Source organism: Millisia brevis NBRC 105863, assembly GCF_001552615.1.
Classification (GTDB): domain Bacteria; phylum Actinomycetota; class Actinomycetes; order Mycobacteriales; family Mycobacteriaceae; genus Millisia; species Millisia brevis.
Map to the genome: position 1 here is coordinate 517,648 of NZ_BCRN01000001.1, position 56,476 is coordinate 574,123.

General features: G+C 68.1%; 58 protein-coding genes (2 of these 58 running past the window's edge). 28 read left to right on the forward strand and 30 right to left on the reverse strand.

Annotated features, from left to right (window positions below; genetic code table 11):
- Together MB1_RS02330 and MB1_RS02335 are read left to right on the forward strand one after the other, a co-directional pair.
- Positions 1-1,270 carry the 3' portion of a CCA tRNA nucleotidyltransferase gene (locus MB1_RS02330; RefSeq protein ID WP_066903513.1) on the forward strand. The gene continues 221 nt to the left of window position 1, outside the view, so only the last 1,270 of its 1,491 coding nucleotides appear in the window; its start codon lies beyond the left edge, outside the window; it ends in the stop codon at positions 1,268-1,270.
- A 132-nt stretch (positions 1,271-1,402) separates the two neighbouring features.
- The gene (locus MB1_RS02335) at positions 1,403-2,206 is read left to right on the forward strand and encodes a transglutaminase-like domain-containing protein (protein WP_066903221.1); all 804 of its coding nucleotides are present in this window, start codon (positions 1,403-1,405) and stop codon (positions 2,204-2,206) included.
- Positions 2,207-2,210: 4 nt separating this feature from the next.
- Here the strand turns inward: MB1_RS02335 and MB1_RS02340 are convergent, their stop codons facing one another.
- A complete protein-coding gene (locus tag MB1_RS02340; RefSeq protein WP_245649988.1) occupies positions 2,211-2,834 on the reverse strand; it encodes a TetR/AcrR family transcriptional regulator C-terminal domain-containing protein in 624 nt (207 codons plus the stop codon).
- A gap of 67 nt (positions 2,835-2,901) precedes the next feature.
- Between MB1_RS02340 and MB1_RS02345 the strand changes: the two genes are divergently transcribed.
- Complete coding sequence (locus MB1_RS02345) at positions 2,902-3,888, forward strand: zinc-binding alcohol dehydrogenase family protein (RefSeq protein WP_066903223.1); 987 nt, start codon at positions 2,902-2,904, stop codon at positions 3,886-3,888.
- A 2-nt stretch (positions 3,889-3,890) separates the two neighbouring features.
- Here MB1_RS02345 and ligD read toward each other — a convergent pair whose 3' ends face one another.
- From ligD to MB1_RS02360, 3 genes are all read right to left on the reverse strand, one after another.
- Positions 3,891-4,856, reverse strand: coding sequence for a non-homologous end-joining DNA ligase (ligD, locus tag MB1_RS02350; RefSeq protein WP_066903224.1), 966 nt, complete (start codon positions 4,854-4,856; stop codon positions 3,891-3,893).
- Positions 4,857-4,900: 44 nt separating this feature from the next.
- Positions 4,901-5,590, reverse strand: a complete 690-nt coding sequence (locus tag MB1_RS02355; RefSeq protein WP_245649989.1) for an NAD-dependent deacylase — start codon at positions 5,588-5,590, stop codon at positions 4,901-4,903.
- Between the two features lie 126 nt (positions 5,591-5,716).
- Positions 5,717-7,015 carry an MFS transporter gene (locus MB1_RS02360; RefSeq protein WP_066903226.1) on the reverse strand — a complete coding sequence of 433 codons (1,299 nt, stop codon included), beginning with the start codon at positions 7,013-7,015 and terminating at the stop codon, positions 5,717-5,719.
- Positions 7,016-7,218: 203 nt separating this feature from the next.
- Here MB1_RS02360 and MB1_RS02365 point away from each other — a divergent pair, with 203 nt between their 5' ends.
- Positions 7,219-7,836, forward strand: a complete 618-nt coding sequence (locus MB1_RS02365) for a YqgE/AlgH family protein (protein WP_066903228.1) — start codon at positions 7,219-7,221, stop codon at positions 7,834-7,836.
- Positions 7,837-7,948: 112 nt separating this feature from the next.
- Positions 7,949-8,641 (forward strand): LGFP repeat-containing protein, encoded by a 693-nt coding sequence (locus tag MB1_RS02370; RefSeq protein ID WP_066903230.1) that lies wholly within the window; start codon positions 7,949-7,951, stop codon positions 8,639-8,641.
- A 70-nt stretch (positions 8,642-8,711) separates the two neighbouring features.
- On the opposite strand, the gene MB1_RS02375 is transcribed toward MB1_RS02370, so the two are convergent.
- On the reverse strand, positions 8,712-9,146 hold the full coding sequence (locus tag MB1_RS02375) for an SdpI family protein (RefSeq protein WP_157083858.1): 435 nt from the start codon (positions 9,144-9,146) through the stop codon (positions 8,712-8,714).
- A gap of 79 nt (positions 9,147-9,225) precedes the next feature.
- On the opposite strand from MB1_RS02375, the gene leuS reads away from it, so the two are divergent.
- Together leuS and MB1_RS02385 are read left to right on the forward strand one after the other, a co-directional pair.
- Positions 9,226-12,111, forward strand: coding sequence for a leucine--tRNA ligase (leuS, locus tag MB1_RS02380; RefSeq protein ID WP_245649990.1), 2,886 nt, complete (start codon positions 9,226-9,228; stop codon positions 12,109-12,111).
- Positions 12,112-12,196: 85 nt separating this feature from the next.
- Positions 12,197-13,846, forward strand: coding sequence for a hypothetical protein (locus MB1_RS02385; RefSeq protein ID WP_157083859.1), 1,650 nt, complete (start codon positions 12,197-12,199; stop codon positions 13,844-13,846).
- On the opposite strand, the gene MB1_RS02390 is transcribed toward MB1_RS02385, so the two are convergent.
- From MB1_RS02390 to MB1_RS02440, 10 genes are all read right to left on the reverse strand, one after another.
- On the reverse strand, positions 13,830-14,102 hold the full coding sequence (locus MB1_RS02390; protein WP_157083860.1) for a hypothetical protein: 273 nt from the start codon (positions 14,100-14,102) through the stop codon (positions 13,830-13,832). The genes MB1_RS02385 and MB1_RS02390 overlap by 17 nt on opposite strands.
- Positions 14,103-14,154: 52 nt before the next feature.
- Entirely contained in the window at positions 14,155-14,436 is a 282-nt protein-coding gene (locus MB1_RS02395) for a hypothetical protein (protein WP_066903243.1), read from the reverse strand.
- Between the two features lie 243 nt (positions 14,437-14,679).
- Positions 14,680-16,050: an HNH endonuclease signature motif containing protein gene (locus tag MB1_RS02400; RefSeq protein WP_066903245.1), complete on the reverse strand. Its 1,371-nt coding sequence runs from the start codon at positions 16,048-16,050 to the stop codon at positions 14,680-14,682.
- A 237-nt stretch (positions 16,051-16,287) separates the two neighbouring features.
- A complete protein-coding gene (locus MB1_RS02405; RefSeq protein WP_066903246.1) occupies positions 16,288-16,686 on the reverse strand; it encodes a DMT family transporter in 399 nt (132 codons plus the stop codon).
- A gap of 55 nt (positions 16,687-16,741) precedes the next feature.
- Positions 16,742-17,062 (reverse strand): DMT family transporter, encoded by a 321-nt coding sequence (locus tag MB1_RS02410; protein ID WP_066903248.1) that lies wholly within the window; start codon positions 17,060-17,062, stop codon positions 16,742-16,744.
- Positions 17,063-17,207: 145 nt separating this feature from the next.
- The gene (locus MB1_RS02415; protein WP_218000162.1) at positions 17,208-17,681 is read right to left on the reverse strand and encodes a MarR family winged helix-turn-helix transcriptional regulator; all 474 of its coding nucleotides are present in this window, start codon (positions 17,679-17,681) and stop codon (positions 17,208-17,210) included.
- A 75-nt stretch (positions 17,682-17,756) separates the two neighbouring features.
- Positions 17,757-17,984 carry a hypothetical protein gene (locus MB1_RS02420; protein ID WP_157083861.1) on the reverse strand — a complete coding sequence of 76 codons (228 nt, stop codon included), beginning with the start codon at positions 17,982-17,984 and terminating at the stop codon, positions 17,757-17,759.
- Positions 17,985-18,382: 398 nt separating this feature from the next.
- Positions 18,383-18,814: an SRPBCC family protein gene (locus MB1_RS02430; RefSeq protein ID WP_066903256.1), complete on the reverse strand. Its 432-nt coding sequence runs from the start codon at positions 18,812-18,814 to the stop codon at positions 18,383-18,385.
- 81 nt (positions 18,815-18,895) lie between these two features.
- Positions 18,896-20,161 (reverse strand): RNA polymerase sigma factor, encoded by a 1,266-nt coding sequence (locus MB1_RS02435; protein ID WP_084350660.1) that lies wholly within the window; start codon positions 20,159-20,161, stop codon positions 18,896-18,898.
- Positions 20,158-20,538, reverse strand: a complete 381-nt coding sequence (locus MB1_RS02440; protein ID WP_066903517.1) for a YciI family protein — start codon at positions 20,536-20,538, stop codon at positions 20,158-20,160. The genes MB1_RS02435 and MB1_RS02440 overlap by 4 nt, the downstream gene beginning before the upstream one ends.
- A gap of 148 nt (positions 20,539-20,686) precedes the next feature.
- Here MB1_RS02440 and MB1_RS02445 point away from each other — a divergent pair, with 148 nt between their 5' ends.
- The gene (locus tag MB1_RS02445) at positions 20,687-21,277 is read left to right on the forward strand and encodes a maleylpyruvate isomerase family mycothiol-dependent enzyme (protein ID WP_066903258.1); all 591 of its coding nucleotides are present in this window, start codon (positions 20,687-20,689) and stop codon (positions 21,275-21,277) included.
- On the opposite strand, the gene MB1_RS02450 is transcribed toward MB1_RS02445, so the two are convergent.
- From MB1_RS02450 to iolC, 8 genes are read right to left on the reverse strand one after another with little or no spacing between them, the layout of a single operon-like run.
- Positions 21,266-22,153 (reverse strand): sugar phosphate isomerase/epimerase family protein, encoded by an 888-nt coding sequence (locus MB1_RS02450; RefSeq protein WP_066903519.1) that lies wholly within the window; start codon positions 22,151-22,153, stop codon positions 21,266-21,268. The two genes, MB1_RS02445 and MB1_RS02450, sit on opposite strands and share 12 nt — an antisense overlap.
- Positions 22,154-22,192: 39 nt before the next feature.
- A complete protein-coding gene (locus MB1_RS02455; RefSeq protein WP_066903260.1) occupies positions 22,193-23,221 on the reverse strand; it encodes a Gfo/Idh/MocA family protein in 1,029 nt (342 codons plus the stop codon).
- A gap of 40 nt (positions 23,222-23,261) precedes the next feature.
- Positions 23,262-24,221 (reverse strand): sugar phosphate isomerase/epimerase family protein, encoded by a 960-nt coding sequence (locus tag MB1_RS02460; RefSeq protein ID WP_084350662.1) that lies wholly within the window; start codon positions 24,219-24,221, stop codon positions 23,262-23,264.
- A complete protein-coding gene (iolD, locus tag MB1_RS02465) occupies positions 24,218-26,191 on the reverse strand; it encodes a 3D-(3,5/4)-trihydroxycyclohexane-1,2-dione acylhydrolase (decyclizing) (RefSeq protein WP_066903262.1) in 1,974 nt (657 codons plus the stop codon). The genes MB1_RS02460 and iolD overlap by 4 nt, the downstream gene beginning before the upstream one ends.
- Positions 26,192-26,214: 23 nt before the next feature.
- Positions 26,215-27,132 (reverse strand): 5-deoxy-glucuronate isomerase, encoded by a 918-nt coding sequence (gene iolB, locus MB1_RS02470; RefSeq protein WP_066903264.1) that lies wholly within the window; start codon positions 27,130-27,132, stop codon positions 26,215-26,217.
- A 32-nt stretch (positions 27,133-27,164) separates the two neighbouring features.
- The gene (locus MB1_RS02475) at positions 27,165-28,697 is read right to left on the reverse strand and encodes a CoA-acylating methylmalonate-semialdehyde dehydrogenase (RefSeq protein ID WP_066903266.1); all 1,533 of its coding nucleotides are present in this window, start codon (positions 28,695-28,697) and stop codon (positions 27,165-27,167) included.
- Between the two features lie 38 nt (positions 28,698-28,735).
- Entirely contained in the window at positions 28,736-29,656 is a 921-nt protein-coding gene (locus MB1_RS02480) for a class I fructose-bisphosphate aldolase (RefSeq protein ID WP_066903267.1), read from the reverse strand.
- On the reverse strand, positions 29,649-30,650 hold the full coding sequence (gene iolC, locus MB1_RS02485) for a 5-dehydro-2-deoxygluconokinase (RefSeq protein ID WP_066903269.1): 1,002 nt from the start codon (positions 30,648-30,650) through the stop codon (positions 29,649-29,651). The genes MB1_RS02480 and iolC overlap by 8 nt, the downstream gene beginning before the upstream one ends.
- 245 nt (positions 30,651-30,895) lie before the next feature.
- Between iolC and MB1_RS02490 the strand changes: the two genes are divergently transcribed.
- The 5 genes from MB1_RS02490 to MB1_RS02510 all read left to right on the forward strand — a co-directional run bounded on the left by MB1_RS02490 (position 30,896) and on the right by MB1_RS02510 (position 36,139).
- Positions 30,896-31,645, forward strand: a complete 750-nt coding sequence (locus MB1_RS02490; RefSeq protein ID WP_066903271.1) for a GntR family transcriptional regulator — start codon at positions 30,896-30,898, stop codon at positions 31,643-31,645.
- Positions 31,646-31,759: 114 nt separating this feature from the next.
- Complete coding sequence (locus MB1_RS02495; protein WP_066903273.1) at positions 31,760-32,923, forward strand: phytanoyl-CoA dioxygenase family protein; 1,164 nt, start codon at positions 31,760-31,762, stop codon at positions 32,921-32,923.
- The gene (locus MB1_RS02500) at positions 32,920-33,699 is read left to right on the forward strand and encodes an SDR family oxidoreductase (RefSeq protein WP_066903275.1); all 780 of its coding nucleotides are present in this window, start codon (positions 32,920-32,922) and stop codon (positions 33,697-33,699) included. The genes MB1_RS02495 and MB1_RS02500 overlap by 4 nt, the downstream gene beginning before the upstream one ends.
- 6 nt (positions 33,700-33,705) lie before the next feature.
- On the forward strand, positions 33,706-35,160 hold the full coding sequence (locus tag MB1_RS02505) for an MFS transporter (protein ID WP_245649991.1): 1,455 nt from the start codon (positions 33,706-33,708) through the stop codon (positions 35,158-35,160).
- 370 nt (positions 35,161-35,530) lie between these two features.
- Positions 35,531-36,139: a hypothetical protein gene (locus tag MB1_RS02510; RefSeq protein ID WP_157083863.1), complete on the forward strand. Its 609-nt coding sequence runs from the start codon at positions 35,531-35,533 to the stop codon at positions 36,137-36,139.
- A gap of 263 nt (positions 36,140-36,402) precedes the next feature.
- On the opposite strand, the gene MB1_RS02515 is transcribed toward MB1_RS02510, so the two are convergent.
- Positions 36,403-37,419 (reverse strand): LacI family DNA-binding transcriptional regulator, encoded by a 1,017-nt coding sequence (locus tag MB1_RS02515; protein WP_066903277.1) that lies wholly within the window; start codon positions 37,417-37,419, stop codon positions 36,403-36,405.
- A gap of 173 nt (positions 37,420-37,592) precedes the next feature.
- On the opposite strand from MB1_RS02515, the gene MB1_RS02520 reads away from it, so the two are divergent.
- The 10 genes from MB1_RS02520 to MB1_RS02565 all read left to right on the forward strand — a co-directional run bounded on the left by MB1_RS02520 (position 37,593) and on the right by MB1_RS02565 (position 47,651).
- Positions 37,593-38,816, forward strand: coding sequence for a Gfo/Idh/MocA family protein (locus tag MB1_RS02520; RefSeq protein WP_066903278.1), 1,224 nt, complete (start codon positions 37,593-37,595; stop codon positions 38,814-38,816).
- 44 nt (positions 38,817-38,860) lie between these two features.
- Entirely contained in the window at positions 38,861-39,880 is a 1,020-nt protein-coding gene (locus MB1_RS02525; RefSeq protein WP_066903279.1) for a sugar phosphate isomerase/epimerase family protein, read from the forward strand.
- 237 nt (positions 39,881-40,117) lie between these two features.
- A complete protein-coding gene (locus tag MB1_RS02530; RefSeq protein ID WP_066903281.1) occupies positions 40,118-41,548 on the forward strand; it encodes a sugar porter family MFS transporter in 1,431 nt (476 codons plus the stop codon).
- A gap of 24 nt (positions 41,549-41,572) precedes the next feature.
- Positions 41,573-41,932, forward strand: coding sequence for a universal stress protein (locus MB1_RS02535; RefSeq protein WP_066903283.1), 360 nt, complete (start codon positions 41,573-41,575; stop codon positions 41,930-41,932).
- Between the two features lie 111 nt (positions 41,933-42,043).
- A complete protein-coding gene (locus MB1_RS02540; RefSeq protein WP_066903285.1) occupies positions 42,044-42,409 on the forward strand; it encodes a universal stress protein in 366 nt (121 codons plus the stop codon).
- Positions 42,410-42,461: 52 nt separating this feature from the next.
- A complete protein-coding gene (locus tag MB1_RS02545; RefSeq protein WP_066903287.1) occupies positions 42,462-43,130 on the forward strand; it encodes an adenine nucleotide alpha hydrolase family protein in 669 nt (222 codons plus the stop codon).
- Positions 43,131-43,278: 148 nt separating this feature from the next.
- The gene (locus MB1_RS02550; protein WP_245649992.1) at positions 43,279-43,962 is read left to right on the forward strand and encodes a succinate dehydrogenase cytochrome b subunit; all 684 of its coding nucleotides are present in this window, start codon (positions 43,279-43,281) and stop codon (positions 43,960-43,962) included.
- Positions 43,963-44,007: 45 nt separating this feature from the next.
- Positions 44,008-46,044, forward strand: a complete 2,037-nt coding sequence (locus MB1_RS02555; protein WP_084350666.1) for a fumarate reductase/succinate dehydrogenase flavoprotein subunit — start codon at positions 44,008-44,010, stop codon at positions 46,042-46,044.
- On the forward strand, positions 46,041-46,799 hold the full coding sequence (locus tag MB1_RS02560) for a succinate dehydrogenase/fumarate reductase iron-sulfur subunit (RefSeq protein WP_066903289.1): 759 nt from the start codon (positions 46,041-46,043) through the stop codon (positions 46,797-46,799). Before MB1_RS02555 ends, MB1_RS02560 begins: the two co-directional genes overlap by 4 nt.
- A 75-nt stretch (positions 46,800-46,874) precedes the next feature.
- Positions 46,875-47,651 (forward strand): helix-turn-helix domain-containing protein, encoded by a 777-nt coding sequence (locus MB1_RS02565; RefSeq protein ID WP_066903296.1) that lies wholly within the window; start codon positions 46,875-46,877, stop codon positions 47,649-47,651.
- On the opposite strand, the gene MB1_RS02570 is transcribed toward MB1_RS02565, so the two are convergent.
- The 5 genes from MB1_RS02570 to MB1_RS02590 form a co-directional block, all read right to left on the reverse strand.
- Positions 47,585-48,160, reverse strand: a complete 576-nt coding sequence (locus MB1_RS02570) for a dihydrofolate reductase family protein (RefSeq protein ID WP_066903298.1) — start codon at positions 48,158-48,160, stop codon at positions 47,585-47,587. The genes MB1_RS02565 and MB1_RS02570 overlap by 67 nt on opposite strands.
- A 176-nt stretch (positions 48,161-48,336) precedes the next feature.
- Entirely contained in the window at positions 48,337-48,789 is a 453-nt protein-coding gene (locus tag MB1_RS02575; RefSeq protein WP_066903299.1) for a MarR family winged helix-turn-helix transcriptional regulator, read from the reverse strand.
- A 74-nt stretch (positions 48,790-48,863) separates the two neighbouring features.
- Positions 48,864-49,919, reverse strand: a complete 1,056-nt coding sequence (locus tag MB1_RS02580; protein WP_066903300.1) for an alpha/beta hydrolase — start codon at positions 49,917-49,919, stop codon at positions 48,864-48,866.
- 117 nt (positions 49,920-50,036) lie between these two features.
- A complete protein-coding gene (locus MB1_RS02585) occupies positions 50,037-50,708 on the reverse strand; it encodes a response regulator (protein ID WP_245649993.1) in 672 nt (223 codons plus the stop codon).
- Between the two features lie 5 nt (positions 50,709-50,713).
- Positions 50,714-51,955 carry a GAF domain-containing sensor histidine kinase gene (locus MB1_RS02590; protein WP_066903303.1) on the reverse strand — a complete coding sequence of 414 codons (1,242 nt, stop codon included), beginning with the start codon at positions 51,953-51,955 and terminating at the stop codon, positions 50,714-50,716.
- 194 nt (positions 51,956-52,149) lie between these two features.
- On the opposite strand from MB1_RS02590, the gene MB1_RS02595 reads away from it, so the two are divergent.
- From MB1_RS02595 to MB1_RS02610, 5 genes are all read left to right on the forward strand, one after another.
- Complete coding sequence (locus MB1_RS02595) at positions 52,150-53,550, forward strand: class I adenylate-forming enzyme family protein (RefSeq protein ID WP_369406838.1); 1,401 nt, start codon at positions 52,150-52,152, stop codon at positions 53,548-53,550.
- Positions 53,484-53,726, forward strand: a complete 243-nt coding sequence (locus MB1_RS26885) for an AMP-binding enzyme (protein WP_369406841.1) — start codon at positions 53,484-53,486, stop codon at positions 53,724-53,726. The genes MB1_RS02595 and MB1_RS26885 overlap by 67 nt, the downstream gene beginning before the upstream one ends.
- On the forward strand, positions 53,723-54,898 hold the full coding sequence (locus MB1_RS26750; RefSeq protein WP_066903305.1) for an FAD-dependent oxidoreductase: 1,176 nt from the start codon (positions 53,723-53,725) through the stop codon (positions 54,896-54,898). Before MB1_RS26885 ends, MB1_RS26750 begins: the two co-directional genes overlap by 4 nt.
- Complete coding sequence (locus tag MB1_RS26755; protein ID WP_084350723.1) at positions 54,895-55,527, forward strand: FAD-dependent oxidoreductase; 633 nt, start codon at positions 54,895-54,897, stop codon at positions 55,525-55,527. Before MB1_RS26750 ends, MB1_RS26755 begins: the two co-directional genes overlap by 4 nt.
- Positions 55,528-55,876: 349 nt before the next feature.
- On the forward strand, positions 55,877-56,347 hold the full coding sequence (locus tag MB1_RS02610) for a DUF2231 domain-containing protein (protein WP_066903309.1): 471 nt from the start codon (positions 55,877-55,879) through the stop codon (positions 56,345-56,347).
- A gap of 53 nt (positions 56,348-56,400) precedes the next feature.
- On the opposite strand, the gene MB1_RS02615 is transcribed toward MB1_RS02610, so the two are convergent.
- A protein-coding gene (locus MB1_RS02615) for an ESX secretion-associated protein EspG (RefSeq protein ID WP_066903315.1) crosses the window boundary here: on the reverse strand, positions 56,401-56,476 show its 3' portion. The gene runs 677 nt beyond the window's last position; 76 of the gene's 753 nt are visible here — the last part of the coding sequence; its start codon lies beyond the right edge, outside the window; its stop codon occupies positions 56,401-56,403.

Below are 56,476 nucleotides of genomic sequence, written 5' to 3' on the forward strand. Positions count from 1 at the left end.
GAGCCTGTTGTCCGGGTGGGCGGACCATCGGTGGGATACCGGGATCGAGTTCGGCACGATCAGTGCGGTCAAGGACGACCTGCAGATCGAGATCACCACGTTCCGCTCCGATACCTACGACGGGACGAGCCGCAACCCGGCCGTCGTCTACGGCGATTCCCTCGAGGGCGATCTGGTGCGGCGCGACTTCACCATCAACGCGATGGCGGTCGGCATCGCCGCGGACGGCGCTCTCGACTTCATCGATCCGCTCGACGGCATATCCGCGCTCATCGCCGGAATCATCGACACGCCGGCGGCACCCGAACAGTCGTTCGGTGACGATCCGCTGCGGATGCTGCGCGCTGTGCGTTTCGTCTCCCAGCTCGGCTTCGCCCTCGCCCCCCGGGTCGAGGCGGCGATCACCACGATGGTCGCCGATATCGACCGCATCACCCCGGAGCGGGTGCGCACCGAACTGGACAAGCTGATCCTCGGCGAACATCCGGTCGAGGCGATCGACCTGATGTGCACCACCGGTCTGGCGCAGCGCATCATGCCGGAGATTCCGGCGATGTCGCTCGAGATCGACGAGCACCACCAGCACAAGGACGTCTACCGGCATTCGCTGACCGTGCTGCGGCAGGCGATCGACCTGGAGGACAACGCCGGCGGCGCCGTACCCGGCCCGGACCTGGTGCTGCGGTGGGCGGCGCTGCTGCACGACATCGGCAAGCCGGCGACCAAGCGGGCCGAACCGCACGGCGGCGTCAGCTTCCATCACCACGAGGTGGTGGGCGCCAAGATGGTGCGCAAGCGACTGCGGGCCCTGCGCTATCCGAAGCGCACCATCGAGGACATCGGTCAGCTGGTCTTTCTGCACCTGCGGTTCCACGGCTACGGCGAAGGCGCGTGGACCGATTCGGCGGTCCGCCGCTACGCCACCGACGCCGGAGATCTGCTGCCGCGGCTGCACAAGTTGGTGCGCGCGGACTGTACGACGCGCAATCGGCGCCGAGCCGCCGCGCTGCAGGCGACCTACGACGACCTCGAGCGGCGGATCGACGAGATCCGCCAGGCCGAGGATCTCGCCCGGGTGCGACCGGACCTCGACGGCAACGCGATCATGACGCTGCTCGATCTGCGGCCGGGTCCCGACGTCGGCCGAGCGTGGCGATACCTCAAGGAGTTGCGTCTCGATCGCGGTCCACTGACCCGCGATGAGGCCGAGGACGCACTGCGCGAATGGTGGGCCGGCGAGCAGGCATCCGGGGAATCCGCCGAAGGGTAGTGGCCCGCGCGGCTGCTCGGTCGAACGCCGACCCGAAATTCCGGCCGGCGAAATAGTCGCCGGCCGAGGCGGTTTCCCCGTTCGCGCCGCCCGGGTGGGCGCGCCGGCGCAGCTGCGGGAATAATCACCGCCGTGCCGCAGCGAACCGTATCCAGCAAGATCTCCCTCGAGGTCACCGAGACCGCCGACCTCGTCTTTTCCGTGGCGGTGGCCGCGACCAATGCGGTCGTCTCGGAATCGTTGTCGATTGTCGTGGGCGGCGTCGAACAGCAGGTCGAGGAGATCCCCGGGCCGGTGGGTACCCGGCTGCATCGGGTCCCGGCCGCGGCGGTCGGCTCGCTGCAGTTGACATACTCGGCCACGGTCGACGAGGCACCCGCCCCCTCTCCGGTCACCGAACTCGATTCGATCGAATTCCTGCGTCCCAGTCGGTACTGCGACTCCGATCGTCTGGCGTCGCTCTCGAATGCGCTCTTCGGGAGCTACGGCGGCGAGGAGTTGGTGCGGCGCACCACCCAGTGGGTCCTCGACAACATCACCTACGCGCCGGGCAGCACCGGCCCGGTCGACGGCGCGCTCGAGGCGTACCTGCATCGGCAGGGGGTCTGCCGGGACAGCTCGCACCTGCTGATCACCTTCCTGCGCGCCTGCGGACTACCCGCCCGGTTGGTGTCCTGCTACGCACCCGGCTTGGTGCCCATGGACTTCCACGCCCTGACCGAGGTGCTGCTCGACGGCGCCTGGTACGTCCTCGACGGCACCGGACTGGCGCCCCGACCGGCGCTGGTGCGCATCGCGACCGGCCGGGACGCGGCGGACTCGGCGTTCCTGACCGTGCAGAGCGGCCGGGCGGATATGGGCCTGATGGAGGTCAACGCCGTCGTCGACGGGACGCTTCCCGGGGACGACGGAATGTCGCTCGTGCAGGTGCGCTGACCGCTCAGGGGTCGGCGTCGACCGACTGCAGGATGATGTCGAGCTGGCCGGCGAATCGCTGATCCGCGGGCCGAAAGATCAACCGGCCCAGTTCGATTGCCAACGGATGGTCGGGGCCGATCGCGCGGTCGCGGGCGGCGATCGAGTAGCGTTCCGATCCGGATTGGGATCGTTCCTGTTCCTCGATGACGAAACCGGTGACGAATGCGTTCACCAGATCGAACATGTCGACGATCCGATCGAGCGGGATCCCGCGCGCGAGAAGTCGAGTCGGCCAGATCTCCTGATCCCGTAACGGTGTCGGGTCGACCAGGCGGGTCCCACTGAATGTGCGGGCTCCGTCGCGGTGGCGGAGGTAGTGCCCGCGCAGGTCGATCGCATAGCGGCGCAGCACCTCCCCGAACGTCAGATGCTCCGGTAGGGCCAGCAGGTCGGCGGTCACCCGAAGCGCGATCTCGGTGCCCATCAGATCGAGCAATTCCTGCTTGGACGACAGATGCCAGTACAGCGCGGGCGCCTTGACGTCGAGTCGCGTCGCCAATGCGCGCACCGTCAGTCCGTCGATGCCCACCTCGTCGAGCAGGTCGAAGGCCGCGTCGACGATCACCCGCTTGGTCAAGCCCGCCACCCTTGACACCTTAACACCGTTAAGCGCATCCTCGGAGGAGGCAATTTAACAACGTTAAGGAGATGCGATGAAGGCAGTACAAGTCGAGGGAAGGGACATTCCGCCGGTCGAGTCCGAGATCCCGGAGCCCCGGACGGGACCCGGATATCGGATCGTCGAATTGGTCGGTGCCGGCGTGCACGTCGTGGTGCGGTCGATCGCCTCCGGTCGGCATTACACCGCCGACGGGGTGTGGCCACTGGTCCCCGGCGTGGACGCCGTCGCCCGCACCGCGGACGGCTCCCTGATCTACACCGGTCGCGCCGGCGATCCCGGTGGCACGATGGCGCAGCGCTTCGCCGCTCCGGAGCGGTTCGCGATCCCGGTGCCGACCGGCGGAGATCCGTTGGCGGTCGCCGCGGGGGTCAATCCGGCGATGTCGTCCTGGATCCCGCTGGGCGAGCGCGTCGAGAACCTCGGGGACGTCGGACTCGGGACGGTGGTGGTCCTGGGAGCCACGGGGACCGCAGGGCGTATCGCGGTGGGAAATGCTGCCCTGCTCGGTGCCGACACGGTGGTCGCGGTGGGCCGCAACGGCGCCCGTCTCGACGCCCTGGCCGTGCCCGAGGGGACGAGACTGCGGATCGTACGGCTGACCGAGGAACCCGACACGGACGCCGCGGCCCTGGCCGACGCGATCGGCGACGTCCAGCCGACCACGGTGCTCGACTACGTGTGGGGGCCGACCGCCGAGGCGATGTTCGAAGCGCTCGGCAGGCGGCCGGTCGGCGACGGTGTCACCGAAACACGGTATATCGAGATCGGGTCGATGGGCGGCCCGAGCGCGGTCCTGCCCGCCGCCCTGTTGCGCAGCCGCCGGATCAGCGTGGTCGGCAGCGGGATCGGAAGCGCTTCTCCGGCAGCGTTGTTGCGACTGCTGCCCGATCTCGTGGAACGCATCGCGGACGGCAGTATCGCCGTCAGCTACGCGGCGTTCCCGATGGCCCGGGTCGAACAAGCCTGGGCGGCCGCACAATCCGATCCGGAGCGTCGAGTGGTGATCGTGCCGGACTGAGGTCAGTCGAGTTCTTCGGGCTCCGGCACCGACCCCGAGCCCTCGGCTTCGTCGCGGTCGGCCCATTCGAGCAGCTCGAACGGATCGAAGACCGCCTCGTCGATACCGGCGTGCAGGTCGCCCAGCCGCGCGAAGCGTTCCGGGATCGTGGCGAGGGTGAAGTCGGCCGGATGGCAGTCGGCCACCTCGTCCCAGGTCACCGGGGCCGAGGCCCGCGCATCCGGGGTACCGCGCAGCGAATAGGCGGCCGCGATCGTGTGGTCGCGGGCATTCTGATTGAAGTCGACGAAGACCTTGGCCGGATCGCGGTCCTTGCGCCACCAGGTCGTGGTCGCGTCCTGCGGGATGCGCCGCTCGACCTCGCGGGCGAACGCCAGCGCGGCGCGGCGCACGTCGGTGAAGCCGTGGGTCGGCGGGATGCGCACGTAGATGTGCATGCCGGAGCCCCCGGTGGTCTTCGGCCAGCCGACCGCACCGAGATCGTCGAGCACCTCGCGGGCGACGAGCGCCACCCGACGCACGGTATCGAAGTCGCAGGCCTCGCCCGGATCGAGGTCGATACGCCATTCGTCCGGGGCCTCGACGTTGGCCCGGCGGCTGTTCCACGGATGGAATTCGACCGTCGACATCTGTACCGCCCAGATCACCGAACCGAGCTCGGTGACACACAATTCGTCGGCGGTCCGGTGGTAGCGAGGGAAATAGATCCGAGCGGTCTGTACCCACTCCGGGGCGCCGCGCGGCAGCCGCTTCTGGTGCACCTTCTCCCCGGTGATCCCGGTGGGAAACCGGTGCAGCATGCACGGGCGCTCCCGCAGGGCACGCACGATGCCGTCGCCGACCGACAGGTAATAGTTGGCCACATCGAGCTTGGTGTAGCCGTGCTCGGGAAAGTAGACCCGATCCGGGCTGGACAGCCGGACCGTCCGGTCGCCGACGGCCAGCTCGGTCGCGGACGTCGTGGCCATGGTCACCCCCCTGCTGGTAGGTAGCACCGGTGAATCGGGCCGGCTCAGCGACGGGCGAGCACCTCGTCGACCCATTCCGGCACCAGCATGCCGGCCGGACCGCGCCGCGACTCCCCGAAGTTGTCGGATCCCTCACTGCGCTCGAGATTGATCTCCAACGTGCGCGCGCCGGTCGCACCGGCAAACGACACGAAGCCGGCCGCCGGATAGACCGCGCCCGAGGTGCCGATCGAGACGAACTCGTCGCACATCAACAGCGCGTGCTGGATGTACTCCATGTCGTACGGCACCTCGCCGAACCAGACGACGTCCGGGCGCAGGGTATGCCGACCGCAGACCGGGCACGGCGGATGTGGGGCGAGATCGCCGTCCCACGGGCTCTGTTGGCCGCAGCTGGTGCACAGCGCCGAGCGCAATTGGCCGTGCATGTGCACCACCGACTGCGATCCCGCCCGTTCGTGCAGATCGTCGATGTTCTGCGTGACGATCACCAGGCCGTCGTCGTAGGCCGCTTCCAACTGGGCGAGCGCGTAGTGCGCCGGATTGGGCTCCACGTCGGCCAGCAGCCGTCGTCGGGTGTCGTAGAAGCTCTGCACGAGATCGGGATTCGCGGCGAACGCCTCCGGGGTGGCGACGTCGGCGACCGCGTGGCCCTCCCACAGACCGCCGGCGTCCCGGAAGGTCGGCACCCCGCTCTCGGCGGAGATCCCCGCCCCGGTGAGTACGACGATCACGGCCGATCTCGCCGAGCGTCGACGGCCGCGAGCCGGTCGGATGTACGGATGCCGGTGGGTGCAGTTCCTGGGGACCTCATGGTTGCTTCATCGTGGCATGCTCGCCGCCGGCTCGAGCGGCGGGTGTCAACGCCGTTGAACCGCGACGACGGCGGCGGCCGCCGCGTAGAGGATCGCCCCGAAGACAAGCAGCGCGAACGCGCCCACGGCACCGACCAGTGCGGCCGCTCCGGCGATCGCAACGACGAAGATCGCGTTGAAGACGGTGTCCTGCAGCGAGAACAGTCGCCCGCGCAGGTCGTCGTCCGCGGTGAGCTGGACCGCCGCGTCGCCGCAGAGCTTGATGGACTGCCCGGCGAATCCGATCACCGCCGCCCCGACCGGAAGCACGTTCACTTCCAGTGGGGCGACCAGCAGCCCTTGTCCGACCGCGGCGATCGTCAGGGCGATCGGCAGACAGGCGGCGGCGCCGATCCGACGCAGCGCCGCCGGGATCACCACTGCGGCCGGCAACATCCCGGCGGCGGTCGCCCCGGCGATCACGCCGAATCCGGAGAGCCCGCCGAGGGCGAGCGATGCCGACTCCCGCAGATGCAGGACGACCGCCAAAGTGGTGATGCCGAAGACCGCGCGGTGGGTGCCGAGGGCGAGGAACGCCGTGCGCAGCGGCCGGGACCGCCGGATCTCGCCCATCGCGGCGAGCCCGCCGATCACCAACTCGCGCACCGTCTCTCGTGCCGCTCCGGCGGTCCCGGATCCGTTGGCTTCCGAGCCGCCGGCACCGACCGGTCCGCCCGTCGACGAGGTGGGACCGAGGGGTCCACCGGCGAGCGGTGTCCCGCCGAGCCGATCGGCGGGGAAGCCGGCCAGGATGGCCGCGGCCAGCAGCGGTGCGATCACCGCGGTCGCCACCACCTCCGCCGAACCGTCACCGATCCCCCACCACAGCGACAGCCCGACCGCCGCTCCGGCGCCGAGCGCGGTGACCCCCGCACCGATCGTGACCAGCGCCGCGTTGAAGGTCACTACCCGCTCGGGCGGCACCAGATTCGGCAGCGCCGCCGAGACGCCGGCCGCGGCGAAACGGGAGACCCCCGCCGTCATCAGGGCCACGACCAGCACCGAGGTCGTCGGGGCATCGGCCAACAGGGCCGCGGCGGCCACCGCGTAGAGCCCGGCCCGCAGCACGGTGGCGACCAGCAGAGCCCGCTTGCGCGGCCCCCGATCGAGGGTGGTGCCGATGAACGGACCGAGCACGGAGTACGGCAGCAGCAGCACCGCGAAGCCGACGGCGATCTCCAGCGGGCCGGCCGCGCGATGCGGGTCGAACAGGATCGCGCCGCCGAGTGCGGCCTGGAACATGCCGTCCCCGAACTGGCCGATCAGCTTCGCCCCGGCCAGCCGCGCGGGCAGTCCGCGGATCACGAGCGGTCGGCGATCGGCCGCGGCACCGACTCCCGACGGGCGCCCGCGGTGACGCTCGAATCACGTTCCGATATCGAATCGCGATCCAATCCCGACACTGTGTCGTATCCCGTGCGGCGCATCCGGTTCGACACATCCCGATTGTGCAACAGGACGGTCCCTCGGGCTCCGCACGGGGGGTACGGCGGTGCAATGATGATCGCGTGGGATACGCCGAGGAACCGGACTGGTACGCCGAGCCGTACGCGGCCCGAGCCGATGCGCGGGTGCTGCCGGGCAGCCTATTGGTCTCCTCGGTCGATCTGACCGAACCGGCCTTCCGCCGCACGGTCGTCTATGTCATTGAGCACAACAGCACCGGGACTCTCGGCGTCGTCCTCAATCGCCCGAGCGATATGCAGGTCCGCTCGGTCCTGCCCGCCTGGGGATCGCTGGCCGCCCGACCGGGCTCGCTGTTCATCGGCGGGCCGGTCAAACGCGACTCGGCGTTGTGTTTGGCGACGGTTCGGTACGGCCAATCCGCCGACGGGATCGAGGGCGTACGCCAGGTCAACGGTCGGGTGGTGATGATCGATTTGGACTCGAACCCGGAGGCGGTCGAGTCCCGCGTGGACGGCGTCCGGGTATTTGCCGGTTATGCCGGCTGGAGCCCCGGACAGCTCGCCGGCGAATTGGCGCGCGACGACTGGCTGGTTGTGCCGGCGCTGCCGTCCGACGTTCTGGGCCCGAGTCGCAGCGATCTGTGGGCTGCGGTTCTGCGTCGTCAACCGCTGCCCACCGCGATGCTCGCGACGCATCCGATCGAGGTCGAGCGCAACTGACCGCTTCGGCTGTTTCGTCCCACATCGGGTGTTAGCATCCGCCCGTAAGTGCGCCGGCCGGATGACATTTCGGTCAGATCCGTGGGGCGACATCCGAACAGTTAGGACGTTCATGAAGCGATCCATCCTGGCACGCAGCGCCCTCGCGGCGGTGGCGGCGGCAGGCATCGTCGCGGCCGCGGGATGCAGTAGCGATACCAACGACGCGGTCTCCCAGGCCACCGAGTCGGCCGCCGCGATCGTGTCGTCGGCCGCCGAGGCCGCCCAGTCCGCAGCCTCGAATGCGTCGGAGGCCGCGCAATCCGCGGCCACGAGCGCCTCGGAGGCCGCGCAGTCGGCCGCGTCCAATGCCTCCGAGGCCGCGCAGTCGGCCGCCTCGAATGCGTCGGAAGCCGCCGGTTCCGCCGTCGCCGATGCGAGCGCGGCGATCGGCGACACTATCGACGCCACCCTGCCGGACGGCACCCGGGCGCGGATCAGCACCGCCGCTTCGCAGCTCTACGAGCGGATCGGCGGCGCGAGCAGCTCGCTGGGCGCGGTCGAGGGATCGACCGAGCAGGTCGGGGACGGCACCGTCACCCCGTTCGAGGGCGGCAATATCTACACCTCGAGCGCCGGCTCGTTCGTCGTCCAGGGCGAGATCCTGCGCGTCTACGAGGAGAACGGCGGCCCGGAGGGCGCGCTGGGCTACCCGACCGCGGACGAGGCGACCATCGCCGACGGGTGGGAGTCGGCCTTCCAGAACGGCACGATCACCTGGACCGGCACCGACGGGAACTTCACCGCGAACGTCACCACCAACTGATCGTCACCGGACAACGAACCGCCCGTGGGGTGCGCCGGTCGCACTCCACGGGCGGTTTCGTGTGGGTGGGTCAGGCCTGTTCGGGGCGGGCGGGTTCGCAGGTCGACTGCAGGGCGCAGGATCCGCACGACCCCGAGCAACCGTCCGCCTCGGCGTCGTCGAGTTCCTTCTGCCGGCCGAGCGCCTCGGCCACCCGGACGCCGACCTGGCCGCCGGCGATGATCACGACCACCGCGGTCAGGATCGCGAGCGTGGTGAGCCCCCACGCGGTGGGCCCGCCGAAGGCGATCGCCGGGACCGCCGCGATCGCGAACAGGGCTGCTCCGCCGAGCAGGGCCGGGGCCGCCGCGCGGTTGGCGGCAGTGAAGATCTCCGGGGTGCGGAAGGTGGCGGGGGTGCGCACCCCCACCCACCGATTGGGTCGCAGCTTGCCCGTCACGGCCAGCATTCCGATAACCGCCACGACGGCGGCGACAACCAAGCAGACGGCGGCTACGACAGTCACCCGAATAGAATACGGAAGGCGATTCTCGGACCGAATACTCGCCTCGTAGATGCGGAAAGCCGCCGTCTACCCTGGATGGGTGACTCAGCAGGACGTTTCCCGGTCGGAGAGCCCCGCCCCGGCGAGTGGTGATACCGAGGCGCAGCCGACCCTCGGTACCGAGGCGCAGCCGACGCATCGGTACGACGCGGCGCTCGCTTCGCGTGTCGAGCAGCAGTGGCAGGCCTACTGGCGGGACAACGGCACCTTCTTCGCGCCGAACCCCGTCGGCGATCTCGCCGGTCCGACCGGCGACCGGAAGCTCTTCGTCCAGGACATGTTCCCGTACCCGTCCGGCGCCGGCCTGCACGTCGGCCACCCGCTCGGCTACATCGGCACCGACGTCTACGCCCGCTACCACCGGATGACCGGTGCGAGCGTCCTGCATGCGCTGGGCTACGACGCGTTCGGCCTGCCCGCCGAGCAGTACGCGGTGCAGACCGGTACGCATCCGCGGATCACCACCGAGGCGAATATCGCCAATATGCGCCGCCAGCTGGGTCGCCTCGGCCTGGGCCACGACGCGCGCCGCTCGTTTGCGACCACCGATGTCGACTACTACCGCTGGACGCAGTGGATCTTCCTGCAGATCTTCAACTCCTGGTACGACGTCGACGCCGACAAGGCGCGGCCGATCGCCGAGCTCGAGGCGCAGTTCGCCGCCGGCACCCGGCCGACCCCGGACGGGCGTGCCTGGGAGACGCTGACCGCGGGTGAACGCGCCGACATCGTCGACGACCACCGCCTGGTCTACCTGTCGAATTCGCTGGTCAACTGGTGCCCCGGGCTGGGCACCGTGCTGGCGAACGAGGAGGTCACCGCCGACGGGCGCAGCGAGCGCGGCAACTTCCCGGTCTTCCGCCGCAATCTGCCGCAGTGGATGATGCGGATCACCGCCTACGCCGACCGGCTGATCGACGACCTGGAATTCCTGGACTGGCCGGACAGCATCAAGCTCGCCCAGCGCAACTGGATCGGCCGCTCCCGCGGCGCCGAGGTCTCCTTCGCTGCCGGCGACGCGACGATCGACGTCTTCACCACCCGCCCGGACACCCTCTACGGCGCGACCTACATGGTGCTGGCGCCCGAGCACGAGTTGGTCGACGCGCTGACCGCATCGCAGTGGCCGGACGGGGTGGACTCCCGGTGGACCGGCGGGCACCCCGATCCGAAGACCGCGGTCGCCGCCTACCGCGCCGCGATCGCGGCGAAGTCCGACCTCGAGCGCCAGGAGAACAAGGAGAAGACCGGCGTCTTCACCGGCGCGTTCGCCCGCAATCCGGTCAACGGCGAGCAGGTACCGATCTTCATCGCCGACTACGTGCTGCTCGGCTACGGCACCGGCGCGATCATGGCGGTCCCGGCGCACGACCAGCGCGACTGGGAATTTGCCACCACCTTCGGGTTGCCGATCCGCCAGGTGGTCTCCGGTGGGCCGATCGACGAGCAGGCGTGGTCCGGCGACGGACCGCTGGTCAACTCCGGTGAGCTGGACGGCCTGGACGTGGCTGCGGCCAAGGACACGATCATTGCGCGACTGGAGTCCGAGGGTGCCGGGCGCGGTCGGGTGCAGTACAAGCTGCGCGACTGGCTCTTCGCGCGCCAGCGCTACTGGGGTGAGCCGTTCCCGGTGGTCTACGACGAGGACGGCCGCGCCCATGCGCTGCCGGAGTCGATGTTGCCGGTCGAGCTGCCGGAGGTCGAGGACTACAAGCCGGTGTCCTTCGACCCGGACGACGCCGATTCGCAGCCGTCTCCCCCGCTGAACAAGGCGACCGACTGGATCGAGGTCGAACTCGATCTGGGCGACGGGGTGAAGAAGTACCGGCGCGATGCGAACGTCATGCCCAACTGGGCGGGTAGCTCCTGGTACGAGCTGCGCTACGTCGACCCGCACAACTCCGAGGAGTTCTGCGACCCGGAGAACGAGCGATTCTGGATGGGCCCGCGGCCGCAGCTGCACGGTCCGAAGGATCCGGGCGGTGTCGACCTCTACGTCGGCGGCCAGGAGCATGCGGTGCTGCATCTGCTGTACTCGCGGTTCTGGCACAAGGTGCTCTTCGACCTCGGCTACGTCAGCTCCTACGAGCCGTACCGAAAGCTGTTCAACCAGGGCTACATTCAGGCCTACGCCTATACCGACGAGCGCGGTGTCTACGTGCCGGCCGAAGAGGTCGTCGAACGCGACGGCGGCTGGTATTTCGGCGATCAGCCGGTGAACCGTGAATACGGCAAAATGGGTAAGTCCCTGCGTAATTCGGTGACCCCGGACGAGATCTTCGACGATTACGGTGCCGACACCCTGCGCGTCTACGAGATGTCGATGGGGCCGTTGGACCAGTCGCGGGCGTGGTCGACCAAGGACGTCATCGGCATGTTCCGCTTCCTGCAACGGGTGTGGCGCCTGGTGGTCGACGAGCAGACCGGCGCTGTGCGGGTGATCGAGGACGAGCCGAGCGACGAGACGCGGGCGGTCCTGCACCGCACGATCGCCGGGGTGCACGAGGACTACGAGGCGCTGCGCACCAACACCGCGGTGGCCAAGCTGATCGAGCTGACCAACCATCTGACGAAGTTCTACCCGGACGGTGCGCCGCGCGAGGCGGTCGAGGGCGTGGTGCTGATGCTGGCGCCGGTCGCCCCGCACCTGACCGAGGACCTGTGGAACCGGTTGGGACACACCGACTCCCTGGCCCACGGCCCCTTCCCTGTCGCCGATGAGAGGTGGCTGGTCGAGGACACCGTCGAGTACCCGATTCAGGTCAACGGCAAGGTGCGCAGCCGCATCACCGTCGCCGCGGACGCCGCCCCGAAGCTGGTCGAGGCGGCAGCCCTGGCGGACGCCCGGATCGTGGAGCTGTTGGGCGGCAACGATCCTCGCAAGGTGATCGTGATCCCCGGTCGGATGGTCAACGTCGTTCTGTGACGGCAAGCCGGTTGGTCGGTAGCCGTGCGACCATTTCCGGGTGCGTATTTCTCGGTCTCGATCGCCTTTGCGAATAGTAGTTTCATTGGTGGTCCCGGTCTTGGTCGCGGTGGGCTGCAGCGCGGTTTCCGACCCGCAGGAATCCGGTCCTACGTCGCAGTCGCCGAATGTATCGACCACCTCGGCTGCGACCACCGGTGTGCACATCGACGCAGCGGATTACTCCTTGACCGTCACTCCGGAACAGGGTGCTCGGGACCATCTGCCACAGGTGTCCGAGGTTCCCGCGCCGCCGGCTCCCGATCAGGACTACCTCGAATTCGTCCCGCGGGCGGTGGAGATCGAGTACCAAGATGGATCGCAGCCGGACCGTCCCTTGGCACTGCGATTCGACATGAGCGCCGATCCCGACTTTGCCGCGACCGGGGAATTGGTGCCGGCGGTCGTCGCGGTGTCCGACGATATCGGCGAGCCCGAGATCCTGCGCTCGCAGTGGGATCCGGATACCCGCATCCTGACCGCCACGACGTCCCACCTCAGTACCTTTGTGCCGAGTCTGATCGACCCGATGAAGGTTCTGCGCCGCGCCTGGACGGCTACTTTGGGGTTCCTCGAGCAAGCGTATCCGCGGCCGGACTGCGTCGGTGAGGCGGCGACGGTCGGTACGATCACCTATACCCTCGATCCTCCTTCCGTTCCGGCAACATGGCCCTGCATACGATCCGACAACGGTGCCATCGTTATCGACCTTCACTCGAACTCGCCGAACGGGTACCGGGTGTCCTCGACTCCGAATGCTGCCGAGCAGGTCGCGCAGTCGGAGGGCAGCGTTGCCGGAGCTATGGACACCGTGCTCTACGAGAACGTCTTTACCAGCGCCGACGGAAGCGGGACCTACCTGACTCCCGGGGGCACGACCACGTTGACCTACGATCCGAAGCGGCCACCACAACGTGTGACGCTGGGTATCGACGCCGGAATGAACCTGATTCGTTCCGGAATCGTCGGACTGCAGGTTCTCAATCCGACGTCGAAGCTCCTCGACATACCCGGTGTCGTCACTTGTGTGCACACGTTGGCGGAGCAGTCGCAATACCGGGACGACCCGACCGGGGCGGCGTACGGGAACCTGAGCGCCGGGCTGGCGGAGTGCATCGACGTGGCAAGCCAGAACCTGAGCCTGAAGCCCGAGACCCCGCAAGAGGTCGCGAATGCCTCGACGGTCGCGTTGATATCCCTCGTCCCCGACCTCCTGTCCAACCTCTTCGCGAATATCCGTGGCGGGGCTTCCGGGTTGACAGGCGAGAGCGTCCAAACTCTCGAGATCCGCACTAGCCAGGACAGTCCGGTCGACAGTGCCGGGGCGATGCTCGAGTTATCCGTGTTGCGCACAGCCAGCGGTTTCGGATACCCCACCGGGCCCAATAGTTTTCGAGTGTCCGACACTTCCAAGCACGACGGACGGTATTACGCGGACATCAACTTCGAGTGGACGATCAATAGGCCCGCAGGCAGTGATCTCGGCTATTGCCGCGGCCACGTGCAAATTGTTAACGGTGCGGGGGCGGAAATAGCGCAGTGGGATGAGGCGGACTTCAACGCCTGCCACGGTGGCGGCGGATGGAGCACGAACACGGAGATCTCCGATGCCGGCACCTACACGGTCAATGCCCAAGTAGAGATGGAGCGTGGCCCGACATTGACAGGGAGCCAACAATTTACGGTCGACTACTGACCGAGGCTTCGAAAATGTCGGCAAGGCAGGTGAGAGGCGGGAAAAAGCCGCACTTCCCGACAACGCCGAGGTCGATGAAGATCCGTTCGAAGGCTCGGAACAGGTCGGCCGAGCCGTACAGCACCTGTTCGGCGGCTCCGTTCGGTTGGGCGCCGGCGACGCCGGCCCCCACGAGACTTGTGGAGGTTACCGTCCCGACTCCGATGAGGGCAGCGGCCGCTATGCCGGCGACTCGTTGCTTCGTGTGTACGCGCATGTCGTCGTCCTTTCTCGGTCGATTCCGAGTCGACCGGACTGATGGGGAGTACCTACCGGCAGACGCTCGAGAACACAGGACAGCCTGGGGTGGTGATGCCGAGAAGGACACCGATCGCGTCCACGACGGACAGGCCCATCTCGAACGATCCGCGCTCCAGGTTCGCCGAGCCGGTGAGGAGCCGAGATGTGCCATCGTTGAGGATCTCTGCAGATCCCGTCGGTTGTGCGCCGGCGACTCCGGCTCCAGCGAGGCCGATAGAGGTCACCGTTCCGACGCCGACGAGGGCGGCCGCCGCTATGCCGGCGACTCGTTGCTTCGTGTGCACGCGCATCCTGTCATCCTTTCGTAGCCGGCTCCGGGACGTCGTTCTCGAAGCCCGATGCGCACACTACATACCGACTGCTCCATTTCTTGGTCTCATAGTTCCGCAAGACGCCAATGCCGCGGTAGCAGGGCGCCATCGAAGATGTCGGGAGATTCACCGACTCCGGTTGTGCTACTGAGTGTTTCCCGGATCACTTGTCGCTTCCGACCATGCTGCTATCCGGGTCCGAGATGGAGCGCTTCCGCGCGTTCACGGCGGTTGAGCTGCCGGCGCCATCGGCGATTCCTCGGGGTGGTGGTAGCTGTTCGTGCGGGGTCTACGGTTCGGGTCGAGGTGATGCGGCGGTGTCCAACGGGTGCGTCCGCCGGGGCTTTTCGTGGTTCGCCACCGGTGGGGGCCTCGCCCGGCGAGTTGATGATGGGTGGGGCAGACCAGGGTGAGGTTGGTGATGTCGGTGGTGCCGCCGTCGGCCCATTCGCGCAGGTGGTGGACGTCGGACATGGAGGCGGGCATCGAGCAGCCGGGGAAGGTGCAGCCGCGGTCGGTCGCGCACAGGAGTAGTCGTTGGTCGGCGGTGGCGAGTCGTTTCGCTCGGCCGAGGTAGAGCGGGCGGCCGTCGTGGTCGTCGAAGATCGCCAGGTAGTGCCGGGAGTGTCCGGCCATGGTGATCAGGTCGCGGATCGGCAGGAGTGATCCGCCGGCGGTCGTGGCTACACCGGTGTGTTCCTGCAGGTCCCGAATGGTGGCGGTGGCGATGATCGTCACGGGGACGCCGCGGTGGGATCCGAGCCGGCCGGAGGCCAAAGCCTCCCGGCAGAGTGCGGCGAAGGCGTCGTGGCAGCGTTGCGTCGGGGTTCGTCGGTCCCTCCGCGCGGCGTCCGGATCAGGGACACCGTTGAGCGTCGACGCCGTGTCGTCGGGGTTGCACATGCCGGGTGCGGCGAGTTTCGCGAAGATCGTTTCGAGGTAGGCGCCGACTTCGGGGGTGACGCAGAACGATCCGGTGCGCATCTTGTCCACACCCTGTGCGCCCATCCGGAAGGAGCGTTTGCGGGCCCGGTCCTGTTCGGTGAATTCCCCATCGGGGTTGAGGTGTGCGGCGATGCGTTTCGCATTCGCTTTCACCTCATCTGGCCGCATGGTCAGCGACAGGGTCGCGAGGTGTTTCTCGGCGTTGTCGCGTTGCTGGTGGTCCACGGCGGCGGGTAGGTGGTGGAAGAACTCGCGGATCACGGTGACGTGCTCGCGCCCGATCAGGCCGCGTTGTTCGGCTGCGGCGGTGTGCTCCAACACCGGTGGCAGGTCTTCGCCGGTGAACGACAGCCGTGGTGTGAGGTCGGCGGTGTGGTCGAGTCGGTGCCCGACTTGCCCGGGTGTCAGGCGTAGCCGGTTGGCGATCACCGTCTTGATGCGTTCGCCACCGAACGCTTCGGGTCCGGCTTCGGCGAGCCGGGCCAAGGGGAGACATTGGGCGGCGAAGGCGAGACGGGTGAGCTTTTCGTACCGGTCGACCAGGTGCAGCCACTCGTGTTCGGTGATCCGGTCGAGCGATCCGGAGGCGAGCACGCCGAGGCAGCGTTCGATGGTGTCGAACTCCTCGTCGATCTCCCCGATATCCATGGCCCGAACGATAGTCGACACCACCGACAGGTTTCGTCGAGTGACCGCGTGCGGCAACGCAATTCGATGAGCTGGCTCGGATTGTCGCGAAGATGTCAATCACGTTATCCACAGTTCCACCCGAGAATCCGGGTTATCAACAGGAGAACATGGGGTTGCACGGGTCAGCCCTGATCGTCGAGTCGGCCCACTTACGCCCCACACGGAAGGACCGCACGAACCGCACGACGACAGCGCTCACGATTCATGGTGTAAGGCAGGGCTGTCGGCGACCTTCAGCCAGATGACTCCGCCGATGATCACCGCGAGCCAGAACGCTCGAAGTGGTCCGAGCGTCTCGTCGAAGAAGATCGGACCCAGCAGTGCTGCGCCGACCGCCCCGATACCCGCCCAGACCGCATATCCGATGCCGACATCGATCGCCTTCAGGGCCACGCTGAGGGCATAGAGGGTGAGTAGGAAGAAGATGATCGCGGACAACGACCAGCCGAGGACGGTGAAGCCCCGGCTGCCGTTGACGCTGAGGGCATAGCCGATCTCGAACAGTCCCGCGAGTACGAGCACCAGCCAGGGCCCGGTCTTCGATGCAGGGGATGTCGAGTTGTCGATGATGGGGTCCGTCTCGCCGTTGGTCATGATGAGCGTCCTTCCGTCCCGAATTGTGACGCGGTTTGATTTCCGACGGAGGTGCTCAGGCCGCACCGCTGAGCTGCAAACCGACAACGGCACCGATCACGATTGCGATACCGAGGGCCTTCCTCCAGTCCAGGCGCTGGCCGAGGAAGAGGGCACCGACGATGACGATGCCAACCCCGGCGATGCTGGTCCAGAGGGCATATCCGACACCGACATCGAAGGTGAGCAGGGCCAGACTCAGGAAGAATGTCGCGATAGCTCCGCTGATCAACGTCGCGATCGTCCATCCGAAGTTGGTGAAGCCGGCGGCCTTGCCGGCGGAGATCCCAACGGCAATTTCACAGATCACGGCGATCGCGAGGTAGAGCCAACTCATGGTGGTTCCTTTCGGTGCGCGATTGGTGCTCGGGTGGGTTCGAACCCCGATCGGAGGTGCAGCGGTGGGTAACCATGACGCCTCTACGTGCATGTGCATGCAGTATCGATGTCGTGGGTAGAGGCTCGAACGGCGTGGTCGCCCGTCAGATCGAGTCGATCAGTGCGGTCAGGATTCGTCTGATATCTACGTCTTCGCCACCCGGTTGCGGGCCGTCCGCGGCGATCAGAAGTTCGTGCGCCTTGGAGGAATATGCTTCCCGGATTCTGTCCACCGTCTCGAGACCGGCATCGGTGATGACCGCGTATACACCTCGACCGTCATCCGGACACGTGTCCCGGAAGGCCAGCCCCTTGTCCTCCATGCGGCCGACCAGGCGGGTACAGGAACTCTGATTCAGTCCGACTCGCGTCGCCAGGTCGTTGATGCGCAGCTCGCGTTTCGGTGTGCGACTCAACAGCATTGCGGCACGAAACTCGGTCATGCCGATCCCGTACGTGCTCTGCATCCACTTGCTCAGACCGCTTTCCACGGCCGCCACCGCGGCCACCGCCCGGGACCAGGTGTCTCCGATACTGTCGGCGTGGGCCGAGGGTTCGGAAACCAGATCCATGTGCATGCATATAAAACTACCGCGACGGCCCACTCTTTGGGAACCCCGTACGTGGGTCACCTCGGGGAAGCGTCGCCCGCCTCAGTAGTACACGCAGATCGGTACGGGGCTCGGACAATCCGGTACGCCGAGTGCGGCGAAGAAGGCCCGAAGGGGATCGGGATATCTCGGGGCGATCGGCCCGCGGGGAATGATGATCGACGACCCGCTCGGCTGCGCCGCCGCACTGCCGACGCCCGGAAGGACGACTGTCGCCAGCCCGATCAGCATGACGACGACGATGCGCACAACGTGATTCCGAGCGCTCATATCTCGTTCCTCCTGCTGCGACGTTGGTTCCGGCGTCACCTCAGTCGGGCACACAGATGCCTTCGAATCGCGGGCACGGAGGTACGCCGAACGCGCGGAGCAAGGCCCGGAAACCGGCGCCCAGCACGTCAACGGAGCCTTCCGACAACGTCCCCTCCGGTACCGCGAAGGCCGAACCGGTCGTCTGGGCGCCGGAGACGCCCGCGCCGGCGAGGCCGGACGCGACGATCGTGGCGAGTCCAATTCCCCCTGCCGCGATCATCGCAACTACCCGCTGTCGAATGCCCATGCGCCCTACCTCCGTCGGTGAGAGGTTGTAACTTCCGCTCGACTGTGCGGATCAGGCTACTGCTCGGTCTGTCCGGTGCCGGCCGATCGATCGGCGCAGGTGAGCCGTCCTACGTGATGTGCCCACCGGCGTTGCGGACGATCGACCCCATCACCGACGGAAATCCGCGAGCGATCGATGCGCCGATCAGGCGTCCCCAGATCCCGGCCAGCGGACCCTCGAAGACCAGCCGATGGGTCATCGCGTACCCGGTGTCGTCTATGGGCGTCAGTTCGTGCTCGAAGGACATCGTCGCCCCCGGAAAGGACGAGCGGAAGTCGAGCGCGGAGGGTTGGTCGGCGCGGGTCACCGTCAGCGCCGAGCGGGGTCCGCGGCGGGGCTGGGCCCACCCACTCACGCCCGCTGCCGCCGGCACTTCGAGGAAGGCCGCGCGGGTATCGGGATCATCCTGCGGCCAGAGATCCGGAGTGGACCATCGGTGCCAAATGGCATCCGGATCAGCGGAGATGTTCAGTTTTGTCTCGGACTGCCAGATGGACATGGCTCCAAGAGTAGGCTCGCCATCCGACAAGGCATCGAGGTTTCGGAACGGCTATCGACCGCCCGCGGATGAAGCCATCCATCAACTCGGACATATCTCGCGGCGTCGGTTGAGCAGGTACATCCGCGCCGGTTCCGACGTACACAGCGCGATCGCTCGATCGAGGGCATCGAGCGCCTCGTCGACGCGCCCGGCTTGCACGAGCGCCTCCGCCCGTACGGCGTACCAGGGCTGATAGTCGGTCTCGGCCCCTGCCACGGCATCGAGCAGGACCAGTGCGGCGTCGCCACCGCTGGTGCGCAGAACCACGCCCGCCAGCGCGACCCGGCTGCCGATGGTCGGCGCCACCCGCAGGAGGGCCCGGTGCAATGTCTCGAGCGCACCCCAGTCGACACGTCCGGTCCGCCGCCGATCGGTGTGTACCGCCTGGATGGCGGCCTCGAGCTGGAAGCGCCCCGGCGCCGCCGCAACCGCCCGACGCAAGGCATCTTCGCCGCGGGCGATCGACGATGAATCCCAATCGTCCGGGTCCTGTTGATCCAGTGGAAGATACGGCGCCCCGGCGGGCCGCTCCCGCGACCGGGAGAGCGTGATCAGCGCGAGCAGGCTCCATGCCTCCGGCTCGTCAACCAACAAATGTGCGAGCACTCCGGCCAGATACTCCGCCTCGCCGCCGAGCGCGCGCACCGCCGGATCGTCGGACCCGGCGGCCAGAGTGAAACAGCCGTACACGGCATCCAATACCGCCGCCAGACGCTCCGGCACCGCGGAACGATCCGGCACCACAAAGGGCACCCGCAACTGCTTGATCCGCCTCTTCGCCCGCACCAACCGCTGCGCCATTGCCGCCGGCGACACCACGTACAGTCGGGCGAGGTCGACGGCTTCGAAACCGAGCACCATCTGCAGCATCAACGGCGCGCGCGCCGCCGCGTCGATCGCCGGATGCGCACAGGCGAACAACAATTCGAGGCGCCGATCCGGGATCGCCTCGGGATCATCGTCGACAAACGCCACGGCGCTCACCTCCTGCGCATCGTCGAGCGGGCGGCTGGTCCGGTGGGCGGCGGACTTCCACCCGTCCTTGAGCCGATTGCGTGCCACCGCGAGCAGCCACCCCTCCGGGCTGTCGGGCACCCCGGTATCGGGCCAGGTCCGCAGGGCGCGCTCGAACGCATCGGCCAGCGCGTCCTCGGCGGCGGCGAGGTCGCCCGCCTGTGCCGCGAGCACGGCGACGAGGCGACCATAGGACGCGCGGGCGGTACGTATCGCGGCCGCCCGCGCCTGCGGTGCGTAATCGATGGGTACATCCGAGCCGCCGGTGCGACCGGGACTGGCGGCGGTCATCCGTTCGGCTGCCACACACCCTCGACGGTGTGGACCGCGCCCGGCCGGATCTCGACCGCACCGTTCCACTCCAGGGCGGGGACCTCGCCGGCCCAGCGAATCGCCTCGTCCAGGTCGGCGACATCGACGACGAAGGTCCCGCCGAGCTGTTCCTTGGTATCGGCGAACGGGCCGTCCTGAATCTGCAGCGAGCCGTCCTTCTTGCGCAGGGTGGTCGTCATGTCCGAGAACTGCAACACCTCGGCCGACAACAGAACCCCCGCCTGCTGCAGGGTCGCGGCGTACGCGGACATGGCGGCCTGCCCCTGCGCGGCGACCTCGGGTGTCAGTTCACCCTCGGCCGGTTCGCCGTAGTGCAGCAAGAATGTGTAGCGCATGATGTCTCCTCGGTCGGTCTGCGAGTCGGTCACCACAGGAACGATCTCGCCGCCGTGCGATCGACATTCCCAGTAGAACTCTTTCGACCGTTGACGATGACCCGAACCCGGAGCTACCGTTATTCAACCAACTGGTTTAGGAGAGGTTATGACGCTGACCGACCTGTCCGCGGCCGACCGCCACCGGGCGATCGCCGCGGAATTCTCCGAGATGGCACACGGGATCACCGACTGGTCGGCCCCGGCGCCGGTCGACGGGTGGACCGCCCGCGACGTGGTCACCCATCTCACCGAATGGTTCCCCGCCTTCCTCGCCGGCGGCGGGATCGACCTGGCCGTGAGCCCGGAGGCCGCTGAAGCCGAGGACCCGGCGGACGCCTGGGACCGACACGCCGCCGCGGTGCAGGCGCTGTTGGAGAGCCCGGCCGCCGCCGAACCGTTCACCCACCCGATGATCCCGGCGCAACCGCTCGCGAACACGATCGATTCCTTCTATACCGCCGACGTGTTCATGCACACCTGGGACCTCGCGCGCGCCGGAAGCCTCCCGGTCGCGCTGGACCCCGACTTCTGCGCGCGGCTGCTCGACGGCATGACCGGCATGGAGGACGTCCTGCGCGGCTCCGGCCAGTACGGGCCCGCCGTCCCGGTGGCCGCCGACGCCGACCCCCAGACCCGGATGGTCGGCTTCATCGGCCGCGATCCGAACTGGGAGCCGGCGGTGCGATCAGCTCGCTGACCCGGCGTACTTGTCGACCAACGACCACAGCCGCTCGAGCTGGTAGCGCGAGGTTTCGTCGGCGGTCTCGTCCTCGGCGAAGACGTTCGAGCAGATGATCGCGTCCTCCCGCTCGAGGAATCCGGATGCTCCCAGGGCGGCGAACAGCTCGTCCCAGTCGACGTCACCGGCCCCGATGCGCAGATGCTGGTGCACCCGAACGGCATTGCCCGGCGGGTTGGTGATGTACCTCAGCCCGTGCGAGCGGCGGTGATCGAAGCTGTCCGCCGCGTAGACGGACCCGAGCCGGTCGCCGAGCTGCGGGATCAGCGACATCGCCCGGTCGCCGTAGTGGAAGGTGTGACTGCCGACGTAGACGAAACCGACGGCGGCCGAGTCGAGTCCGCGCAGGATGCGCCACGCCTCGAGCCCGTCCTCGACGAAGTCGTCGGGGTGCGGATCGAAGTTGACCGTGACCGCCTCCCGCTCGAGGATCGGCAGCAGCCTCTCCATCGAGCGGAAGAACCCGGCCTCGGACTCCTCGGCCCGCTCCGGGCGCCCGGAGAACTCGGTATTGATCACCGGGGCCTCCAGGTCGACGGCCAGTTGGATGATCCGGGTGAAGTTGCGCACCGCGGCCTCGCGGGGCAACTCCTCCGGCCACGAGATCCGTTGCACCGGAAGCAGCGAACTGATCCCGACCCCGGTCGACGCGGAACGCCGGCGCACCCGATCGAGGTAGGCCCGGTCGACCCTCGGATGAGAGAAGAACGGCACGAAGTCCGGGTGCGGTGTCAGCTGGATCCACTCGTACCCCGCGGCCGCCGCGACATCGAAGAAGTCGAGGAAATCATGGGTCGAGTGATACGGCGTCGGATCGAGGGCAATGCGTACCACGATCAACCTCCTTCGAAGGGGCCGGCGGGATCTACCGGGTTAGGACGTGATGTCGGCGTAAAAGGCGGGCACGGGCGGCAATTCGACCTCGACGGGTCCGGAGCTCTCCAGCGCCTTGACCCCGGCGCGGCAGGCGACGGCGACCTTGTAGCCGTCCCACGCCGACGGCCCGGCGATCGCGCCGACCTTGGCGGCGTCGACCCAGGCCTGCACCTGACGGTCGTAGGCGACGGCAAATCGGGTGGTGAAGTCGGCGTGTTCGCCGATGCGGAAGGTGCCGTCCTGCCACAGCTGCAGGCCCGACGGCTGACCGATCCGCGCGACGCCCTGCTCGAAGACCGCCTCGGTGGTCACCTGGTAGCCGAACTGGATCGACACGTTCATCTCGACGTCGACCAGCACGCCGTTATCGAGTTCCATCACCACCAGGATCGGCTCGCGCAGCCGCTCCGAAGTCAGCGAATTGCGCTTGGGGTACTTGACTTCCACGCTGCGGATCGAGCCGCCCGCCAGCCACGGCACCACATCGAACTCGTGCACCACCGAGTCGGTGATCAGCATCGACTGCGCGTACGAATCCGGCACGGCGGCGTTGCGGTGGGCGGCGTGGATCAGCAACAAGTCACCGGCGGAACCGCCGGCGATCAGCGCGCGCAACTGCGCGTACTCGGGGTCGAAGCGGCGCATGAAGCCCACCTGGATCAGCGGGCGCCCGGCCCGCTGCTCGGCCTCCAGGACCTCCCAGGACGTCTCCGGATCCTGGGTCAACGGCTTCTCGCAGAGGATCGGCAGGCCCGCGGCCAACGCCGGCAACAGCACCGGCTGGTGGAAGCGGCCCGGGGTGGCGATCAGCACCGCGTCGACGGTCCCGGCGTCGAGGGCATCCTCGAGGCGTTCGTAGCCGACGGCACCCGGCGCGTTGACGAGGGCGGCGTCCCGGCGGCCCGCGTCGGGTTCGACGACGGCGCCGACCGAGGCGCCGGTGATCGTGTGGGTGATGCGCTTGATGTGGTCGGCGCCCATCGCGCCCGCACCGACGACGGCGATGCGCAGATCCGAAGTGGTCATGATGAGAGTTCCTTGTGTACGGCCGAAAGACGGTGGGTGATCAGCGGTTACGGGTCATCGGGTGGCAGCTGAAGATGTGCTGCCGGGTGCGGGTGGCGATGCCGACGGGCAGATCGATATCGCAACCGGGCATGTCCTGCTCGACGATCGCGAAGATCTCCGTGTCGATCTTGTTGACCGCGTCGATGATCGGGGCGAAGTCGGGCTCACCCGCCGGCGGCTCGACCATGATCTCGGCCGCACAGTCTGCGAAGGCGACATCGTTCTTGAGCACCTCGAAGCGCAGTTCCGGATCGATCTGCTTGAGGTGCAGGTAGCCGATGCGCTCGGGGAACTTCTCGATCAGCGCGACATTGCTGCCGCCGTAGTACGCGTAGTGGCCGGTGTCGAGGCAGAGGTTCACGTAGCGCGGATCGGTCTGCTCGAGCAGCCGTTCCACCTCGCGCTTGGTGCCGATATGCGAGTCGGCGTGCGAGTGGAACTGCTGGTGCACACCGTATTGTTCCAACAGTGCCTTGCCGAGGCGGTCGTGCCCGGCGGCGAGCTTGGTCCACTGCTCGTCGGTCAGGGTGCGCGATTCGAGGGTTTCGCCTGTCGCGTCCGAGCGCCACAGGTCGGGCAGGACGACCATATGCTCGGCGCCCATCGCCGCGACGAGCGTCGCGACCTTGACGGCCTGATCCCAGGCCCGCTGCCACTGGTCGTCACCCTTGTGGAATCCGGTGAACACGGTGCCGCCGGCCAACTTCAGGTCGCGCTTGGCCAATTCGTCCGACAACTGCTCCGGGTCGGTGGGCAGGTAGCCGTAGGGGCCCAGCTCGATGTAGGTGTAGCCGGACTCGGCGACCTCGTCGAGGAACCGCTCCCACGGGGTCTGACGCGGATGGTCGGGGAACCACACGCCCCACGAGTCGGGGGCGGTGCCGATGCGCAGACCGGAGGTGTGCGCCCCGGAGCTGGAATCGGAGCCGGCGGCGGTGTCGGTGAGGGTGTTGGTCATGGTGTCTTCCCGGAGAGTTGGTGTGTCGGAAGGTCTGTGGACGGGTAGCCGAGCAGCGGGCGTTGCAGCTTCTGCTGGGCGACGTACTCGGCGCGGGCGAGGCGGGTCGATTCGACCGTGGAGATCTCCGCGACCGGTACGTCCCACCACCCGTTGCCCTCGGGGGCGTAGACGAACGGGTCGCTGTGCAGGTGGATGACCGTCGGTCCGTCGGCGGCCTTCGCGGTGGCGATCGCGGCGGTCAGCTCGGTCAGGGCGTCGGCCGTCGGGATGATGTCGATGACGTCGACGCCGTAGCTGCGGGCATTGGCGGCCAGGTCGACCGGCAGGAAGTCGCCGCGCTCGAAATCGGCGTGGGCCGGATCGCCGTCCGGCGACTGGGCGTACCGGTAGCGGGTGCCGAACCGTTGCGAACCAACCGATTCCGACAGATGCCCGATCGAGGCGTAGCCGTGGTTCTGGATGATGATCACGATCAGCTTGATCCGCTCGGCCACCGCGGTGACCAGCTCGGTGTGCAACATCAGGTACGAGCCGTCGCCGACCATCACCACCACGTCGCGGTCGTCCCCGTCGGCCTCGAGACCACGCTTGACGCCCAGGCCGCCCGCGATCTCGTATCCCATGCAGGAGAACGCGTATTCGACATGGTAGCCCAGTGGATCGCGGACCCGCCACAGCTTCTGCAGGTCGCCGGGCAGCGAACCGGCCGCCTGGATGATCACGTCGCGCGGGGCCATCGCCGCGTTGACCGCACCGATGATCTCCGGCTGACCGGGCAACCAGTCCGGCCGGGTCGCGTCGACCGTCGGCACAAACGCCGCGTCGACCTCGGCGTCCCAGCGGGCCTTCACCTCGGTGATCCGAGCGGCGTAGTCGGCGTCGACCCGCAGATCCGCCAACTCCTCGGTCAGGGCGAGCAGCGTCTCGCGGGCGTCGGCGATCACCGGCAACTGCGAGCCGTGCTTGTACGCGTCGAAGGCGGCGACGTTGACGTTGACGAACCGAACACCGCTGTCCTGGAAGGCGGTCCGGCTGGCGGTGGTGAAATCGCTGTAGCGGGTGCCGATCCCGATCACCACATCCGCGTGCTCGGCTATCGCGTTGGCGGCGGCCGAGCCGGTCGCGCCGACGCCGCCGAGGTTCTGCGGGTGATCCCACACCAGCGCACCGCCACCGGCCTGGGTGGTGCCCACCGGGATGCCGGTCGCCTCGACCAGCGCGGCCAGCTCGTTCTCGGCACCCGAGTAGATGACCCCACCACCGGCGACGATCAGCGGTCGCTTCGCCGCGCGGATCGCGTCCACCGCCCGGGCGAGCGGACCCCGCTCGGGCAGCGGGCGGCGTACATGCCACTCGCGGTCGGCCAGGAATTCGACCGGCACATCGATCAGCTCGGCCTGCACATCCTCCGGCAGGGCGATGGTCACCGCACCGGTCTCGGCCGGATCGGTCAGTACCCGCAGGGCCGCCAGCGCGATCGAGAACAGCTGCTCGGGCCGCTGCACACGATCGAAGAACCGCGACAGCGGGCGGAACGCGTCGGACACCTGAATGCCGATGTCGTGCGGATGCTCGAGCTGCTGCAGGACCGGGTCGGCGACGCGCGTGGCGAAGGTGTCGGACACCAGCAGCAGGGCGGGCAGCCGGTTCGAGGTCGCCAACGCGGCACCGGTCAACATGTTCGCCGCACCCGGGCCGACCGAGGCGGCGCACGCGTAGGTCCCGCGCCGACGGTGCACCCGGGCGTAGCCGACGGCCTGGTGCACCATCGCCTGCTCGTTGCGGGCCTGGTGGAACGGCATCAGACCGCGCTGCGATTCGTTGACCTGCAACAACGCCTGCCCGATGCCGGCGACGTTGCCGTGGCCGAAGATGCCGAAGGTGCCGGCGATCGTGCGTTCGCGATGGTCGCCGTCGACGGTCCACTGGTGGGCCAGGAACTCGACGAGCGCCTGGGCGACGGTCATCCGCACGGTACTTGTCTGTGGTGTCACAGCGAACCTCCCCGGGTCGCTTCGTAGGGCAGTCGGGAATCGGGATCGGTGGTCGCCCAGGTCTCGCGCAACCAGGCCTGGGCGGGGTCGTCGCTGATCAGCCAGATCCGTTCCGGATCGGGGCCGGCCATGACGTTGAGGTAGTAGAGGTCGTACTCGGGGGCGGCCATCGCCGGCCCGTGGTAGCCGTAGGGCACCAGGGCGATGTCCCCGGTGCGCACCAGGGCGTTGGTATCGATCTCGCCGGCCGCCGAGGAGTAGGTCACGAAGCTGCCGAACGCGTCGGCGTTCGAAGGGATCTCGACCGACGCGTCGATCGAGCGGGACGGGGCCGCCTCGAAGTAGTAGATCTCCTCGAGGCGAGCCTCGTGCCCGGCGATGTGTTCGTCGTGCTTGTGCGCGGGGTGGCTCGACCAGTTGCCGCCCGGAGTGATCACCTCGCAGACGATCAGCGCGGCGGCGTCGAGCGCACCCGGGGTGCCGAAGTTGTGCACCTGCCGGGTATCGCGGCCGGCGCCACGCACCTCGACCGGCACGTCGGCCGCGGCGATATACGCCGAGGGCTTGCGCACGGTGGTCGGCGCCTCGGCGACCGCGACCCGGCTGCCGGATCCGCTGATGGACAAGGATTGTCCCGCACCGACGTAGAGCACATCGGTGGGGCCGTCGAAGACCGAGTCACGGCCGATCAGCTTGGTGGAGTGGTCCTCGTGGTCGACGACGCAACCGCCGGACAGCGGAATCACGATCCGCTCGACGTCGCCGGCGGGCAGGTCGAGGGGGTCGTCGTCGAGGACCGCCACCCGGATGCCGGTGTGGCTCCATCCGGGCAGCGTGGCGTCGACCACCGACTCCCATCCGTCGCGGGCCAGCGCCCCACGCGGGTGGAACCACTCGTTTGTTACTGCGGCCATGACTCGATCGTTTCCTCGGGTAGGTGCGTATGTCAGTCGTTTTGCGGAAAGCCGAGATTGATCCCGCCGTGCGAGGGATCGAGCCAGCGGCTGGTGATCGCCTTGAGCTGGGTGAAGAACTTGACGCCCTCGGCGCCGTGCGCCTTGGTGTCGCCGAACATCGACGCCTTCCAGCCGCCGAAGCTGAAGGTGGCCACCGGCACCGGGATCGGCACGTTGATGCCGATCATTCCGACCTTGATGTCCCTGCCGAAGCGGCGTGCGGCGCCGCCGTCGTTGGTGAAGATCGCGGTGCCGTTGCCGAAGGCACCGTTGTTGATCAGCGCGACGCCCTCCTCGTAGGAGTTCACCCGCACCACCGACAGGACCGGTCCGAAGATCTCCTCGGTGTAGACGCGGGAGGTGGTCGGCACGTTGTCGATCAGGGTGGGGCCGAGCCAGAAGCCCTCCGCCGCACCGTCGGGCTGCACATCGCGGCCGTCGACGACCACCGTGGCGCCGTCGGCGATGGCGACATCGATATAGGAGGCGACCTTGTCGCGGTGCGCGCCGGTGACCAGCGGACCCATGTCCGGGTCGCGACGGCCGTCGCCGGTGCGCAGGGGCGCCATCCGCTCGGAGATCTTGGCGATCAGGTCGTCGGCGACCGGTTCGACCGCCACGACCACCGAGATCGCCATGCAGCGCTCACCGGCCGACCCGAAGCCGGCGTTGATCGCGGCGTCGGCGGTCAGGTCGAGGTCGGCGTCCGGCAGCACCAGCATGTGGTTCTTCGCCCCGCCGAGCGCCTGGACCCGCTTGCCGTACTTGGCGCCGGTCTCGTAGACGTACTGCGCGATCGGGGTGGAGCCGACAAAGGAGATCGCCTCGATGTCCGGGTGGGTCAGCAGCCCGTCGACGGCTTCCTTGTCCCCGTTGAGCACGGTGAACACCCCGTCCGGCAGCCCGGCCTCGGCCCACAGCTGCGCCATCCAGATCGCGGCCGAGGGGTCCTTCTCGCTGGGCTTGAGCACCACGGCGTTGCCGGCGGCGATCGCGATGGGGAAGAACCAGGCCGGCACCATCGCGGGGAAGTTGAACGGGCTGATGATCGCGACGACGCCGAGCGGCTGGCGGGTCGAGTAGACGTCGATGCCGGTGGAGACCTGCTCGCTGTACTCACCCTTGAGGTGATGGGCCAGGCCACAGGCGAATTCGACGACCTCCTGGCCGCGGCTGATCTCGCCGAGCGCGTCGGACAGGACCTTGCCGTGTTCGCTGGTGATGATTTGTGCGAGCTCACCCTTGCGGGCGTCGAGCAGTTCGCGGAACGTGAACAGGATCGCCTGGCGGCGGGCCAGGGACATACCGCCCCAGCTCTCCTGGGCGGCCTTGGCGGAGGCGACGGCGGCGTCGATCTCGTCGCGGTTGGCCAGCGCCACCTTCTTGGTGACGATGCCGAGCGCGGGATCGAAGACGTCGGCGGTGCGGCCGCTCGCGGACGGGTACTCGGCGCCGTCGATCCAGTGCCCGACGACGGGCAGGTCGGTCTCGGTGGCGGGCGGGGCGAGGGTGGTCTCGGTCATCTTGATGTCTCTCGTATGTCGCAGGGGCGGTGCGGGTCTCAGGAGCCGTGCACGAGGTTCGCGGCCTCGTCGACGGCGTGGGCGACGTCTCCGTCACCGGGGTAGAGCAGGGTGCGGCCGACGACCAGGCCGTGCACGCCGGGCAGGGCGAGGGCGGCCTTCCAGGAGGCGTAGACCGATTCCGGGTCGCCGCTGGGATCGCCGCCGAGCAGCAGGGTCGGCAGCGTCGTCGAGCGCATGACGCGTTCCATGTCGTCGACGACGGGCAGCTTGAGCCAGGTGTACGACGAGGTGGCGCCGAGGCCGGCGGCGATCGAGATCGAGTTGATCACCGCGTCCGCGGACAGGTCGTTGACCACCTTGTTGGCGTCGTTGCGCCCACTCATGAAGGGTTCCAACATGATCGGCACCTTCGCCGCGGCGCAGGCGTCGACCGCCTTCGCGGTGGCCTCCAACGTCGTGACCGTCGCCGGATCGGCGAGGTCGACGCGGACGAGGACCTTGGCGAAGTCGAGTCCGTCGCGGGTGAGGGCGTCGGCGTCGTAGGCGGTGTACCGGTCGTCCATCTCGAAGGTCGAGCCGCGCAGGCCGCCGCGGTTCATCGACCCGACCACGACCTTGTCGTCCAGCAGGCCGAGCAGGGCGAGGTCCTCGACGATGTCCGGGGTGCCCAGGACGCCGTCGACACCGGGCCGAGCAAGCGCGGTGGCCAGGCGTTGTAGCAGGTCGTAACGGTCGGCCATCGCCATCGGGTCCGACCCGACGCCCAGGGCGCCGCGGGCGGGGTGGTCGGCGGCGACGATCATCAGCCGGCCGTCGTCACGGACCAGGGGGCGACGGATGCGGTCGGCCAGCGCGGCACGAATGTCGTCGGGCCCGCCCTGGCGGGTGGTCCGCAGCTGGGCGAAGGCTTCGGGGCTGATGGGGCCGGGCTGACTGAGGGGGCTGATTTCAGGCATGGACGGGGTCCCGATTCTCGATGATGGCCTCCACCTCGGCGGTGGTCGGCATGGCGGTGGAGCATTCCCGACGGGAGGCGACGATGGCCCCGGCGATATTGGCGAAGCGCAGGATGCGTTCGATCGGCCAACCGGCGAGCAGGCCGTGGCAGACGGCGCCGCCGAAGCTGTCGCCGGCGCCGAGTCCGTTGACGACGTCCACGACATGCGGTGGCACTTCGACGCGTTCGTCGCGGGTCTTGGCCAGCACCCCGCGCGGACCCTGCTTGACGACGGCGAGTTCGACGCCGCGGTCGAGCAGGGCGTCGGCGGCGCGCTCGGGATCGGTCTCCCCGACCGCGATCTCGCATTCCTCGCGATTGCCGATCGCGACGGTGACGTGTTCGAGCGCCTCGGCGACCGCGGTGGTCGCCTCCTGCGCGGACGACCAGAACATCGGCCGGTAGTCGAGGTCGAGGACCGTCAGCGGGGCGCGGCCGCCGCCCCGGGCGTTGCTGCGGGCCCGCCACGCGTCGTAGTGGGTGGCGCGGCTCGGCTCGCGGGACAGGCCCGTGACCGTGGCCCAGTAGATCCGGGCGGCGCCGATGGCGTCGAGGTCGAGGTCGGCGGTGCGCAGAGTCAGGTCCGGAGCGATCGGATCGCGGTAGAAGTACAGCGGGAAGTCGTCGGGCGGGAAGATCTCGCAGAAGGTGACCGGGGTGTTGAGGTCGGGGGCGGTGCCGACCCACCGGTCGTCGACGCCGAGGCGGCGCAGTTCGTTGTGCGCGTAGCGGCCGAAGGGGTCGTTGCCGGTCGCGGTGATCACCGCGGTCGTGCGGCCGTGGCGGGCGGCGGCGACCGCGACGTTGGTGGCGCTGCCGCCGAGGAACTTGCCGAAGGTCGAGACGTCCTCGAGGCCGACACCGTCCTGCAGCGGGTAGATGTCCACGCCGATGCGACCGATGGTGATCACGTCGAACGGGTCGGACGGCTGCGCCGGGGAGCTGTTTGTCATCGGGGAATCTTTCTCCGAGGGAGCGTTCGGGACGTGACGCCGGTAACAATCACGACTTTGTCCTGTCAATCTAGCTGCGGGGCGTGACGTTTGTCTATGCCGATTTACCTGGGAGTTTGATGTGCAGACGGTCCGGGATGGCTCGGATCGTCGGATTCGTCTCGAGAATTTGTCCGGACAACCGGAGATTATGGAGCCGGGCTGGACATGGTTTCGTATGTCAGATACGCCCGTCATGACTTAGCATGTGCCTGGTGAGCACATCGGAGATCGACGTCGAACTCGATCGCCTGAGCCCGGTTCCGCTGTACTTCCAATTGGCGCAGGCCATGGAGAAGGCGATCGTCGGCGGAGAACTCAAGCCCGGGGATCGGATCGAGAACGAGATCGATCTGGCCAAGCGGCTCAACATGTCGCGCCCCACCGCTCGCCAGGGCATTCAGGCGCTGGTCGACAAGGGTCTGCTGGTCCGCAAGCGCGGCGTCGGCACGCAGGTGGTCCGCAACGAGGTGCACCGGTCGGTCGAGTTGACCAGCCTCTTCGACGACCTGGTGGCCTCCGGCCGCACGCCGACGACCGAGGTGCTCGACTACCGCCTCGGCACCCCCGACGAGGATGTCGCCGACGAGTTGGGCATCGACCGTGATGCGCCGGTGGTCTCGATCCGCCGACTGCGCCGCGCCGACGACGAACCGATCGCCATCCTGACCAATCACATCCCCGCCGACCACGCGCCCGCCCCGGACGAACTGCGTCAAAAGGGCCTCTACCAGTGCTTCCGCAATCGCGGGCTCACCATCCAGATGGCCCGCCAGCGGATCGGCGCGCGGCTCGCCCACGGCGACGAGGCGGGCCTGCTCGGCGAGGAACCCGGCGAGGCGGTGTTGACGATGCAGCGCGTCGCGTTCAACGAGATGGGCCAGGCGATCGAGTTGGGCCGGCACGTCTACCGCGCCTCGCTCTACTTCTTCGACGTCTCCGTCCACAGCCGCTGATCGTCCGCCGCACCCGACCGCCGCCGGTCCTTCCCGGCGGACGGTGACGGTCCCAGGTGGACCGCTCCAAAGTGGCCCTTGCCACAGCATCGTTCGCTTGCGAGTATTCATGTCATGACAACCATTCATCCGGTCAATCGGATGCGGGCGAGCGATTGTCGGCTCGACGACTTCGTGGCGACCCTCGAGCCGGGCCACGCGACCTATCCGCACGCGGCTCGGACCGAGTCCGGCGTGGTCATCTACGACGCGGATGCCGTGCGGGCGGTCGCCGTCGATCCCGAACGCCGTGACGACCTGCGCGACGAACTGGTGAGCGCCCTCCTGGACGGGCCCGGCATCGTCGTCTTCTCCGGGGCCTTCGGTGCGTCCGAACGCCTCGACGACAGCACCGCAACGTTCACCGCGATGGTCGCCGAGCAGCGCGCGGCCGGCGACGGCGGTGGGGACCACTTCGCCGCGCCCGGCGCGAACGACCGGATCTGGAATGCGCTGCAGAAGCTCGCCCTGCGCGTTCCGGACCTGTTTGCCGACTACTACGCCAACGACATCCTCGCCCTCATCAGTGAGGCCTGGCTCGGCCCGATGTACCAGGTGACCTCGGCGATCAACGTGGTCAACCCCGGTGGGCAGGCGCAGCAGCCGCACCGCGACTACCACCTCGGCTTCATGTCGCCGGACTCCGCGGCCCGCTTCCCCGCCCATACCCACCGGGTCTCCCCGGCGCTGACCCTGCAGGGCGCGATCGCCCAGGTCGACATGCCGCTCGAGTCCGGCCCGACGATGTACCTGCCCTATTCGCAGCGCTACGAGCGCGGCTACCTGGCGTTCAACCTGCCCGAGTTCCGCGACTACTTCGCCGAGCACCACGTGCAACTGCCGCTTCGGGCCGGCGACGCGGTCTTCTTCAACCCCGCGCTGTTTCACGCGGCCGGCACCAATCGGTCGACCTCGATCCGTCGCATGGCCAACCTCCTGCAGGTGTCCTCGGCGTTCGGTCGGGCGATGGAATCGGTGGACCGTTCGGCGATGCTGCGGGCGCTCTACCCGACTCTCGCCGCGCGGCTGCGGACCGGGGACCGCCGCGGAGTCGACAACGTGATCGCGGCCGCCGCCGAGGGTTACGCCTTTCCGTCGAACCTCGACACCGATCCCCCTCTGGTGGGTATGCACGGCGAGACCCAGGCGGAACTGACCCACCGGGCGTTGGCCACCGGCCTCGACGCCGCCGACTTCGCGGCGCAGCTGTCCGCACTCGACGAAAGGCATCGCGCATGAACATCTCCCTCGACAACAGGGTGGTCCTGGTCAGCGGCGGCACCCAGGGGGTGGGCGCGGCGGTGGTCCGCGCCGCCGCCGAGGCGGGAGCGTCGGTCGCCTTCACCGGTCGGCGCGCCCATCAGGGCGAGGCGCTGGAGAAGGAGTTGGCCGCCGAGGGCGCCGACGTCGCCTTCTTCGTGGCCGATGTCGCCACCGCCGACGCCGCGATCGGTTCGGTCACCGCGACTGTCGACCGCTTCGGCCGCATCGACGGACTGGTCAACGCCGCGGCCGCGACATCCCGTGGCACCCTGCTCGATACGACACTCGAACTGCTCGATACCCATTTCGCGGTCAACCTGCGCGCGCCGTTCTTCACCATGCAGGCCGCGGTCGCCGACATGAAAAGCCGTGGGGCGCCGGGCAGCATCGTCAACATCATCTCGCTGTCCGAGCACGGCGGGCAGCCCTACCTGGCTCCCTACGTCGCGTCCAAGGCCGGCCTGGCCGGGCTGACTCGCAATGTCGCCCACGCCCACCGGTTCGATCGGATCCGGATCAATGGGCTCAACATCGGTTGGACCCAGACCGAGGGGGAAGCGCAGGTACAGAAGAAGTTTCACGACGCCGACGACAACTGGGTCGAGCATGCCGTCGCCGCCCTGCCGATGGGCCGGCTCGGCCAGCCGGACGAGATCGCCCGCATGGTGGTATTCCTGCTGTCGGAGGACAGCGGCATCGTCACCGGGTCGGTGATCGATTGGGACCAGCAGGTGGTGGGTGCATATGACTAATACTCGTTGGGCCCGGGCCTCGTGGTGACGCTGCGCGCGGTCTTCCGCCGACAGACCAGCCCGGGTTTCAGCCGGCCGCTGGCGCTGCTGGTAGCGGGCGCGCTGTTCATGGAAAACCTCGACGGCACGATCCTGCAGACCGCGGCGCCGTCAATCGCCGCCGACTTCGGCATCACCCCGTCATCGGTCGGCGTCACGATGGTGACCTACCTGCTCGCGGTCGCCGTCGTGGTGCCGGCCAGCGGGTGGATCGCCGACCGGCTGGGCACCCGACGGGTCTTCCTCTGGGCGCTCGCCGGCTTCACCGTCACCTCCCTGCTCTGCGCGTTGGCGCCCAACCTGCTGTGGCTATGCATCTTTCGCACCCTCCAGGGGATCTGCGGGGCGTTGATGATCCCGATCGGGCGGCTCGCCGTGTTGCGCGCGATCCGCCCGACCGACCTGCTCGCCGCGATGGCCTATCTGACGTGGCCGTCGCTGGTGGCGCCGGTGGTCGCCCCGTTCCTCGGCGGTCTGTTGTCCGACACCGTCGGCTGGCGCTGGATCTTCGGGGTCAACATCCCCATCGGCATCATCCTGGCGATCATCGGGCTGCGGGTGATCCCGAAGGTGGACACCACCACGCGGACACCGTTGGACTGGCGGGGATTTGCACTGGTCGCCGGCGCCGTCGTCTGCGTGACCGGCGGCGTCGAGTTGATGGCCGGCGGGCGGTGGCCGATCGTGGTGGCCCTCCTGATCGCCTCGGTGCTGATGACGTGGGCCGCGGTGCGAGTGATGCGGTCGATGGAGCACCCGCTGTTCGATGTGGACGTCATGCGCATCCGCACGTTTCGGTCCGGCAGCATCGGCGGCAGCGTCTACCGGATGGTGATCACCGCGGCGCCGTTCCTGTTCGCGCTGCTGCTGCAGTCCGGCTTCGGCTGGAGCGCCGCGACGGCGGGCGCGATCATCACCGCGGTCTTCGTGGGGAACCTGGTGATCAAACCGGTGACCACGCCGATCATCCGGGCCCTCGGTTTCCGGCGCACGCTGATCCTGTCCACCTTCGCCGGTGCGCTGTTGCTCGCCGCCTTCGTCGCGGTCACCCCGGATGTGCCGGTGGTGGTGATCGTGGTGTTGTTGGTGCTCAGCGGGGTCTTTCGGTCGATCGGTTTCAGCGCCTACAACACCCTGCAGTTCGCCGACGTCGGGGAACGCGACCTGGTCGCCGCGAACACCCTGTCGTCGACCCTGCAGCAGGTCGCCACCGCCCTGGGGATCGCCGTCGCCGCGCTCGCGGTGCGGATCGGGGTGGGCATCGTCGGTCCCGACGGCGACCTCGCCTACCGCCTGGCCTTCGGCCTGGTCGCCGCGCTCATGCTGATCCCCCTGATCGGCGCCCTGCGTCTACCGTCGGACGCCGGAGCGACCGCGACTGTGCGGTACCGCGCCGCCGCGGAGTCGTCCGACGCGACCTGACGGGCCGGGCAGTCGGGCGGGGTTTGCGTTGTCCGGGCTAACTTGTGGCTGCGGCGGGTTCGCACACTATCCGGTCCCATCCGATCTACAGGTTCGCGACCAGGTGGTGCGCCCGGCCGTGGGTCCCACGGACGATCAATCTGTGTGGCGTTGCCGCCCTTTGGCTTCCGTGTTCGATGCGTCGCCGATGGCAGGCGTACAGCTCACGGCCAACAGCAGGAACCCCACCAAGAGTCGAGTCCGGTTATCCACACTCGAAGATGCTGCTGGTTGGCGAGCCTCCCTTTGGGCCGTCTCGATATCTCGTAGCTTTATCGGCATGGTTGCGCACCCGGTCTTGGCGGAGGCATACCGGAGGACTCGCGGACCGGTGGCGTATTTGGATGAGTCGTACGAGCTGGGCCTCGAGGGTCGCCGACGGTTCTACGTCTTCACTGCGGTTGTTGTGCACCGCCGCAACGATATTGAACCGCTACAGAAGGGGCTCCGTGAGCGTGCTGAGACCGACTACTGGCACACCACCGAGGCGTTGCAGGACGAGTCCGGTCGGCGGCGTGCCAGGGAGTTGCTGAGGTACCTGGCCGACGGTGATGAACTGTGCGTGATCGCGTTCCATGCTCCGGTGCTGGACAACGACCCCGATGGGGAGCAGACGCGGCTGGCTTGTTATCGCGATCTGGTTGGTCGGCTCGCCAGTGGCGTTGACGGTCGATGTGATCCGGTTGGGTTGGTGGTGTTGGAGCAGCGTTCCCCGCAGCGTCATGCCAACCTGGACCGTAAGAACCACTCGACGTTGATCAAGGAGGGTTGGATCCCGCAGGCGATGCGTCAAGTGTTGGTGTCGCCGAGGCAAGAGCGGTTGTTGTGGCTACCCGATCTGGTGTGCTCGGCATTTCGGCGGACTGTCACCCACCACGACGGCAGCTACTTTGCCCTCGTCGAGGACCAGACGTATGTGATCAAATTACCGACCGCGTAGCCGTGAAACGGAGCAGCCCCCGGCTGCCGTAGCCGAACTCCGGGGGCCAGGCCGGTTATCGAAGCTCGTAGAGCTTGGAACGCCGACGCCTTGCTCGTACCTAGATCATACCCGTAGGGGGACAGCTCGTGTCCAGTGCGACATTGTGCCCAGCCAAGTCGCGCTGCGAGTCCGTGAACAACTGAGGTGGGATCAGTTCGGGCCCGGTGGGCGCGGCCATGACGGCGCTCTTGGTGTACGGCATCGCTGTCGATGAATCGGATCTACCTCTCCTCCGCGGAGGCCCGGAGGGTGGTGTGTCGAACCGTCAGTGTCGGCGGGAGGATGACGGTCACCGGCTCGCCGGCGTCACCTCCCATCCGGTCGGCGAGCAGTTTGCCGGTCTCGACCCCGACGTCGAAGCTGCGGTCGTTGACGGTGGTCAGGCCGATCAATCGCGACGCCGCGAGGGAGGTGTCGTCGTAGCCGACGATCGACAGGGCCCCCGGCACGTCGCGGCCGAGTTCGCGGGCGGCGGCCAGGGCCCCGACGGCCATGACGTCGTTGGCCGCGAAAATGGCAGTGACGTCGGGATTTTCGGTCAGCAAGGCCAGGGCGCCGGAGTAGCCGGCTTCGTCGATCGCCGGACCGTCCCACGACGTCGCGATCACGCGTGCCCCCAGGGTGGGGGCGTACTCCTCGAAGGCGGCGCGCCTGATCCGGGCCGCGCCGCTGCCCACGCTCAGGTGCCCCAGCCGGGTGTGCCCGAGCCCGACCAGGTGATCTGCGACCAGGCGGGCGCCCGCCGCATCGTCGTTGGCCACCGCGTCGAACCGGGCCGCCAGGCCGGTGTCGGGCACTTCGCGGGTACCGGCGACCACGATCGGCGGTAGCCCCTGCGCGGTCAGCGCGCGCGGCGGGTCCATGCCGACGACCATGCCGTCCACCCGCATCGACAGGAACGACTCGACCGGGTCCTCCGCCTGATCGGCCGTGGCGACGTCGACCACCGACAGCCGGTACCCCTGCGGTCCGAGGGCGGCGTGCAGGCCCCGCACCAAGTCGACGAACCACAGGTTGGTGTAGTCGTCGATCAGCACGCCGACGAGCTTCGTCCGCCTTGCCGCCAGGTTCGCGGCCGCCCGACTGGGCCGGTAGCCGAGCTGCGCGATCGCCGCCTCGACCGCCTGCCGCGACTGGTCGCCGACTCGGGGCGAGCCCTGCAACACCAGCGAGACCAGGGACTTCGACACCCCGGCCGCCTCGGCGACGTCGTAGATGGTCGGGCGTTTGGACGACACGCTGCAGACCTCCGATTCCCCGCCGATTCACCAACAGCTATTGACAGGACATATTGCCATCGCGGACCATGATGACACGCGTTGGAGCGCTCCAACTCACATTTCGGAGTCGAGCGGTGACGCGTTCCCGCATACCCCAGCGTTCGGACATCACAGATCTGGAGACCCCTCCCATGACACCCACCAGCCTCGGCGTCGCGGTGATCGGCGCGGGCATGGCCGGCAAGGCGCACGCCGCCGGATACCGCTCCGCCTCCGCCGTCTTCGGCGACACCCTGCCGCCCATCCGCCTGGTCTCGATCGCGGACGCCTACGAACCGCTCGCCACCGACGTCGCCCGGCGCTTCGGCTACGACCGGTACGACACGTCCTGGCAGGCGATCGCCGCAGCCGACGACATCGACGTCGTCAGCGTCGTCGTCGCCAACGCGCTGCACCGCGAGATCGTCGAGGCGCTGCTCGCGGCGGGCAAGCACGTGCTGTGCGAGAAGCCGCTGGCCGGCACCATCCAGGACGCCCGCGCGATGGTCGACGCCGCCGCATCGTCGGAGGCGCTCGGCCGCATCGGCCTGACCTACCTGCGCTCGCCCGGCATTGCCTTCCTCGGTGACCTGGTGCGCAGCGGGCGTCTCGGGAAGCTGATCAACTTCGACGGCGCCTACTGGGCCGACTACGCCTCCGACCCGAACGGCCCGATCAGCTGGCGGTTCACCGGCGCCCCCGGTACCGGCGCGCTCGCCGACGTCGGCAGCCACCTGTCCTATATCGCCGAATTGTTCGGTGGCCCCATCGCTTCGGTGCGCGGCGGCACGCTGCACACCGCGTTCACCACCCGGCCCAAGCCGCTGGGACGGGTGATCGGCCACGAGCACGGCGCGGTCAGCGACGAGCGCGCCGCCGTCGAGAACGACGATGTCGCCGGGTTCTTCGCCGAGTTCGCCGGCGGCGGCACCGGGTCGTTGCAGGTTTCGCGGGTCGCGGCGGGCCACGCCAATACCCTGAAGTTCGAGGTCTTCTGTGAGCGCGGCTCGGCCTCCTTCGACTTCCGAAACCCCGGCCAGGTGCAGGTCAGCCTGCTCGACCACGATCGAACCGGCGGCGAGCACGACATCGCCGGCACCCGCACCGTGACGCTCGGCCCGGCACATCCGTACTGGTCCGGCGGCCTGGCGATGGATGCCCCCGGCGTCGGCATCGGCCAGAACGAGGGCTTCGTCTTCCAGGCCCGCGCCTTCCTCGAGGAGGTCGCCGGGGTGCCGGAATCGCTGTCCCTGCCGCGCAATGCCGACTTCGCCGAGGGCCTGCACAACATGCTGCTGCTCGACGCCGCCGCCCAATCCGCCGCCGCCGGCGGCTCCCGCATCACCCTCCCGGCCGCGGCTCCCGTCCCCGCCTGAGCCTGTCCGCCCGAGCACCACCTACGTACCCGCGAAGGAACGTCATGTCCAAGATCCTCGGCGTCTACACCGCCGTCCTGCACGACCGCCCGCTCGACGCCGCCCTCGACGAGATCGCCGCCCTGGGCCTCAATGCGGCCGAGATCAACTCCGGCGGATTCCTCCCGCCGACGCATATCCCGAACATCGACGACATCATCGCCAGCCCGGATGCCGCCGCCGAGTACCTGGGCATCTTCGCGGACAAGGGGATCACCCTGGCTGGGCTGAACGTCAACGGAAATCCGTTGCACCCCAACCCGATCATCGGCGAGAATCACGCCGAGGACCTGCGCCGCTCGATCCGCGTGGCCGCCGCCCTCGGGCAGAAGAGAGTGGTCACCATGTCCGGTCTACCCGGCGGCGAACCCGGGGCCACCCGCCCCAATTGGGCGGTCAACGCCTGGAATTCGGGCGCCAGCGACATCCTCGACTACCAGTGGGACGAGGTCGTGGTGCCGTTCTGGAAGGAGATCGCCGCGCTCGCGCAGGAGCACGACGTCAAGGTTGCCATCGAACTGCACCCGCAGAACGTGGTCTTCAATCCGCCGACGCTGCTGCGGCTGATCGAGCGGGTCGGCACCGACTACGTCGGCGCGGAACTCGATCCGAGCCACCTGTTCTGGCAGTGGATGGACCCGATCGCGGCCGTCGACTACCTCGGTGACCGGGTCTTCCACGCCGCCGCCAAGGACGTCCGCATCAACGACAACGCCAAGATCTACGGCGTGCTCGACGCGCGCTTCCGCCGCCTCGCGCCCACCGAGGACCGCCTGAACATCGGCGGCGACGAGTGGGTCAACGAGTGGCCCAAGGACTCCGCCTGGGACTTCGTGGCGCTCGGCCGCGGTCACGATGTGGCGTTCTGGGCCGATTTCCTGCGCGCGCTCTACCGCGTCGACGAAAACATGGCCGTCAACATCGAACACGAGGACGTCTCCCTCGGCCGCATCGAGGGGCTGCGGGTCGCGGCGGACGTGCTGCTCGAGGCGGAGCGGCAGGTGAACGCCGACATCGCGGTCTGACCGGGGCGCTCGGTGCCCGGATACTTTGTCAGCACGAGAACATCCGGCGAGCCGCCAACCTGTTGTGGGTTGGCGGCTCGCTGTTGTTTCGCTACCCCCGATCTGCAGCGATAGCAAATGTCCGGTCAATAGATCATTAGATCTTACGGAACTATGTACAAACTTCGGAAACCATGTTGTGATGTAACCCACGTCACTGATGGCATCCGGGGTCCGGTCACCGAAGGGAACAGAACAATGTCGTCGCTCTCACCCACCGAGTCTGCTGATCGAACACCGCTGCCACCGTTGAGACCGGGGCCGCACCAGCGCAGACTCGACCTGGTCACCGTGGTCGCAACGTTCGGCGGCCTGCTGTTCGGTTACGACACCGGCGTGATCAACGGCGCGCTCGAACCGATGAAGGCGCAGCTCGGCCTGAACTCGGTCGGTGAGGGCCTGGTGACCAGCACGCTGCTGATCGGCGCGGCAATCGGCGCCCTGGTGTGCGGTCGCCTCGCCGACATGATCGGCCGCAAGCGCATGATCACCATCCTGGCCGTCATCTTCTTCGTGGGCACCTTCGCGGCGGTCTTCGCCCCGAACCTGGCGGTGATGCTCCCCGCTCGCGTCATCCTCGGTCTCGCGGTCGGCGGGGCATCGGTTACCGTTCCGGTTTACCTGGCCGAACTGGCGCCGACCGAACGCCGTGGAACCCTCAGCGGGCGAAACGAATTGGCGATCGTCATCGGACAGATGCTCGCGTTCATCGTCAACGCGATCCTGGCTACCCTCTGGGGCCACCACGACGATGTGTGGCGCTACATGCTCGCCGTCTGCGCCATCCCCGCGGTCTTCCTGTTCCTCGGCATGATGCGGATGCCCGAATCCCCGCGCTGGTTGATCTCCAAGGGCCGCGACACGGATGCCTTGGCCGTTTTGATGCAGGTCCGCAGTGAGGATCGTGCCCGTGCCGAGATGGCCGAAGTCGAGGAACTCGCCGAAGAGGAGGCGGTGTCGAATACCGGCGGCTGGTACGACCTGGCCATCCCGTGGGTGCGCCGCATCATGATCGCCGCCATCGGCCTGGCTATCGCCCAGCAGATCACCGGCATCAACTCCGTGATGTACTACGGCACCGAACTTCTCAAGACCGCCGGATTCGATTCCCAGTCGGCGATCATCGCGAACGTCGCCTCCGGTGTGGCGGCGGTGGTCGGCTCCGCGATCTGCATCTTCTTCCTGATCGACCGCATCCCGCGGCGCACGATCATCCTGGCCGGGCTCACGGCCACCACCACCTGCCACGGCCTGATCGTCATCGCCGCCTCGGTCCTGCCCGACGGCATCGGCAAGGCATGGGCGATCCTCGCGCTGGTTGTCGCCTTCGTCTTCAGCATGCAGACCGCGCTCAATGTCCCGGTCTGGGTCTGCTTGTCCGAACTGTTCCCGCTGCGACTGCGCGGTTTCGGTATGGGCTTGAGCGTCCTGGTCCTCTGGGTCACCAATGCGATCGTCGCCTTCAGCTTCCCCATCATGATCTCGATTACCGGGATCACCGGATCGTTCCTGGTGTTCTTCGTCCTCGGCCTGATCTTCCTGGCCTTCCTCTACAAGATGCTCCCGAATACCAGCGGCCGTTCGCTGGAGGAGCTCGAAGAGTCCTTCGCCGCAGGCGATTTCCGCTGATCCCAGAAAGCTGAGGAATCCGACATGACCATCATCGTCGCCGTACCGGACAGCCCGGAGGGTCTGCTGGCACTCTCGACCGCCGTCGAGGAGGCCAAGGTCTTCCACACCGACCTCGTCGCGGTCAACCTCGCACTGCACAAGATCGACACCGCGGCCCTCGACCCCGCCGTACCGGTCACCGTCGTCGAACGCCACGGTCGGCACGATCGCGACCCGGTCGAGGCGGTGCTCGACGAGGTCCGCGACCGGAAGGCCAGCCGCCTGGTCGTCGGCGTCAAGCGCCGCTCGCCCGTCGGCAAGGCCGTCGTCGGCAGCGTCAGCCAGCGCCTGCTGCTCAACTCGCCGGTCCCGGTCCTGGCAGTCAAGGTGGACGACGAATAGGCAAGCCCGACACGTCGATCGCGACGGGACCCCGATGGATTCCGGGGTCCCGTCGCCGCAGTTCGGGGCACTATTGAGGGCATCACCCCGCGGACCTGTGAGGATCATGCAATGACAATCATCGCTGCCGTGCCGGACAGCCCGGAGGGCATCTGGGCGCTGTCCGCCGGTGTCCGCGAGGCGAAGATCCTCGGTACCGACCTCGTCGTGGTCAACCTCGGATTGCGCGCCCTCGACATCGGCGGGCTCGATCAGTCGGTCGCGGTCACCGTCGTCGACCGCACCGGCCGCGACGATCGCGACCCGGTCGACGCGGTGCTCGACGAGATCCGCGACCGGAAGGCCACCCGACTGGTCATCGGCGTCAAGCGGCGTTCGGCCGTCGGCAAGGCGCTGCTCGGCAGTGTCAGCCAGAGCCTGTTGCTCAACTCGCCGGTCCCGGTGCTCGCGGTGAAGGTGGCCGACGGCGACGAATAGGGGCCCCGAAAATCCGGCGGCCGCCCGGGACGTTTCGGGCATACTCGACGGTGTGGCAGTCGACGCAGAGCAGCCCGATGGCATTTCCGAAACGTCCGAACCCTCCGGCGAGGTGTTCATCCTGTGCATCGTGTACGGGGAGGACGGCTTTCGCCTCTTCGCGCGCGCCGCGGAGCTGTTGAAGCGATCGAACGGCAAGCTGCACACGATCGTGCTCGATCCGCGATCGGAGGACTACGACTACGACCGGCAGGTCGAGGACCAGATCTACGGGCGGTTGGCGAAGTCGATCGGCGCCGAAATCTCCTACGTCCGTGAGCCGATCAGCCACCTGGTGCACATCGTTCGGGATCGGGCGGAGGCGGTCGGGGCGACCCAGGTGATCATCGGCCAGCGCGCCGAGGGGCCGATCAGTCGGCTGTTCGGCTGGTCGCTCGCCGACGAGCTGTTGCACCTCGTTCCGAACGCCGATCTGCACATCGTGCCGTTCGGTCGGTCGGTCGACCCCGAGGACTGGGACTACGACCCGGCGATTCCGGCCTGGTTGGTCGAGACGGAGCCGGGCGTGCGCGAGTTGGTCTTCTCCGAACCGGAACACGGCACCTTCGTCACCGGTCTCTTCGCCCGGGAGAACGCGACCGACTTCGACCACGGCGTCTTCCTGCACGAGAGCGACGACGAATTCCACGAGTTGCCGATTCACGACGGCCGGGTGGTCTGATCCGGAGGTTCCGCCCGGAAAGTCGGCGTTGTGAACAATGTGCATTGTCGTCGACTACAACACGACACATCTCACATACGCGAGGGCTCGCGGAGGTCTAGCCTTGGACTCCGTGGCGGTCCAAACGAAGGCCACACAGCCCTCTCTCGTGACCGGGGTCCGCGGGACCCGTACGACGATCGCGTTGAAGTTGCTGATGGCCACAAGCGGCATCGTGTTCATTCTGTTCGTGCTCGCGCATATGTACGGCAATCTCAAAGCCTTTGCGGGGCATGAAGCTTTCAACGACTACGCCCACCATCTCCGTGAGATCGGTGAGCCTATCCTTCCCTACGGCGGCGCGCTGTGGATCCTGCGGACGGTGCTGCTGGTCTCGCTGGTAGCCCACGTGACCAGCGCGATTGTGCTGTGGCGCCGCCGCGCTCGGGCGCGCCCGGTGGCGTACGTCGTCAAACGCAATGTGGGGTCGTCGTTCTCCTCGCGCACGATGCGCTGGGGTGGGCTGACGCTGCTGCTGTTCATCATCTGGCATCTGCTGAACTTCACCGTCCCGAAGATCAACGTCACCGGTGGTCCGATCGACGATCCGTACGTTCTGCTGGTCGAGTCCTTCCAGACCTGGTGGCTCACCGTGATCTACCTGGTCGCGATGGTCGCGCTCGGGCTACATCTGCACCACGGCACCTGGAGTTCACTCCAGACCCTCGGGTGGACCGGCAGCGCGGGTGCGCGGCGTCGCGCCAAGGTGGCCGGCTGGGTGGTCGCGATCGTGATCGCCGGCGGCTTCTCGCTGGTTCCGTTGGCCGTCCTGTTCGGGATCGTCTCCGTCTGAATTCTTTTTTCGTGTACCGACTTCTTCCGCGTACGAGGAGCTGCGATGGCATCGACGCTGGACCCCTCGGGGTTGAAACCGACCAATGAGCTGTCCGTGCAGCGCTCCGACGATGCACGCGGCTACTACCAGCCCGGCGACAAGATCGCCGACCAGCGCGCCCCGAAGGGGCCGATCGCCGACCGCTGGCCGACGCACGTTTTCGACAACCGCCTGGTCAATCCGTCGAACCGGCGCAAACTGAGCATCATCATCGTCGGCACCGGTCTGGCCGGGGCTTCGGCCGCGGCGACCCTCGGCGAGGCCGGCTACCACGTGCAGACCTTCTGTTACCAGGACTCGCCGCGGCGGGCGCACTCGATCGCCGCGCAGGGCGGCATCAACGCGGCGAAGAACTACAAGGGCGACGGCGACTCGACCTACCGGCTGTTCTACGACACCGTCAAGGGCGGCGACTACCGCTCCCGCGAGTCGAACGTCTACCGGTTGGCCGAGGTCAGCGCCAACATCATCGACCAATGTGTCGCTCAGGGAGTGCCCTTCGCCCGCGACTACGGCGGCCTGCTCGACACCCGCTCCTTCGGCGGCGTCCAGGTCTCCCGCACCTTCTACGCCCGCGGTCAGACCGGCCAGCAGCTGCTGCTCGGCGCCTACTCCGCGATGGAACGGCAGGTCGCCGACGGCACCGTCGAGTCGTTCACCCGCCACGACGTGCTCGACCTGATCATCGTCGACGGCAAGGCCCGCGGCATCGTCGCCCGCAATATGGTCACCGGAGAGATCGAAACCCACCTGGCCGACGCGGTCGTCCTGGCGACCGGCGGCTACGGCAACGTCTTCTTCCTGTCGACAAATGCGATGGGCTCCAACGTCACCGCCGCCTGGCGCGCCTACCGGCGCGGCGCGTTCATGGCCAACCCGGCGTTCACCCAGATCCACCCGACGTGCATCCCCGTCTCCGGCGACCACCAGTCGAAGCTGACGCTGATGAGCGAGTCGCTGCGCAACGACGGCCGCATCTGGGTGCCCAAGAAGCGCGAGGACGCCGAGAAGGACCCGCGCGATATCCCCGAGTCCGACCGCGACTACTACCTCGAGCGGATCTACCCGTCGTTCGGCAATCTGGTGCCCCGCGATATCGCCTCCCGGCAGGCCAAGTACGTCTGTGACGAGGGGCGCGGGGTCGGCCCGAAGGTCGGCGACTTCCGCCGCGGGGTCTACCTCGACTTCGCCGATGCGATGAAACGCCTGGGCCGCAAGGCGATCGAGGAGAAGTACGACAACCTCTTCGACATGTACCACCGCATCACCGGCGAGGACCCCTACGAGGTGCCGATGCGGATCTACCCGGCGGTGCACTACGTGATGGGCGGGCTGTGGGTCGACTACGACCTGCGCTCCAATATCGACGGCCTCTTCGTCGCCGGGGAGGCAAACTTCTCCGACCACGGCGCGAACCGCCTCGGCGCCTCCGCGCTGATGCAGGGCCTCGCCGATGGATACTTCGTGCTGCCCAACACCATTCGCGACTACCTCGCCGACGGACCGTTTCCGAAGGTCGCGCCCGACAACCCGGCGGTGGTCGAGGCGCGACAGTACGTCGAGGACCGGATCAACACCCTGCTGACCATCGACGGCACCCGGTCGGCGGACAGCTTCCACAAGGAACTCGGCCACATCATGTGGGAGTACTGCGGTATGGAACGCACCGAGGAGGGGCTGCGCAAGGCGATCGACCTGATCCGCACGCTGCGGCACGAGTTCTGGACCGATGTGCGGGTTCTCGGCACCGCGGACAGCCTCAACCAGAGCCTCGAGAAGGCCGGCCGGGTCGCCGACTTCATCGACCTCGGCGAGCTGATGTGCATCGACGCGCTCAACCGGCGCGAGTCCTGCGGCGGACACTTCCGGGCGGAGTCGCAGACCGAGGACGGCGAGGCGCTGCGCCACGACGACGAATTCGCCTACGTCGCGGCCTGGGAGTACGGCGGCGAAGGCCCGGACGGCCCCGCCCTGCCGACCCTGCACAAGGAAGACCTGATCTACACGGCCATCGAGATGAAGCAGCGGAGCTACACGTGAAATTCACCCTTCGGATCTGGCGCCAACCCGACGCGAACGCCCCCGGCGCGATCGAGGTCTTCGAACTCGACGACATCACCGAGGACATGAGCTTCCTCGAGATGCTCGACGTGCTCAACGAGCGGCTCAACGGGGAGGGGGTCGACCCGGTCGCCTTCGACTCCGACTGCCGCGAGGGCATCTGCGGGACGTGCAGCCTGATGATCAACGGGCAACCGCACGGGCCGGAGACCACGACGAGTTGCCAGCTGCATATGCGTTCGTTCCACGACGGCGACTCGATCACCATCGAACCGTGGCGGGCGGCGGCGTTCCCGATCCTCAAGGACCTGTGCTGTGACCGTAGCGCCTTCGACCGCATCATCGAGTCCGGCGGGTTCATCTCGGTCAACACCGGTTCCGCGCCGGAGGCCAACGCCGCACCGGTCGACCACCCGGACGCGACCCGCGCCTTCGACTTCGCCACCTGCATTGGCTGCGGCGCCTGCGTCGCCGCCTGCCCGAACGGTTCGGCCTCGCTCTTCGTCGGGGCGAAGGTCAGCCAATTGGGGCTACTGCCGCAGGGGCAACCGGAACGCCCGACCCGGGTGGTCGGGATGGTCGCGCAGGCCGACCACGAGGGCTTCGGGAGCTGCACCAACATCGGCGAGTGCGCCTCCGCCTGCCCAAAGGAGATCCCGCTGGACGTGATATCGCTGCTCAACAAGGACATGCGCTGGTCGATCACCCGCTGGGGCAACCCGATCGGGCGGTGATCCGACAAACCCGACCCGGCAAGCCCCGATCCGACAGGCCCCGATCCAGCAGCGCTGTGCCCTACTCTGGGCGCGGTGGATCTCCGGTTCTGGACCCGTGCGTCGGACTCCCCGTGGATCGACAACGTCTGGACATGTACGAGTGACGATGTCGCCGATATGACGTCGGTCGCCGGTGAGACCTGGGGTCTGGTGTTCTGGCAGCAGGGCGGTGCCGGTTTCGCGGCCGTCACCGGCCCGGAGAGCCGTACCGGGACGGCGCCGGTACCGGAGGGCGCGGCGTTTGTCGGCATCGAGTTCGCCCTGGGCACGTCTCTGCGGATCGCGTCCACTCCGGCGCTGGTGGACGGCGGGATCACGTTGCCCGACACCACAACCCGAGGATTCCGGCTCGACGGGCGTTGGTGGGAGACGCCGGGGGCCGACGACGCCGAGGCCCTGGTGTCTCGTCTCGTCGCTCAGGGGGTGATCGAGCGGGATCCGGTGGTCGCGGACATCCTCGCGGGGCGGCCGGTCGGATTGACGGACCGGTCCTTCGAGCGCCGGTTCCGCGCCGCGACCGGGCTGACGCGCGGTGGTGTGCGCCAGATCGTTCGTGCCCGGACGGCCGCCGTGGACCTGATGAACGGTGACGACGTCGCCCGCGTCGTCGACCGGCACGGCTTCTACGACGAGCCGCACCTGGCCCGCGCCCTCCGGCGCTTCGTTGGACGTACCGCGAGCGCGCTGCGGGACGGCCGTGGCGGGGCGATCGCCCTCGACCCGGGGCCCGTGCGGGATTCGGATCAGCGCACGACGTCGTACACCAGTTTGACCACGCCATTGGAGTACGCCGCACAATCGCGCAGGTGAAGGCTCGTGCGACCGGGTTCGGTGAGGTCGAAGGCCCGCTTTCCCGCGCCCAGCAGGAACGGGAACATCAACAGGTTGTAGCGGTCGATCAGACCGGCGCCGCCGAGGCGTCGGCCCAGTTCGGCGCTGCCGTGGATGAAGATGGTCCCGCCATCCTGCTCCTTGAGCGCGGCGACGTCCGCGGTCGATCGCAGAATTGTTGTCGGTCCCCAGCCGTCGACGAGGACGTCGTCGGTGAGCGTCTCGGAGACCACGTACTTCGGCAGATCCTTGTAGGCCGCGTGATCCTCCGATGCCGGCCATACGCTCGCGAAAGCCTGGTAGCTGCGGCGGCCGAACATCAGGGCGGTGGTGTCCCCGAGTTCCTCACCCTTGAGGGAGTAGGCCTCCGGGACGAACTCGGTGTCGAAGACCCAACCGCCGCCGGGATGGCCCTCGACGGTACCGCCGGGTGAGTCGACGACGCCGTCGAGCGTGATGAATCCGGTGTAAACGATCTCGCGTGCCACAGTGCGCTCCTCGATGCGGGTGGGTCTGCTTCGTCCGTGGGCGTGGCCGTCGCCCGAACGAACACTAGGGGCTGGGCCCGGCGCCCGTCTTGGACGGAACCGACATCGGTTCGAGTGCCGTCGGGGTCCGTCGGCTCATCCGATCCGCGGCCCAGTCGGCGCATTTCCCGGTGCGTTTACCAGTGCCAGGCGTCCCCGCCGACATTGCGGATCACCCGCTGGAGCACCGTGATCGTCGTGGCGTATTCGTCGTCCGAGATCCCGAGGCGGCGTTCCGCGTCCAGGTCTTGTTGGGCCTGCGCGGCGGCGCGGAAGCGTTCGCGGCCGGCATCGGTGGCGACCACCAAGTCACCGTCGCGACGCACCCAGTGTTTGTCGGCGGCGGTGTCGATCGCCTCGCGGATGACGGTGTCCGACTCGTTTGGGCCGATGATCGCGACCATGTCGTCCCGCGACATCCCGTCGGGGTGCAGCGACAGTTGGTGCAGCACCCACCATTGCGGCTGACTGACCCCGAGCTCGGCGAGTCTGCCGCGGGTGCGCCTGCGGATGGCGTCACCGGCCCGCGCCGTCCAGAAGCCGATCGGTTGCTGAAGGGGTGGCTGCATGTCCGGGCGTGTACTCGTCATCGGCCCACGGTAAAAGCTCATGCGCACTTCAGGTCAACAGCGCTTCAGGTCAACAGGGCCCCCGCCGATTCCGTCTAGCGGACAGCCCGTTCCACCAGATCGGTCAGCGCCTCGACGACCTCGGCCGGGCGTTCCAGATGCGGCGAGTGGCCGACACCGGCGAGGGCGAGCTCGGTGACGACCCCACCCTTGTCGGTGTAGCTGTTCAGCACCGACCGGGTCTGGCTGATCATCGGCTGGGAAGGCGCGACCCCGTCACCCGGCCAACCGGGGATGATGCCGACCCGGCCGAGGGTGTTCAGGTCGAAGTAGGAGTCGTCCGACACGATCGCGTCCGCGTCCCCGTGAATCCAGAGCACCGGCGGTTTGCCGTCGATGTCGACGATGCCGGTCAGGTCGCAGTACTTCGGGGCCATCGTGTTGAGCACGCCGCGGGCGCCGGCGGCGAAGGCCGGCCAGTTCGCCGAAGCCGCGGCGTCGCCGGGGTAGTTGTCCGGTCCGGTGACGGTGCTGAGCATCGATTCGACCCAGACGTCCTCGTTCGGGTCGACGTGGCCCGCGGCCACATAGGAGGCGCGAAAGACGCTGCGCGGCGAGGTCGGTGCGTCGGCGGTGAGGTCCTTGGCGGCCAGCCGCGCGACGAAGTCCGGGTTGGCGCCGCCCGCCCCGGTGCCGGCGTCGTCGTCGGTGAGCCGGCGGCCGTCCGATGCGGTACCGCCGAAGCCGTAGGGCGAGACCGGGGCGATCAGCGCGAGCCCCGCGACCAGGTCCGGCCGATCGAGCAGGGTCTGCATCACCACGCCGCCGCCCATGCTCCAGCCGACGAGCACCGCGCGGGTGATCTCGAGGGCATCGAGGGTGGCCGCCACATCGTCGGCGAAGTCGCGCAGCCCGCGCGACGCGTCGACCGGGGCGACCTCGGTGTCGCCGAAGCCGCGCAGATCGATCGCATAGCTCGGGCCCGCGAGGGCGAGCATCGTCGGTTGCCAGAACAGTGCGGAGGACACATTGCCGTGCACAAACACCACGGGAGTCGCTTCCGCGGAAGGAGTTTCGCGAACCAGGACGTTGACGTCGAGACCGGGGGTGGCGACGGTCCGGGCGGCGATGCCCGGGAACAGGGTGCTCACGCGTTCACCGTAGCGTGGTTGGGCGCCGTCGATCAGGTCTCGCCGAAACCGTCCTCGATGGCCGCCGCGATGGCCGCGACCGGCGTCATTCGTGCGGGGTCCGGCGGGGCGACGGTTCTAGAGGAGCGAGGCCTCTCCGGCTCGGGTGATCACCTCGACGCGGTTGCGGGCGCCGAGTTTGTGCATGGCGGACTGCAGGTAGGTCTTCACCGTATTGCGGGTCACCGACATCTCGACGGCGATTTCCGGGTTGGTACGACCGGTGGCGACCAGGCGGATCACCTCGTACTCGCGGCGGGTCAGGTGGTATTCGGCAAGCCGATCGCGCAGCGTCAGATCCGGCCGGGTCCCGAGCCTCGGGTCGAAGACCCGGCGACCGGCCACCACCTCGCGCAGGGCCGCCGGCAGATCGGCCGTCGCGGAGTCCTTGACCAGGCAGCCGTCGATTCCCGCCTCGAGCACCGGCTGCAGCAGGGTGTGCTGGGGGTGGGCGGTGAAGACGATGATCTTCGGTTCGGGTCGCCGCGTCCGCAGGGCGCGCACCAATTCGGCCGGATCGGTGTCGGGCATCCGCAGGTCGAGCAGCACGACGTCGATCGGTGCGACCGCCGTGGACACCCACCGCACCGCCTCGGCGCCGGTACAGGCCGTCGCCACGACCTCCAGGTCGGGATGCGGATCGAGCAACAACCGGACCCCGGCGGTGACGATCGGGTGGTCGTCGACCACCAGGACGCGGATCGGCTGGTCGGCACTATCCGCCGTCGTCGCACGATTCGTCGCACCCACGCCGCTCATTGTGATGGAGGGGATGGTCGGGCGGGGGTGCTTTCGACCGGTCGAGGGGGCGGTTGGTCGATCGGCATCCAGATGCGGACGGTCGTGCCGTCCTGGTCGCCGACCACCGAGAACCGGCCGCCGAGACGTTCGACGCGTTCGGCGCTCTGCACCACACCCAAACCGTCGCGTGCCTTCCGTTCGTCGCCGGCGCCGATGCCGATACCGTCGTCGCACACCGCGATCCGGATGCCGCCGTCGCCGACCCCGATCGATACGACCACCGAGCCGGCCGCGGCGTGCTTCTCGACGTTGAGCAACGCTTCGCGCGTCACGGCCACCACGGCCCGGGCGCGTGCGTCGTCGAGTGCGGGCAGCTCGGACAACAGGACCAACCGTGCCGGGGTGCCGCTGCGCGCTGCGAACGCCTCCAGGTCGGACCGCAGCGTGACCGGCAGGTCGAGGTGCGGTTCCGCCCCGTGCAGGGCGCTGAGCGACTCGCGCAGGGTCGCCGACGCCCGATCCAATTGCGCTTCGATGCTGCGCAGACGTTCGATCAGCACCGCGGAGTCCTGCCCCATCGGGTCGAGCCCGTCGCAGTCGCCCAGGGCGTTGCGGATTTGGACGCCGATGGTGAACAGCGAGGCGCCCAGGTTGTCGTGCAGTTCGTCGGCCATCCGTCGACGCTCCGCGCGCAGCGCGACCTCGGTCTGCGCCCGTGCCCGTTCCGCGATGTGCAGCCGCGTGGCGGCGACGGTTCCGAGTGTCTCCACTTCACGGACCACCCGGTCCCCGAATTCCGCCGGCTCGCGCATCGCGCCCCACACCACACCGACCACGGCACCCGCGTGCAGCATCGGCACGGCGAATGTCCCACGGATGCCCTCCGCGAGGACCGGCCCGTCGAAATCGTGAGTGATCGTGCGGGACGCGCCGTAGTCGGGGATGCGCACCGGGGCACGTTCGGCCATCGCCCGCCCACCGAGGCCCAGACCGGACCGGATGCGCAAGCCGATCAGATGCGGTCCGAGCAGCCCGTTCGCCGATCGGATCACGATCAGGTCCTCCGCCTCGACCGGCGCGGCGAAACCGCATTCGACGCCGGCCACCGCCAACACCCGTCGATTGAGGTCCTCGAGGGCGACGCGCCGGTCGAGCAGCGCGAAGGTCTCGTGGTATTCCCCGGCCAGCTCCGCGAGCAGATGGGCGGATTCGCGCGCCTCGTCCCGCACTCGTCGTTGCCCGCGCTGCATCGCCATCACCTTCTCGTTTCGGTCGGCTCGCCACCGAACGTCGGTGGGTACCCCCAGCGGCGAATCTGCGCGCGCTGCCTGTGGCGGGAATCCCTCTCCGAATGGGGGTATGACGGCCGACACATTCGAGGGACGGTCGGTGCGAGCCGACACGCATCCCGGCGATGCCGCGTCACCGACCTCGAAGGATCGAGCCGACCATGCAGATTCCGCTGACCACGGGTGATTTCCTGATCCGGGCTCTGCGTACCCGCCCCGATGATGTGGCCCTGACCGACGTGCCCGGCGAGCTCGGCAGCCCGACATGGCGGGAGCTCGCTTCCCGGGTTGCCACGATTGTGGCCGGGCTCGACGCCGCCGGCCTCGAGCGCGGGTCCCGGATTGCGGTGGTGTCACCCAATCGGGGGCGTTTCCTGGAGCTTCTGTACGCGGTGCCGTCGAGCGGGCGGGTCCTGGTGCCGGTCAACCCGAGGCTCGGAGCACGGGAGATCGAACACATCGTGGTCGACAGCGGTGCGAAGGTGGTCTTCGTCGATCCCGCGGTCGACGCCCTGTCGGATAGCCTGCCTGCCCGGGTGATTCCGCTCGGACCGAGGTCGGACGCCTTTCTCGGGCTCGGCCGCCCGATCGAGGCTACCGAGGAATCGCTGCGATTCCGGCAGGACGAGAACGCGACCGCGACGCTCAACTACACCTCCGGCACGACGTCGGCGCCGAAGGGTGTCGCCTTGACGCATCGGAACATCTGGCTCTCGGCGACCACCCTGGGCCTGCACATCGGGCTCCGGGAAAGCGACGTCTACCTGCACACTCTGCCGCTTTTCCACGTCAACGGCTGGGAGATGCCCTACATCACGGCGGGCCTGGGCGTGCACAACGTGATGATCGGTGCGATCCGGGGCGGAGCGATCCTCGACCTGATCCGCGACCACGGCGTCACGGTGCTGTGCTGCGCTCCGACCGTGCTGTCGACCGTCCTCGCCGCGCTGCCCGACCGCACCGACGCAGACATTCCGGGCGCAGGGATCCCGGGCGCGGGCCGCCTGCGGGTGGTCTGCGCGGGCGCACCCCCACCGAGCACGCTGATCGAGCGGGTCGAGACCGAGCTGGGCTGGGAGTTCATCCAGGTCTTCGGTCTGACCGAGACCGCCCCGATGGCGACGATCAACCGGGTGCCCGCCGAAGCAGGTCACGGGCCGCGCCGGCGGGCGGAGATTCTGGGTCGCCAGGGGTACCCGTTTCTCGGCACCGACATCGCCGTCGACCCCGACGGTCAGGTTCTGGTGCGCAGCAATCACGTGATGGCCGGCTACCACCACCGGCCGGAGGAATCCGCCCGCGTACTCGCGGACGACTGGTTCCGAACCGGAGATGCCGGATTCATCGACGACGACGGGCGGCTGCGGGTGACCGACCGCATCAAGGACGTGATCGTCACCGGCGGGGAGAATGTCTCCTCGATTGAGGTCGAGGAATGCCTGACCGCCCACCCCGCCGTCCGCGATGTCGCGGTGACCAGCCGGCCCGACATCACCTGGGGGAAGCGGTCACCGCCTTCGTCGTCCGCGAACCGGGCCGACCGGTCGGCGAGGCGGAGCTGATCGCCTGGGCCCGTCAACGCCTGGCGCATTTCAAGGCTCCGAGCCGCATCGATTTCCTGGCCGAGATCCCGCGTACGGCCACCGGCAAGGCCCGCAAGAATGTTCTGCGGGAACAACTGCGTGCCTCCCCGACTGTCGAGGGAGCGCCGGGCGTCACGAGCGAAGGAGCGAGATGACCATCCCCGACACCACATCCGGGATTCTGATCGAAGCCGAGGAGTTCGACGACTTCGGCGGGTGGGTTCTCGACTCGCAGTTCGAACACGAGATGGGCTCGCCCTATCTACTGGCACACGGGCTCGGCGAACCGGTTGCCGACGCCGGCACCACGATCGACGTCGACCAACCCGGCAGCTACCGGGTGTGGGTACGCGCCAAGGACTGGGTGCCGGGCCACCATCCCGGCCGGTTCACCCTGACGATCGGTGACACCACCCTCGACACCGAATTCGGTGCCAACGATCGGGACTGGTCCTGGCAGGACGCCGGCGTGGTCGACCTGCCCGGCGGTGCGACCAGCCTGGTGCTGCACGATCTGACCGGCTTCGACGGGCGGTGCGACGCGATCTACCTCGGTCGCGACGACACCGCGCCGGTCGACGGCGCGGACGAGGCGGCCCGTTCCTGGCGGCGGAAGTTGCGCGGACTGCCCGAGGAACCGGTCGAGGCCGGCGCCTTCGACGTCATCGTCGTCGGCGGTGGTGTTACCGGCGCGGCGGCGACCCTGACCGCGGCCCGGCTGGGTTGTCGGGTCGCGCTGGTGCATGCGCGGCCGTACCTGGGCGGAAACGCCAGCGTCGAAATCGGCTTGAGTCCGCGCGGAGAACGCGGGCCGACCGTCGACGAACTGTCCGACCGCAGCCCCGACGGGGATCTGGTCGCGATCTCGGTACTGCGCGCCGAACCGACCGCCACTGTGCTGCTCGAGCACACCGTTTATCACGTGGTGATGGACGGCGACCGCATCGCCGCCGTCGATGCCCGCGATGCGCGGTCCGGTCGGGAGGTCCGGCTGCGGGCTCCGCTGTTCATCGACTGCACCGGTACCGCGCTGCTCGGATTGCAGGCCGGCGCACAGACCCTCTTCGGGCAGGAGGCGCGCGGCGACTTCGACGAGGGATTGGCCCCGGAGCAGGGCGACGAGATGCACCACGGCAATACGGTCTTCTTCCGTACCCGGATGGCGGACGAACCGGTCCCGTTCCCGGAGGTGCCCTGGGCGATCGAGGTCGCCAAGAACTACTCCAACCTCAGCGGCCAACTGGATCGGCCCGGCATCGAGAACGGCATCGGGCCGGTGGTTATCGACCCGGACGAGACGCCGGACCCGACGATTCGGCGGCGCTGAAGTTCCCCGCCACCCACTTCTGGGAGTACGGCCAGTGGCTCGACCCGTACACCAGCGGTGAACTGGTCCGCGACCACCTGCTGCGCGCGATCTACGGCACGTTCTCCAACGTCAAGCGCATGGAGCCGGAGCAGTACGCCAACCTGCGCTTCGACTGGGTGGCGTTCGTGGCCGCGCAGGGCGAGTACCGCCGCTACGTGGGCGACTACATCCTGACCGAGAACGATGTGCGCACCCATCGGCGGTTCCCCGACGCCGTCGTGCGCAATTCCGGGGCATTCTGCCTGCACTATCCCGGCGATCCGACCTACGACTTCCGGTTGAAGAACTGGGTCTGGGATGTGCGCGACGAGCGGCCTTACGACATCCCGTTCCGCTGTCTGTACTCGGTGAACGTGCCCAACCTGATGATGGCCGGCAAGCACATCAGCGTCACCCACGTCGCCGGCTCGAATACCAAGTTCATGGGCAACGGCGGTCAGCACGCGATCGCCACCGCAGCGGCCGCCTACCTGTGCGGCAAGTACGACACCGACCCGCGCGGCATCCAGCGCGACCACCTCGACGAACTGCGGGCGACGGTCAGCGACTTCATCGACCCGATCGGCGAACCCACCGCCGAGGAGTGAGCGGAGTTATCCACAGGAGTTATCCACACTGTGGGTAACTCACATCGATGTAATTCGGCGGCCGAATCGATCTGCCTGCCGTTCCGAAGGACATCCTGCACGGAGTTCTCTCGCGGACCCCGCGCTTTCAGCGTTTTCTCAGGACCGGCTCGGAAGACTCGGGCAGGTCGGGCATATTGCTCGTCCGCCGTCGGAAGCCGGGCGATGACGGCCGTGGTGATGACGGGGTGGGGCTGTCGGCCCCACGCCGGGCCGTCGAGCAGCCGTCCCCTCGGGTTCTCGAGGATCGTGTCGCTCGGCGTCCCGAACCTTCCGTAAGACACCGTCCCACAGCTCATTCGAGGAATTCATGAACACCATCAACGGCTTGCCCGCCCATCCGCTCCTGGTTCACCTGGCCGTCGTTGTCATCCCCCTGGCCGCGATCATCGCCGTACTCGCCGTCTTCTGGCCGGCCGCTCGGCGGTGGTTGGGGCCCGCGACGCCGCTGGTCGCACTGCTCGCATTGGTGGTCACACCGCTGACGACGTCGGCCGGTGAAGCCCTGGAGAAGCGGACGCGGCCCAACCCCGCGTTGGAGACCCACGTAAACCTCGGCGACCAGATGATCTATTGGGTCGCTCCGCTCTTTGTGCTCGCCACCTTGATGTGGGCACTGCACACGCCGCTGCTTCGGCGCTACTCCGCCACCATCCCGGCAGGAGCGTCACGGGTCGCGTCGGTGGTCCTCGGAGTGCTCACCGTGATCGTGTCGATCGGGGCGATCGTGTGGGTCTACCGGATCGGTGACAGCGGCGCGCAGTCGGTGTGGTCGCACTGAGCGCTGCGACGAAGCCGAGTTATCCACAGGGCAGTCCACAGAATGTGGGTAACTTACATCGATGTGATTTGCCGGGCGGTCGGCGCCGGATCGGATACGTCGTCGATCAGACGGGTCACCAGGTCGACG

What these genes read in the sequence shown, in the direction of transcription:
- MB1_RS02345 (WP_066903223.1), top strand. Translation starts at nt 2,902, where the DNA reads ATGAAGGCAGTACAAGTCGAGGGAAGGGACATTCCGCCGGTCGAGTCC.
- MB1_RS02500 (WP_066903275.1), top strand. Translation starts at nt 32,920, where the DNA reads ATGAACATCTCCCTCGACAACAGGGTGGTCCTGGTCAGCGGCGGCACC.
- MB1_RS02440 (WP_066903517.1), bottom strand. Translation starts at nt 20,538, where the DNA reads ATGCGCTACACATTCTTGCTGCACTACGGCGAACCGGCCGAGGGTGAA.
- MB1_RS02590 (WP_066903303.1), bottom strand. Translation starts at nt 51,955, where the DNA reads ATGGCGATGCAGCGCGGGCAACGACGAGTGCGGGACGAGGCGCGCGAA.
- MB1_RS02435 (WP_084350660.1), bottom strand. Translation starts at nt 20,161, where the DNA reads ATGACCGCCGCCAGTCCCGGTCGCACCGGCGGCTCGGATGTACCCATC.
- MB1_RS02525 (WP_066903279.1), top strand. Translation starts at nt 38,861, where the DNA reads ATGTCCAAGATCCTCGGCGTCTACACCGCCGTCCTGCACGACCGCCCG.
- MB1_RS02490 (WP_066903271.1), top strand. Translation starts at nt 30,896, where the DNA reads ATGTGCCTGGTGAGCACATCGGAGATCGACGTCGAACTCGATCGCCTG.
- MB1_RS02400 (WP_066903245.1), bottom strand. Translation starts at nt 16,050, where the DNA reads ATGGATATCGGGGAGATCGACGAGGAGTTCGACACCATCGAACGCTGC.
- MB1_RS02395 (WP_066903243.1), bottom strand. Translation starts at nt 14,436, where the DNA reads ATGCGCGTGCACACGAAGCAACGAGTCGCCGGCATAGCGGCGGCCGCC.
- iolB (WP_066903264.1), bottom strand. Translation starts at nt 27,132, where the DNA reads ATGGCCGCAGTAACAAACGAGTGGTTCCACCCGCGTGGGGCGCTGGCC.
- MB1_RS02495 (WP_066903273.1), top strand. Translation starts at nt 31,760, where the DNA reads ATGACAACCATTCATCCGGTCAATCGGATGCGGGCGAGCGATTGTCGG.
- MB1_RS02555 (WP_084350666.1), top strand. Translation starts at nt 44,008, where the DNA reads ATGGCATCGACGCTGGACCCCTCGGGGTTGAAACCGACCAATGAGCTG.
- MB1_RS02420 (WP_157083861.1), bottom strand. Translation starts at nt 17,984, where the DNA reads ATGAGCGCTCGGAATCACGTTGTGCGCATCGTCGTCGTCATGCTGATC.
- MB1_RS02390 (WP_157083860.1), bottom strand. Translation starts at nt 14,102, where the DNA reads ATGCGCGTACACACGAAGCAACGAGTCGCCGGCATAGCGGCCGCTGCC.
- iolC (WP_066903269.1), bottom strand. Translation starts at nt 30,650, where the DNA reads ATGACAAACAGCTCCCCGGCGCAGCCGTCCGACCCGTTCGACGTGATC.
- MB1_RS02405 (WP_066903246.1), bottom strand. Translation starts at nt 16,686, where the DNA reads ATGACCAACGGCGAGACGGACCCCATCATCGACAACTCGACATCCCCT.
- MB1_RS26750 (WP_066903305.1), top strand. Translation starts at nt 53,723, where the DNA reads ATGACCATCCCCGACACCACATCCGGGATTCTGATCGAAGCCGAGGAG.
- MB1_RS02575 (WP_066903299.1), bottom strand. Translation starts at nt 48,789, where the DNA reads ATGACGAGTACACGCCCGGACATGCAGCCACCCCTTCAGCAACCGATC.
- MB1_RS02410 (WP_066903248.1), bottom strand. Translation starts at nt 17,062, where the DNA reads ATGAGTTGGCTCTACCTCGCGATCGCCGTGATCTGTGAAATTGCCGTT.
- MB1_RS02520 (WP_066903278.1), top strand. Translation starts at nt 37,593, where the DNA reads ATGACACCCACCAGCCTCGGCGTCGCGGTGATCGGCGCGGGCATGGCC.
- ligD (WP_066903224.1), bottom strand. Translation starts at nt 4,856, where the DNA reads ATGGCCACGACGTCCGCGACCGAGCTGGCCGTCGGCGACCGGACGGTC.
- MB1_RS02535 (WP_066903283.1), top strand. Translation starts at nt 41,573, where the DNA reads ATGACCATCATCGTCGCCGTACCGGACAGCCCGGAGGGTCTGCTGGCA.
- MB1_RS02610 (WP_066903309.1), top strand. Translation starts at nt 55,877, where the DNA reads ATGAACACCATCAACGGCTTGCCCGCCCATCCGCTCCTGGTTCACCTG.
- MB1_RS02370 (WP_066903230.1), top strand. Translation starts at nt 7,949, where the DNA reads ATGAAGCGATCCATCCTGGCACGCAGCGCCCTCGCGGCGGTGGCGGCG.
- MB1_RS02530 (WP_066903281.1), top strand. Translation starts at nt 40,118, where the DNA reads ATGTCGTCGCTCTCACCCACCGAGTCTGCTGATCGAACACCGCTGCCA.
- MB1_RS02415 (WP_218000162.1), bottom strand. Translation starts at nt 17,681, where the DNA reads ATGCACATGGATCTGGTTTCCGAACCCTCGGCCCACGCCGACAGTATC.
- MB1_RS02480 (WP_066903267.1), bottom strand. Translation starts at nt 29,656, where the DNA reads ATGCCTGAAATCAGCCCCCTCAGTCAGCCCGGCCCCATCAGCCCCGAA.
- MB1_RS02540 (WP_066903285.1), top strand. Translation starts at nt 42,044, where the DNA reads ATGACAATCATCGCTGCCGTGCCGGACAGCCCGGAGGGCATCTGGGCG.
- MB1_RS02460 (WP_084350662.1), bottom strand. Translation starts at nt 24,221, where the DNA reads ATGACCAACACCCTCACCGACACCGCCGCCGGCTCCGATTCCAGCTCC.
- MB1_RS02455 (WP_066903260.1), bottom strand. Translation starts at nt 23,221, where the DNA reads ATGACCACTTCGGATCTGCGCATCGCCGTCGTCGGTGCGGGCGCGATG.
- MB1_RS02445 (WP_066903258.1), top strand. Translation starts at nt 20,687, where the DNA reads ATGACGCTGACCGACCTGTCCGCGGCCGACCGCCACCGGGCGATCGCC.
- MB1_RS02475 (WP_066903266.1), bottom strand. Translation starts at nt 28,697, where the DNA reads ATGACCGAGACCACCCTCGCCCCGCCCGCCACCGAGACCGACCTGCCC.
- MB1_RS02430 (WP_066903256.1), bottom strand. Translation starts at nt 18,814, where the DNA reads ATGTCCATCTGGCAGTCCGAGACAAAACTGAACATCTCCGCTGATCCG.
- iolD (WP_066903262.1), bottom strand. Translation starts at nt 26,191, where the DNA reads ATGACCGTCGCCCAGGCGCTCGTCGAGTTCCTGGCCCACCAGTGGACC.
- MB1_RS02595 (WP_369406838.1), top strand. Translation starts at nt 52,150, where the DNA reads ATGCAGATTCCGCTGACCACGGGTGATTTCCTGATCCGGGCTCTGCGT.